Origin of the sequence: Pantoea sp. SJZ147 (assembly GCF_007828605.1) — a bacterium.
GTDB lineage: Bacteria > Pseudomonadota > Gammaproteobacteria > Enterobacterales > Enterobacteriaceae > Pantoea > Pantoea allii.
In genome coordinates, this window is record NZ_VIVB01000011.1 from 115344 (window position 1) to 173014 (window position 57671).

54 protein-coding genes (2 of these 54 cut by a window edge) are annotated in these 57671 nt (G+C 53.9%); 35 read left to right on the forward strand and 19 right to left on the reverse strand.

The window, feature by feature from the left end:
* On the forward strand, positions 1-196 hold the final stretch of the coding sequence (locus tag FBY13_RS16605; protein WP_063877564.1) for a DcrB family lipoprotein. The gene continues 359 nt to the left of window position 1, outside the view; 196 of the gene's 555 nt are visible here — the last part of the coding sequence; its start codon lies off the left edge, out of view; it ends in the stop codon at positions 194-196.
* A 115-nt stretch (positions 197-311) separates the two neighbouring features.
* Here FBY13_RS16605 and iolC read toward each other — a convergent pair whose 3' ends face one another.
* Positions 312-2234 carry a 5-dehydro-2-deoxygluconokinase gene (gene iolC / locus FBY13_RS16610; RefSeq protein WP_145394640.1) on the reverse strand — a complete coding sequence of 641 codons (1923 nt, stop codon included), beginning with the start codon at positions 2232-2234 and terminating at the stop codon, positions 312-314.
* A gap of 620 nt (positions 2235-2854) precedes the next feature.
* Here iolC and FBY13_RS16615 point away from each other — a divergent pair.
* The 3 genes from FBY13_RS16615 (at position 2855) to FBY13_RS16625 (ending at position 5887) form a co-directional block, all read left to right on the forward strand.
* Complete coding sequence (locus FBY13_RS16615) at positions 2855-3865, forward strand: Gfo/Idh/MocA family protein (protein WP_145394641.1); 1011 nt, start codon at positions 2855-2857, stop codon at positions 3863-3865.
* A gap of 26 nt (positions 3866-3891) precedes the next feature.
* On the forward strand, positions 3892-4788 hold the full coding sequence (gene iolE, locus FBY13_RS16620) for a myo-inosose-2 dehydratase (RefSeq protein ID WP_145394642.1): 897 nt from the start codon (positions 3892-3894) through the stop codon (positions 4786-4788).
* A gap of 247 nt (positions 4789-5035) precedes the next feature.
* Positions 5036-5887 (forward strand): MurR/RpiR family transcriptional regulator, encoded by an 852-nt coding sequence (locus FBY13_RS16625; protein WP_063877569.1) that lies wholly within the window; start codon positions 5036-5038, stop codon positions 5885-5887.
* Between the two features lie 151 nt (positions 5888-6038).
* Here FBY13_RS16625 and iolB read toward each other — a convergent pair whose 3' ends face one another.
* Positions 6039-6857: a 5-deoxy-glucuronate isomerase gene (gene iolB, locus FBY13_RS16630; RefSeq protein WP_063877570.1), complete on the reverse strand. Its 819-nt coding sequence runs from the start codon at positions 6855-6857 to the stop codon at positions 6039-6041.
* A gap of 81 nt (positions 6858-6938) precedes the next feature.
* Positions 6939-8444, reverse strand: a complete 1506-nt coding sequence (locus tag FBY13_RS16635) for a CoA-acylating methylmalonate-semialdehyde dehydrogenase (protein ID WP_063877571.1) — start codon at positions 8442-8444, stop codon at positions 6939-6941.
* 129 nt (positions 8445-8573) lie between these two features.
* Between FBY13_RS16635 and FBY13_RS16640 the strand changes: the two genes are divergently transcribed.
* The 3 genes from FBY13_RS16640 (at position 8574) to FBY13_RS16650 (ending at position 11813) form a co-directional block, all read left to right on the forward strand.
* Entirely contained in the window at positions 8574-8810 is a 237-nt protein-coding gene (locus FBY13_RS16640) for a hypothetical protein (protein WP_145394643.1), read from the forward strand.
* A gap of 321 nt (positions 8811-9131) precedes the next feature.
* Entirely contained in the window at positions 9132-10511 is a 1380-nt protein-coding gene (locus tag FBY13_RS16645) for a nucleobase:cation symporter-2 family protein (RefSeq protein ID WP_063877573.1), read from the forward strand.
* 246 nt (positions 10512-10757) lie between these two features.
* Positions 10758-11813 (forward strand): AI-2E family transporter, encoded by a 1056-nt coding sequence (locus FBY13_RS16650; RefSeq protein WP_096012684.1) that lies wholly within the window; start codon positions 10758-10760, stop codon positions 11811-11813.
* Here the strand turns inward: FBY13_RS16650 and FBY13_RS16655 are convergent.
* Positions 11802-12485, reverse strand: a complete 684-nt coding sequence (locus tag FBY13_RS16655) for a FadR/GntR family transcriptional regulator (protein WP_063877575.1) — start codon at positions 12483-12485, stop codon at positions 11802-11804. The two genes, FBY13_RS16650 and FBY13_RS16655, sit on opposite strands and share 12 nt — an antisense overlap.
* 148 nt (positions 12486-12633) lie before the next feature.
* Here FBY13_RS16655 and uxuA point away from each other — a divergent pair, with 148 nt between their 5' ends.
* Together uxuA and FBY13_RS16665 are read left to right on the forward strand one after the other, a co-directional pair.
* Positions 12634-13818, forward strand: a complete 1185-nt coding sequence (gene uxuA, locus FBY13_RS16660) for a mannonate dehydratase (protein ID WP_109717829.1) — start codon at positions 12634-12636, stop codon at positions 13816-13818.
* A gap of 449 nt (positions 13819-14267) precedes the next feature.
* Positions 14268-15848: an EAL domain-containing protein gene (locus FBY13_RS16665; protein ID WP_145394644.1), complete on the forward strand. Its 1581-nt coding sequence runs from the start codon at positions 14268-14270 to the stop codon at positions 15846-15848.
* 51 nt (positions 15849-15899) lie between these two features.
* On the opposite strand, the gene FBY13_RS16670 is transcribed toward FBY13_RS16665, so the two are convergent.
* The gene (locus FBY13_RS16670; protein WP_145394645.1) at positions 15900-16232 is read right to left on the reverse strand and encodes a hypothetical protein; all 333 of its coding nucleotides are present in this window, start codon (positions 16230-16232) and stop codon (positions 15900-15902) included.
* A 492-nt stretch (positions 16233-16724) separates the two neighbouring features.
* Here FBY13_RS16670 and proP point away from each other — a divergent pair, with 492 nt between their 5' ends.
* The 3 genes from proP (at position 16725) to FBY13_RS16685 (ending at position 20104) form a co-directional block, all read left to right on the forward strand.
* Positions 16725-18230 (forward strand): glycine betaine/L-proline transporter ProP, encoded by a 1506-nt coding sequence (proP, locus tag FBY13_RS16675; protein WP_063877579.1) that lies wholly within the window; start codon positions 16725-16727, stop codon positions 18228-18230.
* Between the two features lie 129 nt (positions 18231-18359).
* A complete protein-coding gene (gene hemB / locus FBY13_RS16680) occupies positions 18360-19337 on the forward strand; it encodes a porphobilinogen synthase (RefSeq protein WP_096012689.1) in 978 nt (325 codons plus the stop codon).
* 296 nt (positions 19338-19633) lie between these two features.
* A complete protein-coding gene (locus FBY13_RS16685; RefSeq protein WP_096012690.1) occupies positions 19634-20104 on the forward strand; it encodes a helix-turn-helix domain-containing protein in 471 nt (156 codons plus the stop codon).
* A 9-nt stretch (positions 20105-20113) separates the two neighbouring features.
* On the opposite strand, the gene FBY13_RS16690 is transcribed toward FBY13_RS16685, so the two are convergent.
* From FBY13_RS16690 to FBY13_RS23770, 4 genes are all read right to left on the reverse strand, one after another.
* The gene (locus FBY13_RS16690; RefSeq protein WP_145394646.1) at positions 20114-20779 is read right to left on the reverse strand and encodes an epoxyqueuosine reductase QueH; all 666 of its coding nucleotides are present in this window, start codon (positions 20777-20779) and stop codon (positions 20114-20116) included.
* Positions 20780-20901: 122 nt separating this feature from the next.
* Positions 20902-21582, reverse strand: coding sequence for an SDR family oxidoreductase (locus FBY13_RS16695; RefSeq protein WP_145394647.1), 681 nt, complete (start codon positions 21580-21582; stop codon positions 20902-20904).
* Between the two features lie 118 nt (positions 21583-21700).
* On the reverse strand, positions 21701-22522 hold the full coding sequence (locus FBY13_RS16700; protein WP_109717835.1) for a hypothetical protein: 822 nt from the start codon (positions 22520-22522) through the stop codon (positions 21701-21703).
* A gap of 1 nt (position 22523) precedes the next feature.
* A complete protein-coding gene (locus FBY13_RS23770) occupies positions 22524-22721 on the reverse strand; it encodes a hypothetical protein (RefSeq protein WP_074180982.1) in 198 nt (65 codons plus the stop codon).
* Between the two features lie 611 nt (positions 22722-23332).
* Between FBY13_RS23770 and FBY13_RS16710 the strand changes: the two genes are divergently transcribed.
* From FBY13_RS16710 to FBY13_RS16760, 11 genes are all read left to right on the forward strand, one after another.
* Positions 23333-24199 (forward strand): MurR/RpiR family transcriptional regulator, encoded by an 867-nt coding sequence (locus FBY13_RS16710; protein ID WP_145394648.1) that lies wholly within the window; start codon positions 23333-23335, stop codon positions 24197-24199.
* An 18-nt stretch (positions 24200-24217) separates the two neighbouring features.
* Positions 24218-24802 carry a D-alanyl-D-alanine dipeptidase gene (gene ddpX, locus FBY13_RS16715; protein WP_063877587.1) on the forward strand — a complete coding sequence of 195 codons (585 nt, stop codon included), beginning with the start codon at positions 24218-24220 and terminating at the stop codon, positions 24800-24802.
* Positions 24799-26364, forward strand: coding sequence for an ABC transporter substrate-binding protein (locus tag FBY13_RS16720; RefSeq protein WP_096012692.1), 1566 nt, complete (start codon positions 24799-24801; stop codon positions 26362-26364). The genes ddpX and FBY13_RS16720 overlap by 4 nt, the downstream gene beginning before the upstream one ends.
* Before the next feature lie 54 nt (positions 26365-26418).
* Positions 26419-27435 carry an ABC transporter permease gene (locus FBY13_RS16725; RefSeq protein ID WP_109717878.1) on the forward strand — a complete coding sequence of 339 codons (1017 nt, stop codon included), beginning with the start codon at positions 26419-26421 and terminating at the stop codon, positions 27433-27435.
* A 3-nt stretch (positions 27436-27438) separates the two neighbouring features.
* Positions 27439-28332: a D,D-dipeptide ABC transporter permease gene (ddpC, locus tag FBY13_RS16730; protein WP_063877589.1), complete on the forward strand. Its 894-nt coding sequence runs from the start codon at positions 27439-27441 to the stop codon at positions 28330-28332.
* Positions 28332-29318: an ABC transporter ATP-binding protein gene (locus tag FBY13_RS16735; RefSeq protein ID WP_145394649.1), complete on the forward strand. Its 987-nt coding sequence runs from the start codon at positions 28332-28334 to the stop codon at positions 29316-29318. Before ddpC ends, FBY13_RS16735 begins: the two co-directional genes overlap by 1 nt.
* Complete coding sequence (locus FBY13_RS16740; RefSeq protein ID WP_063877591.1) at positions 29311-30261, forward strand: ABC transporter ATP-binding protein; 951 nt, start codon at positions 29311-29313, stop codon at positions 30259-30261. Before FBY13_RS16735 ends, FBY13_RS16740 begins: the two co-directional genes overlap by 8 nt.
* A gap of 73 nt (positions 30262-30334) precedes the next feature.
* Positions 30335-31585, forward strand: a complete 1251-nt coding sequence (locus tag FBY13_RS16745) for a D-amino acid dehydrogenase (protein WP_145394650.1) — start codon at positions 30335-30337, stop codon at positions 31583-31585.
* Positions 31586-31722: 137 nt separating this feature from the next.
* Entirely contained in the window at positions 31723-32529 is an 807-nt protein-coding gene (locus FBY13_RS16750) for a DcrB-related protein (RefSeq protein WP_145394651.1), read from the forward strand.
* Positions 32526-33689, forward strand: a complete 1164-nt coding sequence (locus FBY13_RS16755) for a PAAR domain-containing protein (RefSeq protein ID WP_145394652.1) — start codon at positions 32526-32528, stop codon at positions 33687-33689. Before FBY13_RS16750 ends, FBY13_RS16755 begins: the two co-directional genes overlap by 4 nt.
* A gap of 1 nt (position 33690) precedes the next feature.
* Positions 33691-33915 (forward strand): Imm74 family immunity protein, encoded by a 225-nt coding sequence (locus tag FBY13_RS16760; RefSeq protein ID WP_063877593.1) that lies wholly within the window; start codon positions 33691-33693, stop codon positions 33913-33915.
* A gap of 211 nt (positions 33916-34126) precedes the next feature.
* On the opposite strand, the gene FBY13_RS16765 is transcribed toward FBY13_RS16760, so the two are convergent.
* Complete coding sequence (locus FBY13_RS16765; protein ID WP_096012697.1) at positions 34127-35311, reverse strand: NAD(P)/FAD-dependent oxidoreductase; 1185 nt, start codon at positions 35309-35311, stop codon at positions 34127-34129.
* A gap of 241 nt (positions 35312-35552) precedes the next feature.
* Between FBY13_RS16765 and pitA the strand changes: the two genes are divergently transcribed.
* Positions 35553-37055 carry an inorganic phosphate transporter PitA gene (gene pitA / locus FBY13_RS16770; protein WP_063877595.1) on the forward strand — a complete coding sequence of 501 codons (1503 nt, stop codon included), beginning with the start codon at positions 35553-35555 and terminating at the stop codon, positions 37053-37055.
* 36 nt (positions 37056-37091) lie between these two features.
* On the opposite strand, the gene uspB is transcribed toward pitA, so the two are convergent.
* Complete coding sequence (uspB, locus tag FBY13_RS16775) at positions 37092-37427, reverse strand: universal stress protein UspB (protein WP_063877596.1); 336 nt, start codon at positions 37425-37427, stop codon at positions 37092-37094.
* A gap of 383 nt (positions 37428-37810) precedes the next feature.
* On the opposite strand from uspB, the gene uspA reads away from it, so the two are divergent.
* On the forward strand, positions 37811-38248 hold the full coding sequence (gene uspA, locus FBY13_RS16780; RefSeq protein WP_063877597.1) for a universal stress protein UspA: 438 nt from the start codon (positions 37811-37813) through the stop codon (positions 38246-38248).
* A 54-nt stretch (positions 38249-38302) separates the two neighbouring features.
* On the opposite strand, the gene rsmJ is transcribed toward uspA, so the two are convergent.
* Positions 38303-39055 carry a 16S rRNA (guanine(1516)-N(2))-methyltransferase RsmJ gene (gene rsmJ, locus FBY13_RS16785; protein ID WP_279627547.1) on the reverse strand — a complete coding sequence of 251 codons (753 nt, stop codon included), beginning with the start codon at positions 39053-39055 and terminating at the stop codon, positions 38303-38305.
* A 7-nt stretch (positions 39056-39062) separates the two neighbouring features.
* The gene (gene prlC, locus FBY13_RS16790; protein ID WP_145394653.1) at positions 39063-41105 is read right to left on the reverse strand and encodes an oligopeptidase A; all 2043 of its coding nucleotides are present in this window, start codon (positions 41103-41105) and stop codon (positions 39063-39065) included.
* A 373-nt stretch (positions 41106-41478) separates the two neighbouring features.
* Here prlC and FBY13_RS16795 point away from each other — a divergent pair, with 373 nt between their 5' ends.
* Positions 41479-42321: a 23S rRNA (adenine(2030)-N(6))-methyltransferase RlmJ gene (locus FBY13_RS16795; protein WP_063877600.1), complete on the forward strand. Its 843-nt coding sequence runs from the start codon at positions 41479-41481 to the stop codon at positions 42319-42321.
* A 62-nt stretch (positions 42322-42383) separates the two neighbouring features.
* Positions 42384-43199: a CPBP family intramembrane glutamic endopeptidase gene (locus FBY13_RS16800; RefSeq protein ID WP_145394654.1), complete on the forward strand. Its 816-nt coding sequence runs from the start codon at positions 42384-42386 to the stop codon at positions 43197-43199.
* 3 nt (positions 43200-43202) lie between these two features.
* On the opposite strand, the gene rnz is transcribed toward FBY13_RS16800, so the two are convergent.
* Entirely contained in the window at positions 43203-44114 is a 912-nt protein-coding gene (gene rnz, locus FBY13_RS16805; protein ID WP_145394655.1) for a ribonuclease Z, read from the reverse strand.
* A 124-nt stretch (positions 44115-44238) separates the two neighbouring features.
* On the opposite strand from rnz, the gene gorA reads away from it, so the two are divergent.
* Entirely contained in the window at positions 44239-45591 is a 1353-nt protein-coding gene (gene gorA / locus FBY13_RS16810) for a glutathione-disulfide reductase (RefSeq protein ID WP_145394656.1), read from the forward strand.
* 69 nt (positions 45592-45660) lie between these two features.
* Here the strand turns inward: gorA and FBY13_RS16815 are convergent, their stop codons facing one another.
* Complete coding sequence (locus tag FBY13_RS16815; RefSeq protein WP_063881053.1) at positions 45661-46791, reverse strand: ROK family transcriptional regulator; 1131 nt, start codon at positions 46789-46791, stop codon at positions 45661-45663.
* Positions 46792-47095: 304 nt separating this feature from the next.
* Between FBY13_RS16815 and FBY13_RS16820 the strand changes: the two genes are divergently transcribed.
* From FBY13_RS16820 to FBY13_RS16850, 7 genes are all read left to right on the forward strand, one after another.
* On the forward strand, positions 47096-47869 hold the full coding sequence (locus FBY13_RS16820) for an inositol monophosphatase family protein (protein WP_063877604.1): 774 nt from the start codon (positions 47096-47098) through the stop codon (positions 47867-47869).
* 293 nt (positions 47870-48162) lie between these two features.
* Positions 48163-49272, forward strand: coding sequence for an ABC transporter ATP-binding protein (locus tag FBY13_RS16825; RefSeq protein ID WP_145394657.1), 1110 nt, complete (start codon positions 48163-48165; stop codon positions 49270-49272).
* Complete coding sequence (locus FBY13_RS16830; RefSeq protein ID WP_063877606.1) at positions 49269-50135, forward strand: ABC transporter permease; 867 nt, start codon at positions 49269-49271, stop codon at positions 50133-50135. The genes FBY13_RS16825 and FBY13_RS16830 overlap by 4 nt, the downstream gene beginning before the upstream one ends.
* Positions 50135-50971 carry an ABC transporter permease gene (locus tag FBY13_RS16835; protein ID WP_145394658.1) on the forward strand — a complete coding sequence of 279 codons (837 nt, stop codon included), beginning with the start codon at positions 50135-50137 and terminating at the stop codon, positions 50969-50971. The genes FBY13_RS16830 and FBY13_RS16835 overlap by 1 nt, the downstream gene beginning before the upstream one ends.
* Positions 50972-51002: 31 nt before the next feature.
* Positions 51003-52106 (forward strand): extracellular solute-binding protein, encoded by a 1104-nt coding sequence (locus FBY13_RS16840; protein ID WP_063877608.1) that lies wholly within the window; start codon positions 51003-51005, stop codon positions 52104-52106.
* A gap of 37 nt (positions 52107-52143) precedes the next feature.
* Positions 52144-52890 (forward strand): glycerophosphodiester phosphodiesterase family protein, encoded by a 747-nt coding sequence (locus FBY13_RS16845; protein WP_145394659.1) that lies wholly within the window; start codon positions 52144-52146, stop codon positions 52888-52890.
* A 211-nt stretch (positions 52891-53101) separates the two neighbouring features.
* Positions 53102-54181 carry a porin gene (locus FBY13_RS16850; RefSeq protein WP_063877610.1) on the forward strand — a complete coding sequence of 360 codons (1080 nt, stop codon included), beginning with the start codon at positions 53102-53104 and terminating at the stop codon, positions 54179-54181.
* Between the two features lie 117 nt (positions 54182-54298).
* Here the strand turns inward: FBY13_RS16850 and FBY13_RS16855 are convergent, their stop codons facing one another.
* The 4 genes from FBY13_RS16855 to FBY13_RS16870 all read right to left on the reverse strand — a co-directional run.
* On the reverse strand, positions 54299-55237 hold the full coding sequence (locus FBY13_RS16855) for an alpha/beta hydrolase (RefSeq protein ID WP_145394660.1): 939 nt from the start codon (positions 55235-55237) through the stop codon (positions 54299-54301).
* Positions 55238-55407: 170 nt separating this feature from the next.
* Positions 55408-55746 carry a hypothetical protein gene (locus FBY13_RS16860; protein WP_145394683.1) on the reverse strand — a complete coding sequence of 113 codons (339 nt, stop codon included), beginning with the start codon at positions 55744-55746 and terminating at the stop codon, positions 55408-55410.
* A gap of 30 nt (positions 55747-55776) precedes the next feature.
* A complete protein-coding gene (locus FBY13_RS16865) occupies positions 55777-57120 on the reverse strand; it encodes a sodium:proton antiporter (RefSeq protein ID WP_063877613.1) in 1344 nt (447 codons plus the stop codon).
* 61 nt (positions 57121-57181) lie between these two features.
* Positions 57182-57671 carry the 3' portion of an MFS transporter gene (locus FBY13_RS16870; RefSeq protein WP_145394661.1) on the reverse strand. It continues 719 nt past the right edge of the window, so 490 of the gene's 1209 nt are visible here — the last part of the coding sequence; its start codon lies beyond the right edge, outside the window; its stop codon occupies positions 57182-57184.

Below are 57671 nucleotides of genomic sequence, written 5' to 3' on the forward strand. Positions count from 1 at the left end.
GGTGACGCTGGGCGGCGAACCCGCACAGCAGCTGGATACGGTGATTTCAGCTAACAACCAGACTTCATGGTCTTCGGTCGTGTTGGCCAAGGTGGACGGTAAGCTGATGACCATGCAGATTACGCTGCCGGGCCAGAATCAGCAGCAGGCACAAAGTGATGCTGAAACGGTAGTGAAGAGCATTGCACTGAAATAATCGCGGACGGGCGCTTGCCCGCCCTGCGCGTTATTGCCTGTTCCTGAACGCTAAGCCACGCACCGTGCGGAAGATATCACTCCGCACGGTGCGCTCATCATCCTGCCTGCTTTGGCTATCGCACCTGCTCGCGCGCCATGCGCCAGTATTCAATCAAACGCAGATAATTCTCTTTTACCGCCGTCACCAGCGCGTCGTCACCGATCTCATCCTGCAACCACTGGCGTGAAGGCTGGGCAAAGATAGTACGTCCCACCGCGAAACCTTTTACCCATGGCGCTTGCGCAGCCTCGGCAAAACCGGCTTTCAGCTTCTCTTCTGGCGCATCCAGCCCAAGTAACAGGATGCCGCGACAGTGAGGGTCCTGCTCCTCAATCAGGGTGCCAATGGCCTGCCAGCTTGCCGTCGACAGAGGGGGTAATTTCCACCAGTCCGGCTTAATCCCCAGTCCATAAAAGTGGCTCATCAGCATCAGATAAAAGGCTTCGTTATGATCCGGCTGGCTGTCTGGCAGAATCACCTCAAGCAGCAGTTCGTGCCCGCTTTTGTTGCAGCTTCTCCAGACATCCAGTAACAGGGCATCCTGCTCTTCCCGCAGTTCTGCACTGTCGTGAGGATGATAGAACACCAGACATTTCACCACGTGCTCTAACGGCCAGCTAATAAGCTGGGTGCCGATATTGCCGTGTTCAAGACGCAGGGGGCGCGATCCCGGTAACTCTACCGGCCGCCCGATCCATCTGTTCTTGCCGGTAATGGCGTTAAGCGCCCTTTGACCAAAGGTCGTATCGGCCAGAATCCCGCTTTTCGTCTCTATGCCCGCCTGCTTTACCGCCTGCTCTGCGGCCTGCAACAGCAGAAGCTTGAGCTGCGAAATGCGGCTAACGTCAGCGCCCGCGGCCAGGGCCATATCGACCAGTTGCTTGCGATGGTCAAAGGCGAAAATATTGAGCTCAGGCCAGGCTTGCTGCCGGGACGTTACCCGGTGCAGGTGGGTCAGTTGGCTATCCAGATCCGGGCGTTTTACTGCCTTTTCACGGCTCAGGAAATCGTCCAGTTCCTCTCGGGTTGGCATCGCCGGGGCGCAACCGTGGCGTGAAACCACCAACGCACCACAGGCGTTGGCATATCGACAGGCCTGCTCCCAGCCCTCATCGTTTAGCCAGCCACGCAGCAGACCCGACATAAACGCGTCTCCGGCCCCCAACACATTTAACACCTCGACGCGTACGCCGCTGTGCAGCTTAACCTGATCCCAGCTTTCCGGAATCTCGTTTTCAAAGACAACGCATCCCATTGCGCCCCGTTTGCAGACCAGCGTGGCACGACTGACCTCGCGCACCTGTCTGAGTGCCGTCAGCGTGTCAGTGCTGCCGCCCGCAATATGAAACTCTTCTTCGGTGCCGACGATAAGATCGAAGTAATGGACGACCTCCTGCAGTTGCGCCGTCACCTCGGACGAGGCAATGAAACGTGTTTCACCATCACCCAGCGAGGTTAATCCCCACAGCACCGGGCGATAGTCGATATCCAGCGCCGTGCGCAGACCGTTTTTGCGGGCAAAATCCAACGCTTTCAGCACGGCGGCACGCGTTTGAGGATGCGATAAGTGAGTGCCGGTGACCGCCACTGAGCGTGAAGAAGCAATAAAGGCCTCATCAATGTCCTCTGGCACCAGCCCCATATCGGCGCAGTTATCGCGATAAAAGATCAGGGGAAAGGTCTCTTCATCTTTAATGCCGAGAATGACCAGTGCGGTCAGGCGCTTTTTATCGGTTATCAACGCATCCGTATTGCAGCCCACACGTTGCAGGCTCTCACGTAAAAACCGGCCATTATGCTCATCGCCAACGCGCGCCAGCATGGCCGATCGCAACCCCTGAATGGCCGTGCCGTAAGCGACATTACCCGACGAACCACCAAGATATTTGGCGAAGGACGTGGTGTCCTCCAGCCGCGCGCCAATTTGCTGACCATAGAAGTCGACGGCGATGCGTCCAATACAAATCACATCAAGACGCTTCTGTTGTGTACTCATACTTCTGGTTTCCTTCTGTGATGAGCAGACACTGCGGACAGGTTGGGGATCGAGGTCTGAAGGTGTCTGGTTAACAATAAATGCAGTATGAGGAACAAATATTCCAAATTCAATTCAAAATGAAACTTACAATGCGATTATGTGAACCAGTTAAAAATCTATTATTCCCTGACGACCGATCGTGCAGCCGGGCAACTTATCTCGCGATGCCCGTGCCACAAGGCGAGCGGCTTTGCGCTCGCTTTCGTGACGCGACAGCGGGGATGAAATGAAACGCCATAAAAATATGTAACTATTACTAAACATTCCAGTTACCCCTGTTATCTGATTCGCCACAGATGATTCAGGAATGTAAATTTGATCCCACTCGCAAAATGAAATATTTCTTCTGTAATGGTGTTTTATGAAAAATGCATTTGTTTATAATCCACTGACATTTCAGTTTTCCAGATCGCGTTCTCCGTTCCGCCTCACCCGTTGCAGCGGATGGGCATAAACCGCCGGGCAAGAACGAGCACGGCATGTGGCATACGCATCTGGCGCAGGCCAAAAAAGCGTGATTTCCGGGCCGTTTAACGGCTCATGTGTCTTATCTCCGATTTAACCCTACAGGTGTAATTATGACGTTGAAACTTGGTGTGATTGGAACAGGTGCGATTGGTCAGGAACACATTCGCCGCTGCAACAATGTCTTACAAGGGGCAAAGGTAGTGGCGGTATCCGATATCAACGTTGAAGGGGCTAAGGCTGCGCTGCAACGACTGAATATTGATGCAGAAGTGCACCAGGATGGCTTTGACGTGATTCACTCACCCAATGTCGATGCGGTGCTGGTGACCTCATGGGACCCGACCCATGAAGAATTTACCCTTGCGGCCATTGCGGCCGGTAAGCCGGTCTTTTGTGAGAAGCCGCTGGCGATGAGCGCAGAAGGCTGTCGTCGGGTGGTAGACGCAGAAATCCAACATGGCGCGCGGCTGGTTCAGGTCGGGTTTATGCGACCTTACGATGCCGGTTACCGTGCGTTGAAGAAAGTGATTACTGACGGTGAAATCGGCGAGCCGCTGATGCTGCATTGCGCGCACCGTAACCCGACGGTGCCGGAAAATTACAACACCGAAATGGCCATCACCAATACCTTAATTCATGAACTCGACGTCCTGCGCTGGCTGACGAGTGACGATTACAAAAGCGTGCAGGTGGTTTTTCCACGCGTCACCGCCAAAGCCCATTCGCATCTGAAAGATCCACAAATCGTCCTGTTTGAAACGCAGAAAGGCGTGCGCATTGACGTGGAAATCTTTGTTAACTGTGCCTATGGCTACGATATCCAGTGTGAGGTTGTCGGTGAGGAAGGTATCGCCAGACTGCCAGAGCCTTCATCGGTGCAGCTGCGTAAGCAGGCCAAACTGTCCAACACGATTTTAGTCGACTGGAAAGACCGCTTTATTGAGGCTTACGACGTTGAGCTGCAGGCGTTTATCAACGACGTGAAAGCGGGCCAGTTAACCGGTCCTTCTGCCTGGGATGGCTTTGCTGCCTCGGTGGCTGCGGATGCCTGTATCAAAGCACAAAAAAGCGGTGCCATTGAACCTATTGAAATGCCCGCCCGTCCGGCATTTTACAACTAATCCCTATCGCCATAAGCAGGTAACCGATGAACAACGATAACGTTAAGCTGGCGATAGCGCCCATTGGCTGGACAAATGACGATATGCCGGAGCTGGGCAGTGAAAACACCTTCCAGCAAACCGTGAGTGAAATGGCGCTGGCAGGCTTTACCGGCAGTGAAGTTGGTAGCAAATACCCGCGCGATCCTGCCATTTTGAAACCGATGCTCGACATTCGTGGCATTCAGATCTGCAACGCCTGGTTCAGCACTTTCTTTGCTCAGGGTGATAAAGCTGAAACTCTTGAGGGATTCACGGCCCACATGAATTTTCTCTATGACATGGGTGCCCGCGTCATCGGCTGTTCCGAACAGAGTAAAAGTATTCAGGGCACAACGCTTGCGGTGCTGGACCATAAGCCTGTCTTTAATGACGATGAGTGGCAGCGCACGGCGGAAGGTTATAACGAGCTGGCCGCGCTCGCGGCCGCCAAAGGTATGCGTGTCTGCCTGCATCATCATATGGGTACGGCTATTCAGACGCCCGCCGAAATCGATCGTTTTATGGCGTTAACCCATGACGAGGTGGGCTTGCTCTATGACACCGGCCACATCTACTACTCCGAAGGTTCACAGGACGTCATGCTGACGGTGCTGAAAACCTACCTGCCGCGCATTTTTCACGTTCATCTGAAAGATGTGCGGGATGAGATTGTTGCTGAAGTACGGGACAAGCATCTGTCATTTCTGGATGGGGTAAAAAAGGGCACGTTTACCGTACCGGGCGATGGTGTTATTGATTTCAAACCGGTTTTCAAAATTCTTGATGACTACGGCTATAAAGGCTGGATGGTCGTTGAGGCCGAGCAGGACCCCGCGCTGGCCAATCCGTTTGAGTACGCGGTTAAAGCCAGAAAGTATATTCGCGAGAACACCGGGCTGTAAGCCGGTATCGGTGCCTGAGCAACGCGTTATACGGTTATCAGGCTGCGCCCAATGTTGTCTCCGGGCGCAGCCTTTTCACGTCGGTAGAGCTGAAACCGCCGCTTTCGCCAGTGACGACGAATCTGTGAGTCATTTCATAAACTAATGAAATAAATTCCGCCTATAAAACAAACAAATGAAATTTTCCAACCATCTGATATCATATCGTCCATTATCCAGCCACGCGTTACGCAAATGAGCAGACTTCATGAGCAATAATCCTTCCCAACTTTCACAGCTGCAGGACGAAATTCGCCGCCGTTATGAAACGCTGAGCAAACGGCTGAAGCAGGTGGCTCGCTATATTCTTGATAACAGTAACAGTATTGCTTTTGATACCGTGGCCTCCATTGCACAGCAGGCGGATGTACCGCCCTCTACCCTGATTCGCTTTGCCAATGCGTTTGGCTTTAGCGGTTTCAACGAAATGAAACAAGTTTTTCGTCAGCACCTGATGGAAGAAACCGTTAACTATACTGAGCGTGCACGGCTATTCCGTCAGACGGCGGCCGATGATGCCGCCAACTCACCCGAAAGCCCAGCCGAAATCCTGAATGTGTTCACCATGGTTAACAGTCAGGCACTTCAGCAGTTGGCGATGCAGGTGAGTCCTGAGCAGTTAAACAAAACCGTAGAACTCCTGAATCAGGCAGAGAACGTTTACGTTATCGGCCTGCGCCGTTCGTTTAGCGTCGCCTCCTATTTGGTTTATGCCCTGCGCCATCTGGAACGCCGTGCTTTTCTGATTGACGGACTGGGCGGCATGTTTACTGAACAGCTTAATCTTGTGACCCCAAAAGACGTGGTGATAGCCATCAGTTGTTCGCCTTATGCCAGGGAAGCCGTAGAAGTGGTGGAACTGGGGGCGAAACGGGGGGCCAGCTTAATTGCGATTACCGACAGCCAGGTTAGCCCGCTTGCAGCGTTTAGCGACGTCTGCTTTGTAGTACGCGAAGCCCAGGTCGACGGCTTCCGCTCTCAGGTTGCCTCACTGTGCCTGGCGCAGACGCTGGCAGTGTCACTGGCATTGGCTAACGCCCAGACCGGTCAAATCTCCTGACAGGCCGCCGTCTGCGACGGCGTGGCTTGCCTGTTATACCTGTACGACTGACCCCACCTGAATAAAGCCGGGCGCATCCTGCCACCGCGCGTACAGCCTTTTGCGTCACAAAAAAGGCAGCCCGCAGGCTGCCCGTTGCTATCCGCAGTGATTAACCCGCCGGATAGTGATCGCTGTTAATCCAGGCGTGATCGCTTTCCCAGCTGAATTTCCACAAGCGAACCGGCCCTGCCATCACATTAAGATAGTAGTTGTTGTAACCCGCTATCGTCGCCACGGGATGGTAACCGCGCGGCACCGTGACCACATCCCGGTTGTAAACGGCCATGCACGCATCCAGCGAACGATCGTCCGTGTAAACGCGCTGCATAGCAAAGCCCTGTTCGGGTTCAAAGCGGTGGTAATAGGTTTCTTCGAGATAGGTTTCGTTCTCGCTGTTTTCCTGATCGTGTTTGTGGCTCGGATAGGAACTGGTGTTGCCCTCGTCGGTAAACACCTCTACCACCAGCAAGCTGTTTGCCGGTTCACTGTCCGGCAGAATGTTATGCACCAGGCGCTGGTTGTGTCCTTTGCCACGCCGTTCAACGCCGACATCTTCTGGCGCAATCAAGCGGGCGGGCAGTTTGTCGCCCTGGCCCGGAGCCTGACACACGGCCAGTTCCAGATCGCTGTCAGCCGTTACCGTCACGGCATCATCATGCGGGACGTACACGGAATAAGGCGGTATACGTTCAAACGGCGACATCCGCTTGCCAAGCCCCGGAAAGGTCGCATGGCGCGTGGTGACGGAAGCCAGGCCTGCGACCAGCACCAGACAAAGTTCAGTATCGCCGCTAGTGAGGTTGAGCGTTTGCCCTTTTTTCAACAGGTAAGACTCGAAACCTACATAGCGCCAGCCCGCACTTTCCGGCGTCACCTGCTGTATGCGCCCCTGGTTATCAGGCTGTTTTACCTTCGAGAGTAATGACATCCGCCGTCTCCTTATCCGCCGTCCTTCAGAGTAAACATGCTGTTAGCCAGCGCCCACGATCAGGCTAACTGGCCCATCCACTTAACCTAACGTTGGCATACTAAATTCAGAAACCGTTTGCTGACCGCTCGGCCAACGTACGGTAGCCGTTTTCATGCGCGTATAAAAACGCACGCCATCTGGCCCGTGGACGTTGAGCGCCCCGAATACCGACCGCTTCCAGCCACCAAAACTGTGGAACGCCATCGGCACCGGAACCGGCACGTTGACGCCGACCATGCCAGCTTCGACATCCTGCACAAACTCACGCGCAGTGTGACCATTACTGGTAAAAATGGCGCTACCGTTACCAAATTCGTGACTGTTAACCAGTTTCAGCGCACTGTCGTAATCCGCCGCGCGCATGATGCTCAACACCGGGCCAAAAATCTCTTCGCGCCAAATCACCATCTCTGGCGTGACATTATCGAATAATGTGCCGCCGACGTAGTAACCGTCCTCAAAACCCGCGACTTTTTGGTTACGCCCATCGACGACCAACGTTGCCCCTTCCTGCTCGCCACTATCGATATAGCCCAGCACTTTTTTCTGATGGGCGGCAGAGACGACAGGACCCATTTCATTTTCGTCGCTGCCCTTGTTGATGCCGGGACCGATGCGTAATGCTTTAATCAGCGGCGTCAGGCGCGAAATCAGCTTATCCGCCGTATCATCACCTACTGCCACCACCACCGGCAGGGCCATACAGCGCTCACCCGCAGAGCCAAATGCACCGCCCATGATGGCATTGACTGTGGCATCCAGATCCGCATCTGGCATCACGATGGCGTGGTTTTTTGCCGCGCCAAATGCCTGTACGCGTTTACCATGCGCACTGGCCGTTTTATAAATGTGCTCAGCCACACCCGACGAGCCGACAAAGCTGACGGCCGCGATACGGGAATCTTTGTAGAGCTGTTCTGCGTTGTCATTCGAACTGTGGACAACGTTGAAAACGCCGTCCGGCAAGCCCGCTTCCTTCAGCAGCTCCGCCATGCGTACCGCGGCTGACGGGTCCAGTGCCGGTGGCTTAAGAATGAACGTGTTACCGCAGGCCAGCGCAATAGGGAACATCCACAGCGGCACCATGGCAGGGAAATTGAAAGGTGTAATTCCGGCGACCACACCCACAGGCTGCATGAGCGAGTAGCTGTCTACCCCGCCTCCCACATTGGGTGAGTTCTCACCTTTAAGCAGGTGGGGAATGCCGCAGGCGAACTCAATCACCTCGATGCCGCGCGTCAGTTCGCCTAACGCATCGGACCAGACTTTACCGTGCTCAGACACGATCAATGCCGCCAGTTCATCACGATGTTGTTCCATTAAGGCTTTAAAGTTGAACATCACCCGGGCGCGACGCAGCGGTGAGGTTTTGGACCAGGCAGGAAAGGCAGCATGTGCCACGTCAATCGCCTGGGCCACTTCATCTGCGCTGCTTTGGGTCAGTTCACGGATAACCTTGCCGGTCGCCGGATCGAACACAGGAATGGTTTCGTTGCTGGCACTGAACGTGGTTTTACCGCCAATAAAATTTCCTACGATAGTCATGATGTTGCCTCTTTGGTGTGTACGGTTCCAGCAGGCAAAGCACAAGAAGTGGCATGCTGGCTGGGCAGATGAAGCCAAAAGCATGCTATGAAGCTATTACAATGAAACAAATTTTTCAAATAAATGTTTTTGGAAAATTACTTTTTAGTGGAGCAGATCGCATTTCTTCATTTTATCCCCGATGAGCCGCCAGCAAAGGCTGTTCTTTGGCTCGCCGCAGCGTCACATCTGCCGACGCGGCAGATAACGAAACGCCCACCTGTCACGCTTTTTATCGATCTCTCAGCGAAGATGCCGGTTGCGGTCAGACAGACTGAAGCGAAAAAACACTCTTTTAAAATTTCAAATTCAACAAATTCGAAATAAAAGTTTCCTTTAGCGCCCTATTTCTTCCTTATCGGTGTGAGGAGATAAGCGTGCAGCATGCCATCGCGCTCCTTATGGATCGCCTCGTGACGCACTTCCATGGTGCAAAAAAACGTCTTAATGGCGATTTCATGAACCCATAATTTCTTACAGGCCAGTCAGGAATCATCTGTTTCATGTGCATTCGGGCGAAACACATCAGGCAGAACCACCCTATCCTGTTGATTTACTGATGTTAAAAGCATTGATACACGATAAGTCAAAAAGCTGGCCTGCTTTATGCAACATCGAACCACTTCCCCGCACTGAGATGAGATAACCGTGTCTGACGAAAAAAACAGCGGCCTGCTTTACGGTCTGGACCAACGCATTCCGCCACTTCAGGCTTTTTTTAGCGCATCACAGCATGTGCTGGCCGGCCTGGTCGGCATCATTACGCCCCCGTTGCTGATCGGCACGGCGCTGGGTCTGGACGCGTGGCTGCCGTATTTGATCAGCATGTCGTTGCTTGCCTCCGGCATCGGCACCTTCCTGCAGTCAAACCGCGTTTGGGGCGTGGGTGCGGGCATGATATGCATGCAGGGCACCAGCTTCGCCTTTCTCGGTGTGGCCATCTCCGGTGGCCTGTGGGTCAAAGCGCAAGGCGGCAAGCCAGAGGACATTATGGCGATGCTGTTTGGCGTCAACTTTGTGGCGGCGCTGGTTCCGGTTATCGTCAGCCGCTTTATCGACACCTTAAAGCGGGTCTTTACTCCCGTGGTGACGGGCAGCGTTATTGCCCTCATTGGTATCAGCCTGATTAAGGTCAGCGTCATAAACTGGTGCGGCGGTGAAAAGGCACCGGATTTCGCCAGCCTCAGCAACCTTGCACTCGGTGCGTTAACCCTGGGGGTGATAGTGCTGCTAAGTTGCGCCAGCAACCGTTGGCTGCGACTGTCCTCCATCGTAGTGGGCATCGTCACGGGCTGTATCGCCGCCGCGCTGAGTGGCAAATTTCATATTCAGGGTCTGGGTGACAGCACCTTCCGTTTACCGTCCCTGTTTCCGTTTGGCTTCCACTTCAGTAGCACCATTTTCATCCCCGTGGTGCTGGTCTCGCTGGTCTGTATTATCGAGGCGGTGGGCGACCTTACCGCGAACAGTTTGATCTCCGGCAAGTCGATTACCGATCGGACCTTCAGCGCCCGTCTCAAAGGGGGCATTCTGGCTGACGGACTGAGCTGTATGATTGCAGCGATGCTCAGTGCCTTTCCCAATACCACATTTGCGCAAAATAACGGCGTGATCCAGATGACCGGCGTAGCAAGTCGTTTTGTCGGTCGCTATGTCGGTGTGATGCTTATCCTGCTGGGGCTGTTTCCCCCCTTTAGCGAGGCGCTGCGACAGATCCCCACGCCGGTGCTGGGTGGCGCAACGATGGTGATGTTCGGCTGTGTGGTCACGGCAGGCATCCGCATCCTCAGCCAGACCGCGCTGACCCGCAGGGAGATGCTTATTGTCGGGCTGGCTTTTAGTTTCGGCCTGGGGATTGAATCCGTTCCTGCCTCGCTTTCCCATCTGCCGCCCATGATTGAGAACCTGTTTGGTTCGGCAGCCACCAGCGGCGGCCTTGTCGCCATTGTCCTGAACCTTCTTATTCCGGGTGGCGAAACCGCTGTGCGTGAAGAGGTAAAACAGGGTGAATCCGCGCAGTCGCTTTAACGCCGCATCCGCACCTACGCCAGCGTTGTCGTGGGTGCGTCGCCGTGCGCGCAGACGCACAGTGTCATAACGTGGCGTGCCTCACTCAGCGCCGATAGCGCGCTTTTATGCGCAAGCGTGAAGCCAGGTTATCGTGCCCGTAGCCAACCAGCCGCAGCGCCTGGTTTACCGTTTCCCTTAATGAATCAGACGGTTACTTTTCCTTCAGCTACACTTTCATCAGTTATTTATGCGTAGAGATAAAGAATGAACGCGTTGCAGCAGGAAAAAATTGGACAAAACATCTTAATTAAACTGGCGATGCTGGTGATTATTCTTGCGGGGATACGAGCTGCCTCAGACATTCTGGTGCCGCTACTTCTGGCGGCCTTTTTTGCCATCGTACTGAATCCGCTCGTGACGATACTGATGCGGCGCGGGCTGCGACGCGGGATGGCGATCGGGTTGGTGATTACGGTGATTTTTATCGTCATTCTGCTGCTGGGAGCCGTGCTGGCCAGCTCCATGAGTGAGTTTTCCGACCTTTATCCTCAACTGCGCACCATCCTGGAAAAGAAAATGGTGGTGGTTCAGCATCTGGCGGCCAGCATCCATCTTAATATCTCGACTAACTCCCTGGTTCAACGCTTTGACCCTAACACCGTCATGAACCTGGCCAGCGTGGCGCTGAGTGGGTTTTCCGGTGCCATGACCAATACCGTTTTACTGGTCCTCACCGTGGTCTTCATGCTGTTTGAGGTGCACCATTTGCCTTATAAAATGCGTAACTCCTTTGTGAACCCCAAAATTCGCATTGCCGGATTACACAAGGCACTCAAAGGTGTGACGCACTACCTGGCACTGAAGACGTTGATCAGCCTGATCACCGGGATAGCGGTCTGGCTGACGCTCTACCTGCTGGACGTGAAGTTTGCGTTACTGTGGGGCGTTGTGGCCTTTATTCTTAACTTTATTCCCAATATCGGGCCGATTATCGCCGGTATTCCGCCTTTCCTGCAGGCGCTGCTGCTCAACAGCGTCTTTGACGCGGCGATGGTGGCGGCGCTGTTCACTGCCATTCATATGGTATTTGGCAATATGCTGGAGCCGCGCATCATGGGGCGCGGCCTGGGTTTATCAACGCTGGTGGTGTTTTTGTCGTTGATATTCTGGGGCTGGCTGCTGGGCCCGGTCGGGATGTTGCTATCGGTCCCCCTGACCAGCATCACCAAGATCCTAATGGAAACCACGCCGGGCGGCAGCCGTCTGGCTATCATGTTGGGCACCGGCCGGCCCAAACCTTCGCGACTGTTAACCAAGTAAGCGCTGCTGCACATGTTGCAGATGATGCCTCATCGCCGCCTGTGCAGCCTGCTCATCCCCGGCAACAATCGCCTCAGCGATACGCTGATGGTCGGCATTCATTTCCTCCGCAAAGGTATTGTCTGCATAGTGACTTTCCAGTCGGCGGACATGCGCGCTGTCGCGTTTGTTCCACAAATTTTCCATCATCTCCCGCAGCAGATCGTTGCCGCTCATCTCGCTAATCAGCAGATGAAACCCCTTGTCCTGCTCAATAAAAGCCGCGTCGTTTTCATTAAATGCCTGCAGCGCTGCGCTGAGGGACAGCAGTTGCTGACGCTGGGCTTCACTGCCGTTTCGCGCCGCCAGCCCGGCCAGCATACTTTCATAGGCTTCGCGCGCCTGTAGCAGGTCCTGCAGGCTGAAACTCTCCGTTTCTTTGCCGGGTGAGGGCTGGGGTAAGGTCTGAGCGACAAAAACCCCGGTGCCGGTGTAAATATTGACGTAGCCCGTCATCTCAAGCGCAATCAGCGCTTCGCGCACCGACGACCGGCTGACGCCAAGCTGTTTAGCCAGTTCCCGCTCCGGCGGCAGCGCCCCGCCCGGCACGAAATCGCCACGATTAATGCCGTCAATAATGGCATTGGCAATCTGCCGATAAAGCCGCTCAGTTTTTAAGACCGGTAGCGCCATAACCCTCTCCTGTTGTCGACACGCTTTTAGGCTTTGGATGATACGTATTTACTATGCTGCGATCCGGATCACGGCCTTAATTTACGCGCTATCTTACTCTTGGTCCAGCGGCCTGACCACTGGGCCACACGTTCACCAAGGAGTAATAATGGAACATACATGGCGCTGGTACGGCCCAAACGACCCTGTGTCACTCGACGATGCTCGCCAGGCAGGTGCAACCGGGATTGTCACAGCACTTCACCATATCCCGAACGGCGAAGTATGGCCTGTCGCCGAAATCAAAGCACGTCAGGCGCTGCTGGCAGAAAAAGGGCTCACCTGGTCTGTCGTTGAAAGCATTCCCGTTCATGAAACCATTAAGACGCAACGCGGCGATTATCAGCACTATATCGCCAACTATCAGCAGTCGATTCGCAATCTGGCCGCGTGCGGGATTGATACCGTCTGCTACAACTTTATGCCGGTGCTGGACTGGACGCGTACCGATCTGGCCTGGGCACTGCCGGACGGTGCGAAAGCGTTACGCTTTGATGCCGATGCGTTTGCCGCCTTTGAACTGCACTTGCTACAACGCCCCGGTGCAGAAAAAGATTACAGCCCCGCCGAGCAAAAAGTTGCCGCAGAACGGTTTGCCGCGATGAGCGAAGAAGAAAAAACCACGCTGGTGCGCAATATCATCGCCGGCTTACCTGGCGCGGAAGAGGGTTACACGCTTGAGCAGTTTCAGGCTCAGTTGGCCCAGTATGACGGTATCGACAAAGCCAAACTGCGCGAACACATGGCCACCTTTTTGCGGGCCATCGTCCCCGTAGCGGAAGAGGTCGGCATTAAGCTGGCCGTCCATCCTGACGATCCACCGCGTCCAATCCTTGGCCTGCCGCGCATCGTCTCTACCCAAGAAGATATGCAGTGGCTGAAAGAAACGGTAGACAGTCTGCACAACGGATTCTGTTTCTGTACCGGTTCCTACGGCGTCCGTGAAGATAATGCCCTTGTCGCAATGGCAGAAGCTTATGCCGATCGCATTAACTTCGTGCACCTGCGGGCGACAAAGCGAGAAGCGAACCCCAACAGCTTCCACGAGGCGGGCCATCTGACCGGCGATGTGGATATGGTTGGCGTCATCAAGGTGATCCTGGCCGAGGAGCAGCGTCGTCGCCGGTCGGGCGAGCAACGTGCCATTCCGATGCGTCCCGATCACGGTCATCAGATGCTGGACGATTTGCACAAGCGCACCAACCCGGGCTACTCCGCGATTGGGCGGCTTAAAGGGCTGGCAGAGCTGCGCGGTGTGGAAGTGGCACTGAAGCAGATTTATTTTCAGGATTAACAGGTCGTTGCCCCGCGCTGTTCAGGCTGTCGGGGCACACATCCGTCTGACCTCATTTTTATTTCACGGTTATCGCCTTATCCGCGCCCGCTATTTACCCGATTATCCGACGGCAACCGCCCTCCCGCCGTAAAAAGACAGTGCGCATTTTACCCCGCCGGGTTTGGGTTTCGCTCTGGGTTGCCGCCCAACCGCGACCGTTTACAGGTCAGTCACCGTCCGTTCTTCCGCCTTACGCGATCACCGTTTTGCTGCAGCCATCAAACTAATCGCTGAACTTTCACCAATAGTATGAATTTTGTGTCAATTAAATGCCCACAAGGTCGATAATTGACCTTATCGGATGATAAGGGATTTCCGACCGTTCACCAGCGGCGTGAACTGGCGTGCTATGTTGCAGTGACCCTTAGCACCTCGCAAAACATCATAACGATTCAGAGGTTTTTACGGTGCCGCTAATAAAAAGAAAGCGCGATCACGCCAGATCGCTCATCGTCCTTGCAGGGCTTCTGCCCCTGCTTTTGGGTTTGCTATTTACTGCTATCGATGCCAGAAAGACCGTTAAAGAACAACAAGTGAATACGGCAGCGACCTTGCTGTCTCAGGCTGAAAAAATCAGCGATAACGCCTGGAGTATGATCGCTTCGCTTCGTCAATATGACGATCAATCATGCGATCAGGTCGAGAATACGCTGCGCATCAATGGCACTCTTCATCCCTATTTTCGCGGTATCGGCAGGCTGGAAAGCGACATGGTCAGCTGCTCTTCCGCCTATGGCAACAAACCCGCGACCCTTGAAGCCATGATTGGTACTACACCGCCGGTGACGGGCAAAGACCGGTGGAGTTTATCCCTCACCGGTTCTTACAGCGTGCCGGATCGGCCTGCGGTGATATTCGTGCGCCAGATTTCTGCGGACAGAGCACTTTGGGTGATGGTGGAAGGACAGTACCTGATTGATTTTATGAGTGCCCTGGGCAGCACCCATGAGTACAGAATCACCATGCGTTTTAATAACGGCGCGCCAATAGTGTCAGGCAATCGCGAAATGCCAGGCAACCACTGGCTTTTACCACAGATATACAAGGCGGCTTCCTCTCGTTATCCCATTAGTGTCACCCTGATTGCGCCGAGCGCCGAGCGAGTCAAGACGTGGGCACAGTTGCTTTTCGTGTTTATGCCAATGGCGGCGATTTTTTCCGTTCTGTTTATGATTCTGACGACATCCTGGTTACGCAGGCGCTTTTCATGGGGAGATGAAATGCGTCGCGCTATCCGCTCCCGGCAATTCAGCGTGCATTACCAACCAACCTACAGCTACACACTGCAACGCTGCTCCGGTGCAGAGGCACTGCTGCGCTGGACGCTGCCCAATGGTGACAGCGTGCGCCCTGACACATTTATTACCGCCGCCGAAGCGGAAGGCATGATTATCCCGGTGACGCACCATCTGATGGATCTGATTGTTGAGGACACGCAACACTGGAAGCCCAATCCAGGCTTTCATCTGGCGATTAATGTGGCAGCCGAACATCTGCAGCACCCAGACTTCGTCAATGACATGCTGAACTTTGCTAAAAGGATGGCGAAAACGGAGTTTAACATTACTCTGGAACTGACGGAGCGCAGCCTGATTAAAGAAGGGAACGTGGTCGCCACTAAGCTGGCTCAGCTGCGCCAGGCCGGGATGAAAGTGGCGATTGATGACTTTGGCACAGGTCATTGCTCACTTAGCTACCTGCAAACCTTTGCACTGGACTATCTTAAAATCGACCAGGGTTTTATTAACGCAATCGAGTCGCTGGAGGAGGAAACGCCGGTGCTGGATGCCATTATCAGCCTGAGTCATAAACTGAAGCTGCAGGTCCTGGGAGAAGGCGTGGAAACGGCATTGCAGTTCCGCTATTTGCAGCAGCATGGCGTCACCTTCGTCCAGGGCTATTTTTATGCCCGACCCATGGATAATACGGCGACGATTGCGTGGATGGCGCAGTATGGTCATCTGCCCGTTGAGGTGGATAACCCCTGAGCCGCGGGCGCTACACGCAGAATCAGACTGATGGCGACGGCGTTGACTGGCTTATTTTCGCTGCGACGCCCGTTGTTTACTCGCCGCCCGCAATGCCACCGCCACCGCGTCTTCCTGTTGGTCGCAAGAGGCAGCATCAGACGCACGCCCGGCACGCTGATTCAGGCGTTGCAGCGTCGGCATCGACTGCTGTAACAGCTGCTGGCACACCTCATAGTCCGAGCACTGCTTGCCCGTGACCGTCGACGTTTGCAGCGTCTCGCTCAACTGCGTCAGTCGATCAATCCAGTATTTAGCCCGGCAGCTTAGCCATCCTGAATGGAGCGGCACGTGAGTGGCAGAGTCAGTCTGCCGGGGAGCGCGACCTACCTCAGAAGAATCCATTAATTTTCTTTCTACACTATCGATCTGCGCCACCCAGGGGCTCTGGCAAGTGTTGGATGCTTTCCTTGACATTCTTCCTCCAAATCAAGGTAAAAGAGTATTGCCGAAGGCGCTCCATTAGGCAAGTTTCAAACCCCATCCCGACAAATGCTTAAAATTTATTAATAACTTAAGCCAGGCGGCGACTGTCGTTCAACATCGAAGCGCTTATTTACCAGGCAAACGCGCGGGAAGACTGACTTTTTTTCGCGTCGTTTCCTGCTACAAACCGCAGGTGAAACTGCTCGCTTTCAGTTCAAACATGACAAATATCACATAAAAACGTTATACTCTTCCGCCGATAAACCAGATGACGGCAGTATTGGTTGTATTGGTGAGTCGACAGAGAATGCTGTTTTACGGCTATGCTTAAATTTCCTCAACGAAGCGGTCTGAACGCTATTTTCGGTTCGCGCCGTTGAGGACTTTCATGTTCCATTACAGGGTAATTCTATGAAATTGCGTAGGAAGCGTGTAAAACCAATTGGGATAGATGATGTCACCATCATTGATGATTCCCGTTTACGTAAAGCCATTACCGCCGCCTCTTTGGGTAACGCCATGGAGTGGTTCGATTTTGGTGTTTATGGCTTTGTGGCTTATGCCTTGGGTAAAGTGTTTTTCCCGGATGTCTCGCCAGGGATTCAAATGATTGCCGCCCTGGCAACCTTCTCCGTTCCATTCCTGATTCGCCCTTTAGGCGGCCTGTTCTTCGGCATGCTGGGTGACAAGTACGGTCGTCAGAAAATACTGTCGATTACCATCGTCATTATGTCGATCAGTACCTTCTGTATCGGCCTGATTCCCTCCTATGCCTCCATTGGCATCTGGGCACCGATTCTGCTGCTGCTGGCTAAAATGGCCCAGGGCTTCTCGGTCGGCGGGGAATACACCGGCGCGTCTATCTTCGTCGCCGAGTATTCGCCTGACCGCAAGCGCGGCTTTATGGGAAGCTGGCTGGACTTCGGTTCGATCGCCGGTTTCGTGCTGGGTGCCGGCGTTGTCGTGTTGATCTCGACCATTATCGGTGAACAAAACTTCCTTGAATGGGGATGGCGTCTTCCGTTCTTCCTGGCGCTGCCGCTAGGGATTATTGGCCTGTATTTGCGCCATGCGCTGGAAGAAACTCCCACGTTCCAGCAGCATGTGGATAAACTGGAGCAAGGCGACCGCGAAGGTCTGCGTGACGGCCCGAAAGTCTCTTTCAAAGAGATCGCCACCAAACACTGGCGTAGCCTGTTAGCCTGTATCGGTCTGGTTATTGCAACCAACGTGACCTACTACATGCTGCTGACCTACATGCCAAGCTACCTGTCGCACAACCTGCATTACTCCGAAGATCATGGCGTGCTGATTATCATCGCCATCATGATAGGAATGCTGTTTGTCCAGCCGGTCATGGGGCTGCTGAGTGACCGCTTTGGTCGCCGTCCGTTTGTGATTATCGGCAGCATCGCCCTGATGATCTTTGCTATTCCCGCGTTCATGATGATCAACAGTGGCGTGCTGGGATTGATTTTTGCCGGACTGCTGCTGCTGGCCGTTATCCTTAACGCCTTTACCGGCGTGATGGCCTCATCACTGCCTGCCATGTTCCCCACCCATATCCGCTACAGTGCACTGGCCAGCGCCTTTAACATTTCGGTACTGGTTGCCGGTCTGACACCAACCGCGGTAGCCTGGCTGGTTGAGACCACCAATAACCTCTACATGCCGGCCTACTATCTGATGGTGGTCGCGGTGATTGGCCTGATTACCGGTCTTTATATGAAAGAAACGGCGAACAAGCCCCTGAAAGGTGCCACACCTGCCGCCTCTGACATGGAAGAAGCGCGCGAAATTCTTCAGGAGCATCACGATAACATCGAGCAGAAAATCGAAGATATCGACGAAGAAATCGCCCGACTGGAAGCGAAGCGTAAAAACCTGGTGCAGCAGCACCCGGATATCAACGAGTAACCTCCTCGTCTCCCGCCCCTGTGGCGGGAGACACATTTACTGTCTCGGCACACCGCACACAAACCTTCATCGCCTGCGCCTAATCGGAGTAGACTAGCCGTCTTATTTAATTTGGCCAGGTGAGTAACAATGTCTGATTTTTCCCTTACCCAACGTCCCAGAAGATTGCGTGCCAGCGCGTCACTGCGAGCAATGTTCCAGGAGTCCAGCCTTAGCCTGAACGATTTGGCGCTGCCCATTTTTGTTGAGGAAGGTATTGATGACTATAAAGACATTCAGGCGATGCCTGGCGTAAGACGTATTCCGGAAAAACGTCTGGCCTATGAAATTGAACGTATTGCTAAGGCGGGTATCCGCTCGGTGATGACCTTCGGGATTTCCCATCATACCGATGCGACCGGCAGCGATGCGTGGAATGAAAACGGCCTGGTGGCGCGCATGTCGAAAATTTGCAAAGACACCGTGCCTGAAATGATCGTGATGTCGGATACCTGCTTTTGTGAGTACACCAGCCACGGCCATTGTGGCGTGCTCTGTGATCACGGCGTCGATAACGATGCCACCCTGATCAACCTGGGCAAACAGGCCGTTGTCGCGGCCGCAGCGGGGGCAGATTTTATCGCGCCCTCTGCCGCAATGGATGGTCAGGTAAAAGCGATTCGTCAGGCGCTGGATGCCGCAGGCTTTACCCAAACGGCAATCATGTCCTATTCCACCAAGTTTGCATCATCTTTCTATGGTCCCTTCCGCGAAGCAGCCGGCACGGCGCTGAAAGGCGATCGTAAAACCTATCAGATGAACCCGATGAACCGTCGTGAGGCTATTCGCGAGTCACTGATTGACGCCGCGGAAGGTGCCGATTCGCTGATGGTTAAACCGGCGGGTGCCTATCTGGATATTCTGCGCGATATTCGTGATCGCACTGAACTGCCGCTGGCGGCCTATCAGGTCAGCGGTGAGTACGCGATGATCAAATTCGCCGCTCAGGCGGGTGCCATTGATGAACGCAACGTCGTGCTGGAAAGTCTGGGGGCGATTAAGCGTGCTGGCGCAGATCTGATTTTCAGCTATTTTGCGCTTGAGCTGGCTGAAAACAAGCTGCTCTAAAGGCTAAATGACGGACCTTCTGCGGCGGTGCTTGCGCCAGCGCAGAAGGTGTTCTTCCCGTCCTGCAAGGCAGTAAATTAACCGCCCTCACAACGCTCATAATACAATAACATTACGCCTCGTCCTTCCTCATCTCAGAAACAAAAAGCACACATGCGGCTACCTAATATAATTATTCGACCTATAGCTCCACATGGCAGGAAATAACCATTCACTTCCTTAAGAATCTTTACGTTCGTAATGTTTTGAGAAACATAGGATAATTTACAATCACCTTCAAAATTTAAGGGGGTGTTATGAATGAGAATAAATACAATGAGAGCGTGATTATTTCTGTTACCGAATGGATTAATAAAAATTTGGATCAGCGTTTAAGCATCGATGATATTGCCGAAAAAGCCGGTTATTCAAAATGGTATCTGCAAAAATTATTTTCCCGTTACAACAATGAAACTCTGGCGCGTTATATTCGCAGAAAGAAATTAATTGCCTGTATTAATGATTTAAAATACAGCCGCGCGCCCATCATCAGTCTGGCGGTGAAATACCATTTCGAAAGCCAGCAGTCATTTACACGTTCATTTAAGCAGATGATGGGCTGTACGCCGAGCGTATGTCGTAAAAGACAGCTATTGGACGACAGCAATCAGGATGCGAATACGCATCCTTGCAGCTTATGTAGTCGGGCGGAAAACAGCGCAAAAAAGAAAGGATCGGGCGGAATAAAGGAAACCCGCAGTTTCGACAATATAGCCCGCCTGCTTTAACAAAAACCGTTAACGCGCGTTATCGTCAGGTTGATAGTACTGTACGCCAATCTGAATCCGCTCGCGGCCACTGGCGACACGATGACGATTTGTATCACGCAAGGAGTAAACACATCCGCAATATTCTTGCTGATAAAAACTCTCACGCTTACTGATTTCAATCATGCGCGCCGATCCCCCGCCTTTACGCCAGTTGAATTCCCAGTAGGTCAGATCGGGATAGTGGGCGGCAGCGCGTACGCCGCAGTCATTAATTTGCTGCATGTTCTTCCAGCGGGAAATCCCCAGGGAACTGGTTATCACCGGGAAGCCATTTTCGTAGGCGTACAGCGCCGTGCGCTCAAAACGCATATCGAAGCACATGGTACAGCGCTCGCCTCGCTCGGGTTCCCACTCCATGCCTTTGGCGCGTTTAAACCAGTCGTCACGATCGTAGTCCGCATCCACAAAGGGCACACCAAACTTTTCGGCAAAGCGAATGTTTTCTTCTTTGCGCAGCTCGTACTCTTTAAGCGGATGAATATTCGGATTGTAAAAGTAAATGGTGTACTCGATGCCGGATGCCAGCATGGCCTCCATAACTTCTCCCGAACAGGGCGCGCAGCAGGAGTGCAACAGAACTTTCTTGTGACCGCCGGGCAGCGGTAGCGGTTCACGCTGGTAGGGCTGAGACATAAGCACCTTCAATCAATGGAATCAAAGAGGCAGTGTAATGCCGGGACGTAAATGTTGCAAAATTTCGCATAACAACGGGCTGACATGCGCCAGCCCGCCGGTCACCCCTGAGCGATGTGCTATCACCACTGCAGCGTTTTACCTGCATAGTCAAGATAGTGATGGCCGCCATGTCCACGGTGGGTGGTCAGTTGGGTAAAGATGCCGTTGGCACTCTCTTCAGGCGTCAATGGCGCTGCATCGCCGCCCATATCTGTTTTGACCCAGCCGGGATGCAAGGTGATTAACGTCCCGTTCTGGGCATCCACCGTCCTGACCAGCGAGCGAGTGAGCATATTCAGGGCCGCTTTACTGGCAGAATAAAGCGGCGCGTCTGCGCTGCGATTCTCATTCAGGCTGGCAAGTTGAGAGGAGGTGAGTGCGAGTACGCCGTTTTGTTGGTTCAGTAACGGCAGCAGAATTTCCGCACTCCGAATCGGTGCCACGGCATTGGTCATAAACAGCTGGGCCAGTTCAGCGTCGTCGCTTTCCGACAGCTTTTGATGGGCCGGGCCATAAATACCGGCATTAATCAGAATGGCGTCAAAAGGCTGTCCGCTCAGTCCAACAGCAAAATGCTTAACCGCCTCGGTCTGCGTCATATCAAGCCGGTGCCAGTCAACCTGAGGGATATCACCTTGCGGTGGATGATCCCCGCGATGGGTCGCCGTCACCTGCCAGTCATGGGCGGCAAACGCCTTTACGACGGCCAGTCCTATGCCACGTGATGCGCCAATCACTAAGATTTTCCCTTGATAAGCCATACGGTTTCCTCGTTGATGAAGTCAGTAATCAGAGTAGATGTTGATCGACGAACACACTGCATCCTGAATGCTTTTTGGGATTAACACAGCAATACTGACGCCGTGCATTCTCCCTGGGTTATTCGATTTGCTGATCTGGCGGTGATGACTTGTCACCTTCACGACTCTTCTCGACGCTCTGCGGATGGTCTTCCCCCATTGAGAGGGCGGTAGCGCTGGCGGGATCGAATAGCGAGAAGCTTTCAATCTGGTCCACCATAATGACTTTGCGGAATGCCATCGCATTCTTCGGCTCGGAATCCAGCGTAATGCCGTGCTCGGCGTACCAGCTGCTGTAATTGTGTTCCACCGACAGCTTCAGCGTATGGCTGTCGCGGTAGCCGCTCAGCATCGGAATAAGCACGATATTGGCTGTGCTTTCGTATTCAAAGGTGGCGGCATGCACCATACCAATATAAATCCGTCGGGATTTTAAGGTGATCCACGCCAGCTCCCCCTCTTCCATACACTGAAACAGCATCTGTTCGACACCATTAGATCGAGAGAGTTTTTGATAGAGATCTTTTCGGCCTGAAACGTTCAGCTGCGCACTGCCCGCCCAGTTTGATCGATAAAGGCAAAACAGGATGGCAAAGGCCAGCATAATCACCACAGGTGCCTGGATACCCAGAAAACTCCAGTTCATAAACTTCATTTGCAGCTGCAGATGATCGCCGGGAAACACATACAGGAAATTAGAAACGGTTGAAATAATAAACAAGATAAACCAGATAAAGGCGGTGACGAAAACGCCCTGAAGCACAAAAATACAACCGTAAAGTGCGACCAGAAAATAGACATCCCAGCCTGAAGAACGGCGCATTTTAAAACGGCTGGACAGATCCCGGCTGGTATACCAGTAACCACTCACCATCAATACCATAAAAATTGCGGTTCCCACCTCAGACTCCTTTTAAGGTATTGACGTGTCGATTGAAATCGTCTTTCACTTCATCACTGAGAATATTGACGGCAGCATTGCCGTTTTCATCGATAATTATGCGTTCACCATCCGCAATGGAGTCGTTTATGTCCTGGCGGCTCATTATCTGGAGGAATTTATCCGGGCTGGCGAACAAAGAACGAACAAAGCTAATCATGGTGTGTCACTTAACGAGTTAAAAGAACAAGTATGTGACCGAATCGTGTTTACTGCCATTTTATAGTCGGTAAACATTCCTAAAAGATGATTAACGAAACGGTAAAAAAGCATAATTATTGCGGCCAGTCATTTGTGCCACATTGATAAAATCCTGCTGAGAAACTCCATATTTCACCCTTATTTCGATGATTGTGGCAGGCCCGTTTCTGATAATCCTGAGGCGTGCTTATCTCAACATATTCATGAGAATCCTGGCGGTTTCAGCGTAGTGCCCTGCCGACTTGCCTTCTCTACAGTCAGTCAGCGGTCACCGTCCCGTGCGGCCTCAACCTCACCGGCTCTGCGTTACGGTGGAAAGGCGCGTCGGTTTATCCACCTGCATCACATATCCTGGCGATATTGTTGCACTAGTGTGATGCAGGTTTTAAATATGTTGCACCCCAATTGCGCTTACCTGATGAACGGGATATCAACTTCTCGCAAACCCCTTCACTGAATCATCTGACGTGCGGCCTGTTTTTATGCACCTCAGAAATATGGCATGCATTGTGCTTGTTACTTAACTAACAACATGGCGATCAATGACAGCCAGGTAACATTGAGGACGAGATGAGCGCTAACGCAGACCTGTTCAAAAAGATTGAGGCCGCTTTTAGCCTGCAAACGCCAAGCGAAAAGCGGATTAGTTCGTGGCTGTTAAGTCATCCCGAGCAAATACCGTTTGAAACGGCAGACAGCATTGCCCAGTCAACCGGGACCAGCGGTATTACCGTAGGGCGTTACCTGCGCAAGCTGGGTTTTAAAAATCTTGATGATGTGAAAAACCTGCTGCGCGATGTGCCTAACACGCCCTACAAGCAATGGGGCGTTATTGATCGTCTTGACTCATGGGAACAGCAACGCACGCTGCCCGATCCGTCCAGTCAGTCGCTACAAATGGAGTTAGATGCTATCCGCTATGTCTATCAACTGGCTCAGACAGATACGTTTCGCCATATCAGCCAGCAAATCGCGGATGCTGAAACGGTCATCGTGCTGGGTATTCAGTCTACCCGCGGTATCGCTAACACCTTTTTCAGTCATCTGGAATATTTACGCCCGCGCGTCACCTACGCCGATGGCAGCTCAGGCAGCTGGCTGGAGTCGCTGAATTCTGAGTCTGCCAAACCTTATGTGATTCTGACGGATACGCGCGCCTATTCCACCGTGGCAAGACAGTTTTGCCGGGTTGCCACCGAGCGCAAGGTTGCAACGGCACTCGTCACCGATATCTGGTGTCCCTGGGCACGTGATTACCCGGTGGATTTGCTTCAGGTCAAAACGGACACCGCCAATTTTTGGGACTCACTCGCGCCCCTCAGTTGCCTGTTCAACCTGCTGCTGTCCGCCGTTGTTGAACGCCTTGGCCCCGAGCTTTCTCAGCGACTGGCACAAAACCGACTGTTACAGCAGGAATTTGGTCAATTTGAACATTAATAAAACAGGGATCACCGCATGATGCAGGAAACAGAGTTGGTCGATATTGCAGCAGCCTTTCCTGAGCTCAGTATCGACCTCAAATATGCCACCGCCGACAACATCACGGGCCAGCCTATCTACAGCGTCGCCCGCTGCCTGCTGCACCCTGATGCCGTGAAAGCGCTGGAGAAAAGCATGGCGATTGCAAAAGTGGCCGGATTCACCCTGCTGGTGCTGGATGCCTATCGCCCGCAAAAAGCCCAGGAGCTGCTGTGGCACGCCTGCCCTGACCAGAATTATGTCGTGCCGTTATCGCAAGGCTCCAACCACAGCCGTGGCACCGCCATTGACGTCACGCTGGTCGATGCGACAGGGCAGACGCTGGATATGGGCACCGGGTTCGATGACATGCAGGCGCTATCCCATCCTTATCATCCCGACGTACCGCTTGCTGCCCAACGCAACAGACTGCTGCTTAATGCCGTGATGTTTGGCGGCGGCTTTACTGGCATTGCCACGGAATGGTGGCATTTCGAATTACCGGAAGCGGCCCGTTACCCGCTTCTCAACGATGTTTTCACCTGCATATCCCCAGCCCAGACTGACGGAGTATTACCATGAAAATGACGCACACAGCCCCCGGCTATTTTCGCCCTTTGTTACTCGCCATCACCCTGGCCGCCACGACGACGTCCGTTTTGGCGGCGGTACCCAAAGATATGTTAGTGATTGGTAAAGCTGCCGATCCTCAGACGCTTGATCCTGCCGTCACCATCGATAATAACGACTGGACCATTACCTACCCTGCCTATCAGCGATTGATCAAATACAAAACCGAAGGCGGTAAGGGTTCTACAGACGTTGAAGGCGATCTGGCGGAAAGCTGGCAGAGCAGCGAGGAGGGTAAGGTATGGACGTTTACATTACGTCCCGGCGCTGCGTTTGCGGACGGTTCAGCCGTGAATGCTGAGGCCGTTAAGCTGTCATTTGAGCGCCTGCTGCGTATCAAACAGGGCCCTTCTGAAGCCTTCCCGGCCGACCTTAAAGTCGAAGTGGTAGATCCGCTAACCGTGCGTTTCACCCTGAGTACGCCTTTTGCGCCTTTCCTGTACACCCTCGCTAACGACGGTGCCTCCATCATTAACCCGGCCGTGCTCAAGGCTAACGCGACTGACGACGCGCGCAGTTACCTGGCGGAACATACAGCAGGTTCGGGCGCTTATATGCTGCAGCGCTGGCAGAAAGGTCAGCAACTTGTGCTGGTGCCTAACCCACACTTTGCCGGGCCAAAACCAGCGTTTAAACGGGTGTCGGTGAAGATCATCAGTGAAAGCTCAGCCCGACGCCTGCAGCTGGCCAAAGGGGATGTGGATATTGCTGATGCCTTGCCGGTGGACCAGTTTGCCGCGCTGAAAAAGCAAAATGATGTGGCCGTGATGGATTATCCCGCCCTACGGGTCACCTATCTCTACCTGAACAACAGCAAAGCGCCGCTCAATCAGCCAGATTTGCGCCGGGCGATATCCTGGGCCACCGATTATCAGGGGATGGTGCAAGGCATTCTGGGTGGCAACGGAAAACAGATGCGTGGACCGATCCCGGAAGGCATGTGGGGTTACGACGCGAAGGCCATGCAGTACAGCTTCAATATCGCAAAAGCCAAAGCTGAACTGGACAAGGTTGCCAGTAAGCCGCAGTCGCTGTCGTTTCTCTATTCTGACAGCGACCCAAACTGGGAGCCGATTGCCCTGTCAATGCAGGCCAACCTGCAGGCTATTGGGATCAAGGTGAAGCTGGAAAAACTGGCTAACGCCACCATGCGCGAGCGCATTGGCAAAGCGGACTATGACATTGCGATTGGTAACTGGAGCCCAGACTTCGCCGACCCCTATATGTTTATGAATTACTGGTTTGAATCTGACAAAAAAGGGCTGCCAGGTAACCGCTCGTTTTATTCCAACCCGGACGTGGATGCGCTGCTGAAAAAAGCGGTATCGACTCCGAATCAGGCTGAACGGACGACCGACTACCAGCAAGCGCAAAATATCGTGATTAAGGATGCGGCTTACGTTTATTTATTCCAGAAGAATTATCAGGTGGCGATGAATAAATCGGTTAAAGGCTACGTGTTTAACCCGATGCTGGAGCAAATCTTTAATATCGCCACCATGCACAAAGAATAACACCCCTCACGCCCGTTCATGCAGGGCCTGCCCGGCCCTGCTGAGGAAGACATGATGAGTTACTGGAGTTTAGTAAGACAGCGTAGCTGGGGACTGCTGTTAGTGGTCGCCGGCGTCTGCGTCATTACGTTTATTATTTCGCATCTTATTCCCGGGGACCCAGCCAGGCTTCTGGCAGGTGACCGCGCCAGTGATGAAATCGTCCAGCATATCCGTCAGCAGTTGGGGCTGGATTTACCGTTATGGCAACAATTTATTCGTTATGTGGAACAGCTGTTACATGGCGATCTGGGTACCTCTATCCGGACAGGCCGCCCTGTGTTAGAGGATTTACGGGCGTTTTTTCCCGCAACGCTGGAGCTGGCCAGTTGTGCCCTGTTGATCGCCCTGCTCGTTGGCGTGCCGTTGGGCGTGCTCTCTGCGGTGTATCGTAACCGCTGGCTCGATCATCTGGTGCGCCTGCTGGCGCTGACCGGGATTTCAACCCCGGCGTTCTGGCTGGGCCTGGGCGCGATTGTGCTGTTTTATGGCAAGTTAAACCTGCTGCCCGGTGGCGGACGACTGGATGACTGGCTCGATCCCCCCACGCGCATCACCGGTTTCTATTTGGTTGATGCCCTGCTGGAAGGCAACATCGAGGTCTTTTTTAATGCGCTTCAGCATCTGATTCTGCCTGCCACCACCCTGGCCTTTGTTCATCTGGGCATCGTGGCGCGCCAGATTCGCTCGGCCATGCTGGAACAACTGAGCGAAGACTATATTCGCACCGCGCTGGCCAGCGGCCTGCCGAAATGGACGATCGTCGTACGTTATGCCCTGCCCAATGCCCTGATTCCCTCCGTGACGGTCCTGGGGCTGGCATTAGGCGACCTGCTGTATGGCGCGGTATTAACCGAAACCGTGTTTGCCTGGCCCGGCATGGGCGCTTATGTGGTGTCCTCTATTCAGGCGCTCGATTTCCCGGCGGTGATGGGCTTTGCCATCGTGGTTTCCTTTGCGTACGTATTGGTAAACCTGTTCGTGGATCTTCTTTATCTGTGGATTGACCCGCGCATGGGTCGGGGAGCGTAGAACATGATGATAACGCAAGAACAGCCTGCCGTGCGTCAGGTCAAACCCGGCCTGTTCGCCTGGAAACGCCGCCTGTGGATGCTGAGCAAAAGCCCGCTGACGCTGCTGGGTGCCGCCATCATTATTCTGATGCTGGGGTTAATGGTGTTTTCACCCTGGATTGTCCCCCACGATCCCAATGCCATCAGTTTGACCGATCGCCTCCAGGCACCCAGTGCCGCACACTGGTTCGGTACTGATGAAGTGGGCCGGGACTTGTTCAGCCGGGTACTGGTCGGCAGCCAACAGTCGGTGGCGGCAGGCCTGGCTGTCGTGCTGCTGGCAGGCATAAGCGGGTCGTTACTGGGCTGCCTGTCCGGTGTGCTAGGCGGGCGCAGCGATGCGATGATTATGCGCCTGATGGACATCATGCTGTCGATTCCTTCGCTGGTACTGACCATGGCGCTGGCTGCGGCGTTGGGGCCGAGCCTGTTTAACGCCATGCTGGCTATCGCCATTGTGCGCATCCCCTTTTATGTCCGGCTGGCGCGGGGTCAAACGTTAATCGTCAGGCAGCATACCTTCGTGGAAGCGGCAAAAACCTTTGGTGCCTCGCGCTGGCACCTGATTAGCTGGCATATCCTGCGCAATGCCCTGCCGCCGTTGGTGGTGCAGGCCTCGCTGGATATTGGCAGCGCGATTTTGATGGCGGCTACGTTGGGTTTTATTGGCCTGGGCGCTCAGCAACCCACAGCGGAATGGGGCGCGATGGTGGCTAACGGCCGCAACTACGTTCTGGATCAGTGGTGGTACTGCACCTTTCCCGGGGCCGCCATTTTAATCACGGCGGTGGGATTCAATCTATTTGGCGATGGCATCCAGGACCTGCTGGATCCGAAAGCGGGAGGACGTAACTGATGCAAGAGAGAATCCTGACGATTGAGGATCTACGGCTGAGTTTCCCGGTTTTTCAGGGAGAGGTGAACGTGCTGAACAGCGTATCGATGCACATCAATCGTGGCGAAATTGTGGGCGTGGTTGGTGAGTCGGGTTCGGGGAAATCCGTCACCGCCATGCTGGCGATGCGGCTGATTCCAGAACACAGCTATCACATCAAGAGCGGCAAGCTGGAGCTGGCTGGGCAGGATGTGCTTGCCGCCAGTGAAGTCGACATGCGCAAGCTGCGCGGTAATCGCGTTGCCATGATTTTTCAGGAGCCTATGACCGCCCTGAATCCGACCCGTCGCATCGGCAAACAGATGGTGGATGTGATTCGTCAGCATCGTCCTCTGTCTGCCCGTGAAGCAAAAGCCCGCGCGCTTACATTACTGGGCGATATGCAAATCGCGGACGCGAAGAACGTCATGGAGCGCTATCCTTTTGAACTTTCAGGCGGAATGCGTCAGCGCGTCATGATTGCCCTGGCCTTTTCCTGTGAGCCTGACCTGCTGATTGCGGATGAACCCACAACCGCGCTGGACGTTACCGTTCAGCGCCAGGTGCTGCGCCTGCTGAAACAAAAAGCCGAAGCGACCGGCACCGCCGTGCTGTTTATCAGCCATGATATGGCTGTGGTTTCCCAACTGTGCGATCGGATTTACGTCATGTATGCCGGGGCCGTCATTGAAAGCGGCGTGACTGACACCGTCCTGCGTTCACCGTGCCATCCCTATTCCATCGGCCTGCTCACCTGCTCGCCGGACGCCATTGAACCGCGTGCGCCGCTGGCATCAATTTCCGGAACCGTACCCAATCTGGCCTGCTTGCCCGCAGGCTGTGCCTTTCGCGAGCGCTGTTTTGCGGCGGGAGAACGCTGCAGCAACCCGCCGCGACTGCATGCCACAGGCGACACCGCCCAGCAGGTCGCGTGCTGGTATCCACAACAGGAGACGCGTCATGTCTGATGCTCTGCTTACGCTGCAAAACGTGCATGTCACCTTCCCTGCCAAAAAGAACTGGCGCGGCAAAGTAACAGAACGGGTTCATGCGCTGAATGGCCTGGATATTCAGGTCCGACAGGGCGAAACACTGGGGATTGTTGGCGAATCCGGCTGTGGGAAAAGCACCCTGGCGAAACTGTTGATGGGCATGCTGAGTCCGACCTCAGGCCAGCTTGAACTGGCAACGGCCCCCGCCGGTCATCGGGGACGTCGTATGCAGATGGTGTTTCAGGACCCCCTCTCTTCCCTCGATCCTCGCCTGCCCGTCTGGCGCATCATCACCGAGCCGGTCTGGATTCAGTCGCGCCCATCAGAAAAAGCGCGGCGGGCGTTGGCGGAATCACTGGCAAACCAGGTCGGTATTCGTCCCGAATACCTGGACCGGCCGCCGCATGCGTTTTCCGGCGGGCAGCGTCAGCGCATCGCCATCGCCCGGGCCCTGTCATCCGAGCCTGATATTATCGTCCTGGATGAACCGACCTCCGCGCTGGATATTTCTGTTCAGGCGCAGATTCTGAATCTGCTGGTGGACCTGCAAAAACAGCAAAACCTCACCTACATCCTGATCTCGCATAACGTGTCGGTGGTGCGCCATATGAGCGATCGCGTCGCGGTCATGTATCTGGGACAGATTGTGGAGCTGGGCGAAACACAGCGCGTTCTGGATGCGCCCCAGCATCCTTATACCCAGTTACTGATGGAGTCGGTACCGCGCATCGGCGCGGCGCTGGACGGCGCGCCGGTCAACACCGAGCTACCGGGTAACCGTCACCTGCCGACGGGATGCTATTTTCGCGATCGCTGTCCACAGGCAACACGCGGCTGCGAGGCGCCCCAGCCACTGTTATTACAGGAAAAAGGCAGTGCGGTGAGATGTTGGCAGGCGCAAATCCCCATCCAGGCCTAAGCCATACCGAACACAGACCGCGCGGACAATGCCCGCGCGGTTGAGCGATAACGCGTTCAGGATAAATATCAAGATGAAAATTATTGTACTCGGTAGTGGTGTCGTGGGCGTGACAACCGCCTGGTATCTGCAGCAGGCCGGGCATCAGGTGACCGTGATTGAAAAAGAAGCCGGTCCGGCATTAGGCACCAGCGCCGCCAATGCCGGGCAGATCTCCCCTGGCTACGCCGCGCCCTGGGCCGCGCCGGGTGTCCCCTTAAAGGCGGTGAAGTGGATGGTGCAACGCCACGCGCCCCTTTCCGTGCGTCCGGACGGCTCCCGCTTTCAGCTCGCATGGATGATGCAAATGCTGAAAAACTGCAATCCGCAAAGCTATGCCGAAAATAAGGCCAGGATGGTCAGGCTGGCAGAGTACAGCCGCGACTGCATCAGAGCACTGCGGGCCAGCACGGGCATTGAATATGAAGGACGTCAGGGAGGCACGCTGCAGCTGTTTCGCACCGCTCAGCAGTTTGACAATGCGGCACGCGATATCGCCGTGTTGCAAGACGCCGGCGTTCCTTATCAACTGCTGGAAGCCTCACAACTGGCCGAGGTTGAACCGGCGCTGGCGGCGGTTAAGCATAAGTTGACCGGCGGGCTGCGACTGCCTAATGACGAAACCGGAGATTGCCAGTTATTTACCCAGCAGCTTGCGGCGAGGGCGCGCGAGGCTGGCGTCGACTTCCGTTATCACACCAACGTCGATGCGCTGCTGACACAGGGAGACAGGATAAGCGGGATTGTCTGTGGCGCTGAAACGCTGACGGCGGACGGATACGTCATGGCTTTGGGCTCGTACTCCACGCAATTGCTCCGGCCGCTGCTGTCTGTCCCGGTTTACCCACTAAAAGGCTATTCACTGACGATTCCGATTGTCGATGCGTCCGGCGCGCCGGTATCCACGGTGCTGGATGAAACCTATAAAATTGCCATTACGCGTTTTGATAATCGTATTCGCGTGGGCGGTATGGCGGAAATCGTGGGATACAGCAAAACCCTGCTGCCCGCCCGGCGGCAAACGCTGGAGATGGTCGTCAACGATCTCTTTCCAGATGGCGGACAGGTGAGTCAGGCAACCTTCTGGACCGGATTACGCCCAATGACGCCGGACGGCACGCCCATCGTTGGTCCGACGCATTTCACCAACCTGTGGCTGAATACCGGACACGGCACGCTGGGCTGGACGATGGCCTGCGGCTCCGGCCAGCTGTTGAGTGATGTGATTTCAGGCAAACCGCCGGCGATTGCCCATGCGGACTATGCCGTGTCGCGCTATGCCTGAGCCGTACAGCGCAAATAATCCGGATGTTTTAAAGCAGGAAGTACTAAAAAAGATTAATTTTCAGGCAGGATCACATAGAGATCATTGTTGTAAACGTTGATATTCTGGTCCGTACTCACGGACCAGAGAGACTTTACATGTCTGAATATACTTTGCAGGACTGCAACATTACGGTGCCCGATGTATTTCGCGATCGCACCATGAACCTCTTTACGCTCAGCCATACGAATGCCAATGAATTCACCTTCGTGATTTCACGTGCAACAGCGGCTGCAGAAGACACACTTCAGTCAGTATCCCAGAGGCTGTCATCCGAACTGCAGGCTACTCTGCAGGACCTCTCACTCAACCATGCCCGGCTTACTGAGTTAAGCGGAAGGCAGGCTCTGGAACTGTTTTACAGTTTCAAAGCCGGGGAAAGAATTATCTTTCAGAAGCAAAGGGTGGTGCTGACATCTGAAAACAGTACGGGAAAAAAGCTCCTCTGTTTCATTGGCACCTGCCCGGATGCATTTGACGATTACCATAGCCGGATTTATGACAGCATCACGGACAGCATTACGTTTCCGGACGATGCACTCGGTTCGCCCGTACGGGGCAGCCAGATCCCCGCCGACAGTCATGAAATCTTCTTCAGCTTTGACCGTGACAGCCGCGAACTGGCAGTATTTCCTTCAATTTCGGACCTCTACTCTTCTATTGACCTCAGTCGTGCCAGAAACGGCAGCTATCTGTTCTTTGACGCAGCAGGCGAACCGCTGATGCTGTCTCCGATACCTGAAGGCGAGCATGCTGGCCGCTATGCGCTATGGGAAATGACCGGAGCCAGAATACCGGGACTGATATCAAGTCTGCTTCTGACCAGAAGTGTTCGGGGTATTGCCGGGCTGGATACGGCTGAAGCCGTCGAGTCTTACCTCAGCCAGCGGATAAATGAAAAATGAGTGGAGCCGCAGAAGCCTTTTCCGCTGCACGTGTGGGCGACGGTATAGAACACACTGCCTCTAAAGGCTGGCTGGTGCTCGGTCTGATAGGCGGAGCCATTGCCGGTGCAGCGTTTACGTTGGCCACGGGGGGCGTCGGAACGGTAGTCCTGGCCGCGACAGTCGCTGGAGCAGCTGGCGGCGGTGGGCTGGGTGAAGTTCTGGGCAGCATGTCATGGGCACCCCGTCACGAAACCGGCCAACTGGTCACCGGCTCATCAAACGTTTTCATCAACGGAAAGCCAGCTGTCATGTCGCATATGTCTGTGGGTGACTGTGACGAACACGGCCCGGCTCTCCAGCGGGTGGCTGAAGGGTCTTCACGCGTCTATATCAATGGACTGCCCGCAGCACGGACAGGGGACCGCCTGACATGCAGTGGTGTGATCAGCGATGGCTCCCCCAACGTCATTATTGGTGGCAATAAAGAGCAGACTGACGTAATCAATCCGGAAATCCCGGACTGGGTGGACAAAGTACTGCTGGGCGTGGGGCTTGCGGCCACGGCCGTTCTGGCAGGCCCGGCGATAGCCCTGCTTGGTTTTGCGGGGGGCTTGGGTGGTGGCTATGGTGGTGCGTATTTAGGCGGGAAATTATGGGGAGAAGGCAGTGACGGTCAGAAATGGCTTTCGCTCGGTGGTGCATTTGCAGGTGGGCTTGCCGGCGCCAAAGGAGGTGCAGCCTTTAATGCATGGCGCAGCACCCCTCAGAGCCTCATCAACCTCAAGGAAATTGAACCCCAGTTGGCCACCGATCCGGACAGTGCCTTTTTTTGGTCAGGGCGAACTGAGGGAGTCGGCGGGCCAGAAATTTCAGAAGCCATCGCGAAGTCCCGGGGCGGTGTCACGCTGGAGTCCACACTCACTGATAAAAATATTGAAATGCCGAGGTGGGACCCTAAAGAACCCCTTTCTATCAAAGCATGGGAGGACGTTTCCGCTTCCTATGCCAGACAGGTATCAGGAGAAGTACGGGCCGTGGTAGGACAGTCGCTTCGTGAAGGTAATATATGGGAAAACGTTGAGTTACCGCGCTTAATGGGCAATGATAACGTCACTAAAATTACGACAATTGATCCGATGACTCAGTCCGAAAAAGTCATTTTTGTGAGGGATAACTGATATGAAAGTCTCAGGCACCAGTTCGCATGTGTACCTTGATATGGATGGCCAGATAATCAAGGCCGAGGGTGAAATGATTGTGGGTGGATTCGTCGCTTACAAAAGCACGATGAAATTCGAGCCTCCCTATGAAAATGAACCGGTTACTGAAGCAATCCGTCAGAAATACATTGATGAAGCGTTAAGAGAAACAAAAGACTCATATATGAAGCTGGAATTCGAATAATTTACCAGGCCCTGAATTTAACATCCGCCTGAAAAGAAAAAACAAAATAAGTCAGACGACCAGGGATATTCCAGGGAACAGGTCACTCCAGTTTTCGAAATCCTGAAATGACCCATGACTCCATCATTGGCGACATGACAGAGTCTAATCAGTGTACAAACTTTTTATGCAATCTGGCTCTTGTGTACACAGGTATATTATTCCAGAACAGTTACAGAGCCTGGGCGCAAGCCCAGGCCGAACTCCAGGCCCACTGGAAATTGTACCCCCCCAGCCAGCCGGTCACATCGACCACCTCGCCGATGAAATAGAGCCCCGGTACGTCGCGCGCTTCCATGGTTTTGGATGAAAGCTGAGTTGTGTCAACGCCGCCGAGGGTGACTTCGGCGGTGCGGTAACCTTCCGTGCCGTTAGGCTGCACCTGCCAGCCGTGCAGCGTCTGCACCAGTTCTGTCTGCTGTTTGCTATTGAGTTGCTTCAGCGTGACATCCGGCACGACTTTCATTTCCTGCAAGACTTCGACCAGGCGCTTAGGCAGAATTTTGGCCAGGCTGTTTTTCAGGCTCAGATTCGGATGCGCCTCTCGCTGAATCGACAAAAAATCATCCAGACGGGTGGCCGGAGAGAGATCCACCGTGAGGAACTCGCCGGGCTGCCAGTAGCTGGAAATCTGCAACACTGCCGGGCCGGACAGACCGCGATGGGTGAACAGCATCGCCTCTTTAAATAGCGTGCCGTCCTTTGCCGCAATGGTCGTATCCAGCGCGACGCCAGACAGCGTCTGCAGTTGGTCTAATAGCGGTTTGTGCAGGGTAAAAGGCACCAACGCCGCGCGCGTTGGCAACACACTAAGCCCAAACTGCTCAGCAATTTTATAGCCGAACGGCGATGCGCCCAGGCCCGGCATGGAAAGCCCGCCGCTGGCAATCACCAGCTTCTCTGCCTGCACCGCGCTGCCGTTGAGCTGCAGATGGTAGCCCGCGTCATCCCGGGATACGCTCAGAATGTCGCTGCGCAGGCGAACGGTGACGCCACCGTTGTCACACTCGGCCATTAATAAATCCACCATCTGCTGGGCAGAATCATCGCAGAACAGCTGTCCCAGGGTTTTCTCATGCCAGGCAATGCCGTGACGATTCACCAGATCGATAAAATCCCATTGGGTATAGCGCGCAAGGGCCGACTTACAAAAGTGGGGATTATTCGACAGATAGGCGGCGGGTTCAGTGTAGAGATTGGTGAAATTGCAGCGCCCGCCGCCGGACATCAAAATCTTGCGGCCCGGCTTCTTGCCGTTATCCAGCAGTAATACACGGCGACCACGCTGTCCTGCCTGCGCAGCACAAAAAAGCCCGGCAGCGCCTGCCCCAATTACGATAACGTCAAACTGTTCCACTGCAATTGCCCACCTGGTAAGAGAGGGGCAGATTGTAGTGATCTGCTCCTGTGGATGCCAGTGTCAAAATTTTGCCGTAAATATGTCACAATGTAACTGGTTAATTTATATAGACTTTGTACCTGTTAACCGGGTTAATTGACATTTTTAGTCCAAATCATGACTATATTTTCCTTTCCCAGACCGCATGTTGTCGCGGATAATGCGCCGCGTTCATGTCCTCCAAAATGGCGTAACGTCTATGCTACATCTGTTTGCTGGTCTAGATCTTAGCACCGGCCTGTTACTGATACTTGCTCTGCTGTTTGTATTGTTTTACGAAGCAATTAACGGCTTTCATGATACGGCCAACGCGGTTGCGACGGTCATCTACACCCGTGCCATGCGTGCTCAGCTTGCCGTTTTGATGGCGGGGGTTTTCAACTTCTTTGGTGTATTGCTCGGCGGATTAAGCGTGGCTTACGCTATCGTGCATATGCTGCCTACCGATCTGCTGCTGAATGTCGGCTCGGCTCACGGTCTCGCCATGGTGTTTTCCATGCTGCTGGCGGCGATTATCTGGAACCTGGGCACCTGGTATTTGGGGCTTCCGGCTTCCAGTTCCCACACGTTAATCGGCGCGATTATCGGCATCGGCCTGACCAATGCATTAATGAACGGCACCTCGGTCGTCGATGCGCTTAACATTCCTAAAGTGCTGAATATCTTCCTGTCTCTGATCCTTTCTCCCATCGTCGGCCTGGTGATTGCGGGCAGCTTAATCTTTCTTCTTCGCCGTTACTGGAGTAACACCAAGAAGCGTGCGCGTATTCATATGACGCCCGCAGACCGGGAGAAAATTGATGGCAAGAAAAAGCCGCCTTTCTGGACGCGTACCGCCCTGATTATCTCCGCCATTGGCGTCAGCTATTCACACGGTGCAAACGACGGGCAAAAGGGGATTGGCCTGATCATGCTGGTTCTGATTGGCGTTGCGCCAGCAGGCTTTGTGGTCAATATGAATTCATCGGGTTACGACATCACGCGCACGCGCGATGCGGTTAACCACCTTGAGCAATATTACCAACAGCATCAGGCGTCATTGACCCATATCATCCAGATGGCTCCGCCTAAACTGCCCACGCCAGAAGAAGTCGCACCGGCAACGTCAACCGAGTTTCATTGCGACAGCGCGCGTGCACTGCAGGCCGTGCAGCGTGCTCAGGTGTTGCTGAACAATCTGCAAAGCTATGGCGATCTGTCCGTCGATCAGCGTAGTCAGATGCGCCGCCTGTTGCTGTGTATTTCCGACACCGCCGATAAAGCGGCGAAGCTGCCGGAAACCTCCGCTGACGATAAACGCTTCCTTGGCAAGCTCAAAGGCGATCTACTGAACACCGTTGAGTACGCACCGGTATGGATTATCATGGCGGTTGCGCTGGCTTTAGGCATCGGCACCATGATTGGCTGGCGTCGTGTTGCCACCACCATCGGTGAGAAAATTGGTAAGAAAGGCATGACCTATGCGCAGGGCATGTCCGCACAGGTAACGGCCGCCGTATCGATAGGCATTGCCAGCTACACCGGCATGCCGGTCTCCACCACGCATATCCTGTCCTCTTCCGTTGCCGGTACAATGCTGGTAGACGGCGGTGGATTGCAGAGCAAAACCATCAAAAACATCGCCATGGCGTGGGTATTTACGCTGCCGGTCTGTATTTTGTTGTCGGGTTCGCTCTACTGGATCGCGCTCAAGCTCATCTGAGACAGCGGCAAATCAGGGCGACTTCGGTCGCCCTTTTTAATGCCAGATGGCCAGCGCAATCAGGCTGATCACCACTAATCCGCACAGCGAACTGGCCAACATAAACAAGCCTCTCACCCGCTCACACCGGCGAATAAATTCGTCATCATGATGATCAAGATAGCGTCTTGCCCAGATATAGCGCACCAGCCTGACCTGCTTGCCGGGCTGGCCATGGGCGGTGAAAAACCCTGCGCCGTCAACGTACTGATACAGCAACGGATCGCAGCCACGCAAAACTACCAACAGCGCACGCAACGAAGAGAAATAGCGCGCCATATTCACAATACATACCACACAGAGAGCCCAAAAAAGCGCGATAGTGCTGATCATCTACTCCTCCTTACCGGCACTGCAGAATTAGCCAACAACCCCATTAAATGATTTGTAGTTTTATTTTTGAAATATCTGAACAGACGCAGCAATGTGACGAAGGCTGCTTTTTCAGTTTAGGAGCAATGTTCAATTTTTTACCAGCAAGGATTTTCGTTTTATACGAGTAAAAATCGTTCATCATTGATCTTATTCACAACCCAGACGGCTTCAGACGCATTTGTTAACACAGATGACTATACTTTCAGGTATAACAACATTATCGCCTGTGCTGTACGTTAACCATTTCGGTGGCGCGCATCGCCCGTTCGCGCAATGGATTTCGCAGCTATGACGCGTCTGGAAACCGCTGCCATTCTGAATCTCGTGGAAGGAGTTATATCATGGCTTACAAACATATCCTGATTGCAGTCGATCTTTCGCCAGAAAGCCAGTTGTTAGTCGATAAAGCTGTCTCGCTCGCGCGTCCTTATGACGCAAAAATTTCGTTGATTCATGTCGATGTAAATTACTCTGATCTCTACACCGGCCTGATTGATGTCAACCTGGGCGATATGCAAAAGCGGATTTCTGAAGAGACACATCAGGCGCTTAAAAGCCTGTCGGATGCCGCGGGCTATCCTATCACCGAAACCCTGAGCGGCAGTGGCGATCTCGGTCAGGTGCTGGTGGATGCGATTAAGAAATACGATGTGGACATGGTGGTGTGCGGTCATCATCAGGACTTCTGGAGCAAACTGATGTCGTCTGCCCGCCAGTTGATCAATACGGTGCATATCGACATGCTGATTGTGCCGCTGCGCGACGAAGAGGAAGAATAATTCGCCTGCGTTAAGCCGGTGCGGCTGACGTGCCCACCGGCTTCACAAACCCCGCTATTCAGCCAGTGGCGGATAGATATCGAAGCGGTGACTTTTGGTAAGCACCGCAGACTGCGTAACAACCCCTGCCAGCGGTGGCGCGTAATCCGGGCGTTTCACCACGATACGTTTCTTTGCCAGACGGCGAGCCGGTGCCAACAGAGCATCAGCGTCCTCATCCGCCCCAACCAGCGACTGAAAGACCCGCATCTCTTTTTTCACCATGGCGCTTTTTTGCCGATGGGGATACATCGGGTCGAGATAAACCACATCCGGCTGCGGGGTGATATCGGTTAAGGCCTGAACGCTGGAGGCATGAATCAGCGTCAGGCGCTCACGCAGCCAGTCGCCAATCTCTGCATCCTGATAACCGCGCGTCAGCCCATCATCCAGCAGTGCGGCGACCACCGGATGACGCTCCAGCATCCGTACCCGGCAACCGAGCGCGGCCAGCACAAAAGCATCCCGACCTAATCCGGCGGTGGCATCCACGACATCGGGCAGATAATCGCCTTTTATCCCGACCGCTTTGGCTACCGCTTCCCCACGACCGCCACCAAAACGGCGACGGTGCGCCATCGCGCCAGAGACAAAATCCACGAAGATACCGCCCAGCTTGGGCTCATCCCGTTTACGCAGTTCAAGATGTGTGGCGGTTTTGACCAGCGCCAGCGTCGCGTCTTCACAGTGTGTCAGTTGCCAGCGCCCGGCTAAAACAGTTAAGGCGCCGTCACCGGCGCCTGTCTCATCAAGTAAACAGATTTTCACGTACGGCTTATCCCTGAATACCGTAGTGTTCCAGCATGGCATCCAGCTGTGGTTCACGACCGCGGAAGCGTTTAAACAGTTCCATCGGCTCTTCTGAACCGCCGCGCGTCAGAATGTTGTCGAGGAAGGACTGCCCGGTTTCCCGGTTGAAAATCCCTTCTTCTTCAAAGCGCGAATAGGCATCCGCCGCCAGCACGTCGGCCCACAGGTAGCTGTAATAGCCTGCCGCATAACCTCCGGCAAAGATATGGCTGAAGGCATGAGGGAAGCGGCCCCATTCCGGGCTGGGCACGACGGCCACTTTGCTTTTCACCTCGCGCAGGGTTTCCAGAATCTGTGCACCTTTTTCCGGGTTGAACTCGGTATGCAGGCGGAAGTCGAACAGGCCGAACTCCAGCTGACGCAGAATAAACAGCGCCGCCTGGTAGTTTTTCGCCGCCAGCATTTTATCCAGCAGCGCTTTTGGCAGCGGCTCACCGGTTTCGTAGTGACCCGAAATAAACGCCAGCGCTTCTGGCTCCCAGCACCAGTTTTCCATGAACTGGCTTGGCAGCTCAACGGCATCCCAGGGCACACCGTTGATGCCGGAAACGCCTGCCGCTTCAATGCGCGTCAGCATATGGTGCAGGCCGTGACCGAACTCATGGAACAGCGTGATCACTTCGTCATGCGTAAACAGCGCAGGCTTACCACTTACCGGACGATTGAAGTTACAGGTGAGGTAAGCCACCGGTTTTTGCAGGCTGCCGTCCGCTTTACGCATTTGCCCAACGCAGTCGTCCATCCATGCACCGCCGCGTTTGTGCTCGCGAGCATAGAGGTCGAGGTAGAAACTGCCGCGCAGCTCGCCGCTTTCATCGAACAGATCAAAGAAGCGGACATCCGGATGGTAAACATCGACGTCAGTGCGCTCTTTGGCGGTAATACCGTAAATGCGCTTCACCACTTCAAACAGGCCGGACACTGCACGAGATTCGGGGAAGTAAGGGCGCAGCTGCTCATCGCTGATGGTATAAAGATGCTGCTTCTGCTTTTCGCCGTAGTAGCTGAGATCCCATGGGTTCATGGTTTCTACGCCAAACGCTTTTTGCGCAAAAGCGCGCAGCTGAGCCAGCTCTTTCTCGCCCTGTGGACGGGCGCGATCGGCCAGATCGTTCAGGAAATCGATCACCTGTGCCGGGCTCTGTGCCATCTTGGTGGCCAGGGATTTATCCGCAAAGGAGTCGAAGCCCAGCAGTTGCGCCAGCTCGTGCCGCAGCGCCAGCTCTTCCGCCATAATCGGACCGTTATCCCATTTACCCGCGTTAGGGCCTTGATCGGAGGCACGGGTCGAATAGGCGCGGTACATCTCTTCACGCAGAGCGGCATTATCGCAGTAGGTCATCACCGGCAGATAGCTCGGGATATCCAGCGTCAGCAACCAGCCTTCCTGTCCTTTGGCTTCCGCCTGGGCTTTGGCTGCGGCCAGGGCGCTTTCCGGCATGCCGGCCAGCTCGCTTTCGTCCGTAATCAGCTTGCTCCAGCCCATTGTGGCATCAAGCACGTTGTTACTGTAGGCCGAACCCAGCTCGGAAAGGCGGGCCGCAATTTCGCCGTAGCGTTTCTGCTTGTATTTTTCCAGACCAATACCGGAAAGCTCAAAATCACGCAGGGCGTTATCGACGGCTTTCTGCTTTGCCTGATCCAGCGAAGCATAGTGACTGCCTTCTTTCAGATTGCGGTAGGCCTGATAAAGACCTTCGTGCTGGCCAACCCAGGTGCTGTATTCAGAAAGCAGCGGCAACGTTTGTTCATAGGCTTCGCGCAGTTCCGGGCTGTTTTTGGCCGAGTTCAGATGGCTGACCGGCGAAAAAATCCGGCTCAGGCGATCGTCGGTCTCCGCCAGCGGCTGTACCAGATTGTCCCAGGTGTAAGGTGCGCCTTGCGCCACTACTTTTTCCACCATTGCACGGCATTCATTCAAAACGTCGGTCACGGCGGGCACCACATGTTCAGGCTTAATCGCTGAAAACGGGGGAAGTGTGAACGAGGTGAGTAACGGATTGGTCATAGCGCAGTCCTTTAACAATGTGTGGGGCGCGATGAGTCGCGCAACGCAATTCAATTAACATGCGGTCGGATACCGCGAAAATCAATGGCGCGACTTGTCGTGATGTAAACAATGGCGCGGATTATGATCCTACAGACGATGAGATCAAGCATAGCTGAGGACAACGCAGGCTATCACTTTCCTGTCGCGGCATGGTTAACAGATGTTAACAGCCTGTGTCAGCCTCCTGATTAGCGTGTAAAGCGGACTGAACAGCGCAGGCAGGATGCCCGGACCACGGCTGCGCGCGAAATGCCAGCAATTATTCCTGTCTGTCGTTATAATCGGGCCAACGTTATCATTTTTAGCTTCAACCGCGGACATCCCCTTTTTTATGCTGAGTTATCGCCACAGTTTTCACGCCGGCAACCATGCCGATGTGCTTAAGCACACCGTACAAAGCCTCATCATCACCGCCCTGAAAGAGAAAGAAAAACCCTTTCTCTATCTTGATACCCATGCCGGTGCAGGCCGTTATCAACTGAGCGGCGAGCATGCAGAGCGTACCGGCGAATATCTGGAAGGCATTGGCCGCGTCTGGCAGCAGCCGGATGCGCCCGCATTGCTGCAACCCTATTTTGATGCCATTCATGCCCTGAACCGGAGCGGTACGCTGCGTTACTATCCGGGCTCGCCGCTGATCGCCCGTCATTTGCTGCGTCCAGAGGATAAGCTTCAGCTTACCGAACTGCACTCCAGTGATTACCCCCTGCTGCGAACCGAATTCAGTAAGGACAGCCGCGCGCGCGTCGAAAAGGCCGATGGTTATCAGCAGTTAAAGTCAAAGCTGCCGCCGTTGTCACGTCGTGGTCTGGTACTGATCGATCCTCCGTACGAAATGAAGAGCGATTATCAGGCGGTCGTCAAAGGCATTCAGGAAGGCCACAAGCGCTTTGGCACGGGCGTTTTTGCCCTGTGGTATCCGGTGGTTATGCGTCAGCAAATCAAACATATGCTGCGCGATCTGCAGGCAACCAACATTCGTAATATCCTGCAAATTGAGCTGGCCGTGCGTCCTGACAGCGATCAGCGCGGTATGACGGCTTCCGGGATGATTGTGATCAATCCACCGTGGAAACTGGCCGATCAGATGAATACATTGCTGCCGTGGTTACACCAGAAACTGGTGCCAACCGGTACAGGCCATTTCAGCGTAAACCAGATCGTACCGGAATAACGCCCTTCTCAGATTAGCGCCACCGCGTCTGGTGCGGAGGCGTTATACCTCAGGTCATTTTTATGTGGATCATCCTGGCAGGTGCACTGGCTGCCCTGCAACCGGCGAAACGCCTCTCGCTGTTATTACTGGCACTGGCAACGGCGCTGGGGGTTTACCAGAACGTTCTCGACTGGCCTGTTACCCTCGTTTTTGCTGCTGTTGCCGCACTGGTCGCGTTTCGTATTTACGACCGTCGGAGCCAAGTGTGGCAGAGCATCAGCGAGGCGCTTCTGGTGTTGATTGCCCTCGCGCTAATGCTGCATCTTATTCCTGGCTTCAACAACCCGCGTCAGATTGATGCCGTTCGGGCTGGCGCGCACAGCCTGCCCTTCTCTTTTTCATTTAATTTCGATAAAGCCCTGATTCCTTTCTTGCTGCTGGCCTGTATGCCGACGCTGTTTAAAGCCGAGGCGCACCCACCGCGCACGCCTGTGTTATGGCTGCTGCCCGTAGCGGCGATTCCACTGCTGTTAGTCAGCGCGGTATGGCTGGGTGGCCTGGCGTTTGAGCGACACGTTCCTGACTGGCTGGGGGCCTTTGCCCTGGCAAACCTGTTTTTTGTCTCGCTGGCTGAAGAAGCGTTTTTCCGCGGCTACCTGCAACAGCGCCTGCGCCAGAAATGGGGTAGCACAGTTGCCCTGCTGGTCACCGCCTTGCTGTTTGGCCTGGCGCATGCGCCAGGCGGCGTGCTACTGATGGTCTTTGCCGGGATGGCCGGGCTGATTTATGGCCTGGTCTGGCACTGGAGCGGTCGCTTATGGCTGGCAACGGCGTGCCATTTTGCGCTCAATATGGTCCACCTGCTGTTTTTTACCTACCCGGCACTGGCGCACTGACCATCACAGCCTGAATACCGCCAGGTCCTGGGCCATCTCCGTTTCAGGGAAGATGGCCTGGCACTCGGCCAGTAAACGGGCCATATCTCTGGCAAGATAGCGCGAACTGAAATGGGTGGCGATCATCCGTTTTGCACCGGCCTGCTTTGCCACTTTTGCGGCCTGCACGGTGGTTGAGTGACCGCGTCCGTTGGCTTTTTCAGCCAGTGCATCCTCCAGCGTGGTTTCGTGTACCATCACATCCACATTCGCGGCCAGCTGTAACGCCACCTCGGTAGGTGCGGTATCGCCAAAAATCGCCAGCGTTTTGCCTTTGGTGGGCGGCCCTAAATACTCAGCACCATGAACCGTGCGACCATCCTCCAGCGTGATGCTGTCCCCCAGCTTTAGCTGTTGATACCACGGGCCACGCGGCACACCTTCTGCCTTCAGACGTGCGGCATCCAGAAAGCCGGGCTTGTCTCGCTGCTCGATACGATAGCCAAAGCAGGCAATGGTGTGATTCATCGGCCAGGCCGTAACACGAAACTCGCCATCATCCAGCACCTCGCCCGCCTCGATCTCAATCACCTCCAGCGGATAGTCGGTGTACGAGCTGGACAGAGACAGAGCGTTATCGACAAAGGCTTTCAGGCCTTTGGGGCCATAAACCGTCATCGGCGTGGTAAGTCCCGCCATTGAACGGCTGGTAAGCAGGCCGGGCAGACCAAAAATATGGTCACCGTGCAGATGCGTAATAAAGATTTTATCGAGCTTGCCGGGTTTAAGATCGGAGCGCATAAACTGAAGCTGTGTCCCTTCACCGCAGTCAAACAGCCAGGTGTCGCCACTGTCTGCACGGGTAAAGGCAATGGCAGTGACGTTACGCTGCAAGCTCGGCGCGCCACCGCCCGTGCCAAGAAAAGTCAGGTGCATGCTATGCTTCTCTGTAAGTAGTGGAAAACAATGGCCTGTTACAATCATAAGCGCAATTTTTGCGACACACTGCCCTGCGGCGTTACACTCTATGTCAATTTCCATGTAACCGGATGATACTTCAATGACCCGACATTATGACTATCTCGCCATCGGCGGCGGCAGCGGCGGTATTGCCTCGATTAACCGTGCAGCAAGCTATGGCCAGAAATGTGCCCTGATAGAAGCCAAAGCACTGGGCGGAACCTGCGTCAACGTCGGCTGTGTGCCGAAAAAAGTCATGTGGCATGCCGCGCAAATCGCCGAGGCGATTCATCTTTACGGCCCCGATTATGGTTTTGACACCACGGTAAACCGCTTCGACTGGGGCACGCTGGTCAAAAACCGTAGCGCCTATATCGACCGTATTCACCAATCATACGACAATGTGCTGGGGAAAAATAAGGTCGATGTCATCCACGGCTTTGCCCGTTTTATCGATGCGCATACCGTTGAAGTCAATGGCGAAACCATTACGGCCGACCATATTTTGATCGCCACCGGTGGACGTCCAGGCCATCCCTCTGTCCCCGGTGCGGAATACGGAATTGATTCAGACGGTTTCTTTGAACTGGACGCGCTGCCAAAACGCACCGCGGTGATTGGCGCCGGTTATATCGCCGTGGAACTGGCGGGCGTGGTGAACGCACTCGGCTCCGAAACCCATTTATTCGTTCGTAAACATGCCCCGCTGCGCAGCTTTGATCCGCTCATCACCGAGACGCTGGTTGAAGTCATGAACGCGGAAGGCCCGACGCTGCACACTCAGGCGACGCCAAAAGCGGTGGTAAAAAACGCCGACGGCAGTCTGACGTTACAGCTGGAAGATGGCAGCGACTACACCGTCGATTGCCTGGTTTGGGCCATTGGTCGTGTACCGGAAACCGACAGCCTGAATATCCAGGCGGCAGGCGTTGCGCTGGATGAGAAAGGCTATATCAAGGTCGATAAATTCCAGAACACCAATGTGTCAGGCGTTTATGCCGTAGGCGATAACACCGGTGCCGTTGAGCTGACCCCGGTGGCCGTGGCAGCAGGTCGTCGCCTGTCTGAGCGTTTATTTAATAACAAACCGGATGAGCATCTGGATTACAGTAACATTCCTACCGTGGTGTTCAGCCATCCGCCGATCGGCACCGTGGGCCTGACGGAACCGCAGGCGCGCGAACAGTACGGTGATGATCAGGTTAAAGTCTACAAGTCGTCCTTTACCGCGATGTACACCGCAGTCACCCAACATCGCCAGCCGTGCCGCATGAAATTAGTCTGCGTCGGCCCGGAGGAGAAGATTGTCGGTATTCATGGCATCGGTGGCGGAATGGACGAGATGCTGCAGGGCTTTGCGGTGGCGTTGAAAATGGGCGCAACCAAAAAAGACTTCGATAACACCGTGGCGATTCACCCGACCGCAGCGGAAGAGTTTGTGACGATGCGTTAACAGGGCAATCCTGATTCGTTCGCGACTTACCCTGACTCACTGACCCAAAACGGGCAGTGAGTCAGGGCCTTAATTAAAATAGGTTTCCCGCAACGGCGTTAACGCCGCGCCCAGCGCCGAACTGTCCCCTTCGATCTCGCTCAGCAGGATATCCGGATATTCCGCAGAAATGTCCCAGCGTGTACCCGAACTCACCCGTGGCATGGCTAAAAACATCTCGCCCAGCTTACGGGGGATCTCTCCGCCTAATATAATGGCACCGGGATCGATCACCGCGTTTAGCGCATCCATCGCCCGATGCAGATTCGGAGTCACCTCTTCCACCCACTGCTGAGCGATCGGCCATGCCGGATCGAATTGATGATTGAGATCGCGAATATCTTTAATTTCAATGCCGCCGCTGCGTAGTCGATCGATCAAGATCCCCAATGCAGGACGCAGCTTGCCCTCTTCCGGCGTAAAAATACGGCTGATCTCCCCCGCATTACCAAAAGCCCCCTGAAACGGTTTACCGTTGATCACGATGCCGCCGCCAAAACCGTAATTAAAGGAGAGGTAGCCGAACGTATCGTATTTCAGCCCGGCACCTAAAAAAGCCTCAGCGTGCGCCGCCGTGGTGGCGTTATTTTCAATCCATACCGGGCGGTCAAATAACCCCGTAATTTCACGACGCAGATCGATGCCCATCCAGCTTTTTAACGGTTCAGGCGGATTAAAATATTTACGCGAGTCATAAAGAAAGCCCGCCATGCTGTATCCCACACCGCACACTTTTTCTGGCGAAATACCCTGTTGCTTTAAGGTATCCAGATAGTGGTGTTTGATATCCAGTAAGGTACGGGCCGGATCGCGGGGATGCGTATCCAGCACGCTGTATTCAGTGATACCGCCACGAAAATTAATCAGGCTGGCGGCAACGCTGTCCGAATTAATTGAAATTCCATAACCGTAACGTGCGTCCGCATTAAGCGATAATGACGGGCTGGGCTTGCCTCTTCCCTGGGACGGCGATTCCCCCAGGCTGAGAAAACCATTTTCGGTCAGCGTATCAACAATGCGGTGCACAGAAGACTGATTCAGAATCGTTTGTGAAACCAGAGAGGAGCGAGAAATCCCATCATTACGGCGGACAAGTTCAAGAATAAGTTTTTCACTGCGATTAAGTTCTACTTCATGATGACCTGAATTTCCATGAACCACAGCATTGTCCTCACCGTATTTAATAATGGGTTCTGTTAACACCCTAGCATGCTTTTATGCATCACGAATAGTAAAGGGAATGGCCTTTACGTTTTAATAAAATGTGCTGAATAGCGGCTGATTCTGACTGACATGCCTCGATCATAAAATCGTCATAATAGTGAAACATAACAGAGAGACACTCTAATATCATGCAGTAAGCATTATATTAAAGGCGATGCCTTATGTGGCGTATTTATACTCATGCTACATAAACGGATGGGTCGCACATCCCCTTCTTCTTTCTCTTTGCATCGGGTAAACAATGGATACGCGCTTAAAAGTTGCTGAACGCATCGCACAAGAAGCTGCACTACTGGCCCTGGATTATTTCAGGCAGCTGAGTGAATTAGCAATCTGCGAAAAAAGGCCACAGGATGTCTTCAGTGAGGCAGACCGGGAAGTGGAAAATCGTATACGCCAGCGTCTGGAACAGCATTTCCCCCAGGATCGTGTTATCGGTGAAGAACAGGGAGGCGAACTCAGCGCCAGCTATTGGTCAGTCGATCCCATTGACGGTACGAGCAATTTTTTACGCGGCTCGTCATTGTGGGGCATTTCTATTGGTTATGTGCATAACGGCGAGCCGCTAATCGGCGTCATCATCCATCCAGCATTAAATATCATGGTGAGCGGCGGTAAAGAGGCGGGCGTTTATCTGAATGGCGAGCCTTTTGAACGGCCCGTGATCGCTGAGGCGCTTAAAACCGTCGCCATTGGCGACAGTCCTTCATGGGATTTTACCCACCAGCTCTGCATTGAGAAAGCCTACCGGGATGATGGCTGGAATGTGGTGCGCTATCGTTGCGCCACGGTCGGTTTAACCTTTAGCGTGCTCGGTTATGTGGACGGTTATCAGGAATGTTTTAGCAGCATGTGGGACGTTTCTGCGGGTTATGCGCTCTGTAAAGCGGCAGGCCTGGAAGCGCACCTTGCCGGTACACAGGAAAAAAGCATGACGCATGTCAGTGTCGGAACCGCAGAAATGAACCGCCTTTCTGCCCAGTTTATCCCCCATCCCCGCTTTACCCCCGCCTGAAAAACAGACTGCCCACGGCTTATCTCATCACTGCACGTTCAGGACAGCGTTTCGGCGCTGTCCTGCCCTCTTTTTTTAATTTTGCCGCTCAGCCACACCTCACTGCCTCTGCGCTCAATATTATCCACTACGCATTAAAATAGTTAGCACGTTAAATGTAAGAACTCAAAGCATTAACCTATCTTAATGTTAAATATGGGTTTTAAAAACTTAACGAATTCTTAACCTGCCTGAAATTGCTTAAATTAACATCCGACAATTATTATGCACATCGCATTAATTGCAAGGCACACATGCAGACTAAGACGGGGCAGCCATACGTGAACACACTCGAGATCCATAATGCCATGCTGACGTTCGACGATTTTGTCGCACTGAACGGCATTTCACTTCAGGCCAAAAAAGGGCAGTTTGTCTCCCTGCTTGGCCCATCTGGATGTGGCAAAACCACGCTGCTTAAAGTTATTGCCGGCTTTCACAGTCTTGATAGTGGCGAAGTGCTGATCCATCAACAGGACATGCATCATGTTAAGCCTGAACATCGCGACACGGCGATGTGCTTTCAGTCCTATGCGCTTTTCCCTCACCTTTCCGTTGCTGAAAATATCGGTTTTGGCCTGAAGCAGATGAAGATGGCAAAAACGGACATCCAGCAGCGCGTGGCGCAAACCGCCTCTCAGGTATCGCTCAATGCGCATTTGCCTAAGTTGCCTGCCCAGCTATCCGGCGGTCAGCAGCAGCGCGTTGCGCTGGCCAGAGCGCTGGCCGTGCGACCGGAAATCGTTCTGTTTGATGAGCCACTGTCGAACCTGGATGCCAAATTACGCGACAGCGTTCGGTTGGAGATCCGACAGCTACAGCGTTCACATGGCTTTACCGCTATCTATGTCACGCACGATCGTGCCGAAGCCCTGTCGATGTCTGACGTCGTGGTGGTCATGAATGCGGGAAAGATTGAGCAAACCGGCACCCCTGACGATATCTATTATTCGCCAGTAAACCGCTTTGTCGCGGGGTTTGTCGGTCAGGCTAACTTCATGAAAGCCCGCGTACTGGACGGGGACAGCCGCACGGGTATTTATCGTATTGCGTGTGTCATGGGCGAAATGGAAATACACAGTCACCAGCCGCCCGTCTCAGACTCTGTCTATACCTTCTGGCGTCCTGAGGATGCCCTGCTGAGCGAACACAGCACGGGGAAAAACACCCGCGCTTTCGAGATCGGTGCAGTGAGTTTTCTTGGCAATATCTCTGAACTTCAGGTCCATCCGATTGGGCATGAAGAAACGGAATATCAGTGGTGTATCCAGTTGGTCGGCAAAAACCACATACAGGAAGGTGACCGGGTTAACTTCTCCATTGCGCCTGACAGAATCCGTTTTTTACAGGAAAGCTGTTCATGAAAACGCGCAACCGGAACAGGCTGTGTTGGCTGTTGGTTCTGCCTGCCGTCGCGCCGGTGGTGCTCACGCTGGTGCTGATTGTCATCATGGCGTTGGCGCAGTCCGTTGGCCTGTTTAATTTTGGCGCTCCGGCCCACTTCACGCTTCAGTACTGGCAAACCATCCTGAACGACAGTCAGCTGTGGCGCGCGACAGGCTATTCACTCAAGATTGGCGTCATCAGTGCCGTTCTGTCCGTCGCGCTGGCGCTCCCGTTGGCGTTGTGGCTGAGAAAGCCCTTTCCCGGCTCAATGCTGATGGGCGGCTTGCTGAAAGCCCCGCTGATGGTGCACGGACTGGTCGCCGCGCTGCTGTTCATCAATCTGATCTCCTGGCAGGGCTTTATTAACCTGGGGTTGCTTAAACTGGGGATCATCTCTCACCCCATCAGGATGCAGAATGACCGCTGGGGAATTGGCGTGATTATTTTGCAGGTCTGGAAACAGCTTCCCTATGCCTTGCTGATTATTACTGGCAGCCTGCGCGCCATTGGCGATGAACTCTTTGATGCCGCGCGAGATTTGGGTGCCGGCAACGCTGCCCGGCTGTTACAGATCATTCTGCCTTTATCCATTAAATCCGTTCAGGTGTCGCTGGTGCTGATTTTCATCGGCGCATTAGGTGACTTTTCATTTCAGGTAGTTGCAGGGCCGACCAGCGTCTTTTCCCTGTCGCAATACATGCTGCGTTTCCCCGAAATCAGCGCCCAGGGCTGGAATCTTGCGGCGGTTGTCGCGGTTATTTTAATGCTGGCGGCTTTTGTCGGTGCGGTCGTGCTTGCCGGTCTGGCGAAATGGCTACAACAAGCCGGAGAAAACAAATAATGCAAGCCAGAGAGACCTTGTCCCCGCTGCGGGTCATCATGATGATCCTGATCACCGCCCTGTTTATGCTGTGGCTGGTTATTCCCTTTATGTTGACCGTACTGTGGTCACTCGTCGATAAAACCCATCCCTGGGCATGGCCAGATGCCCTGCCGCCCGTTCTCTCGCTGGGCCGTTGGGTCGAGGTATGGACCACGACCGCGCTACCTCAGGCACTCAGGAACAGCTATCTACTGGCGGCAACCGTGTCCATCTGCACCCTGGTGCTGGCCCTGCCTGCGGCGTGGGCGTTCGGCAGAATGTCATTCTCCGGCAAGCACCTGTTACAGAATGCGATTTTACTGCCGCTGATCGTACCAGGGTTTGTCGTCGCGCTGTTTTTTTCCATGCTGTTGAACGTCGCGGGCATCCACACCCGATTTGGCGGCATTTTGCTGGGACATACCATTATATTAATGCCCTACGCCGTGCGAATCCTGACCATCTCTTTCTCTCAAATACGCCAGGACACGCTTGATGCGGCACGCGATATGGGTGCCTCTGTATTTAATCGTTTTATTGTGGCTTGTTTACCCACCATCCGGCCGGGAATATTTGCCGCATTAATTATCGTCTTTACGTTATCAATAGAAGAATTCGCGATAAGTTTTATTGTCGGCTCACCCGATTTTATTACCGTGCCGACCATTCTGTATTCCTATCTGGGTTACAACTTTATCCGACCCAATGCTGCGGTTATTTCTTTAATGCTGGTTGTGCCAAATGTCATTTTAATGTTGATAGCAGAAAAATTACTGACTAAAAACCCTGTTGCCTCCTTTGCAGGAAAAGGCTGACAGCCATTATCACTCGTTATTGGGGACTATTATGTTCAGACTATTTGCCGCAATGTTATTGCTGGCCGGGGCTTTCTGTAGCCAGGCTCAGGATCTGACCACGATGAACTGGCAACAGATTGTCGAGCAGGCTAAGAAAGAAGGGACATTAACCTGGTATCACTGGTATTACCAGGATCGTTTAAAAGAACAGGTCAGCCTGTTTGAAAAACAGTATGGCATTAAGGTCACGCTCTCTGAAGGCCCACTGCAGGGCAATATTAATAAACTCATGGCTGACCGTGGACGTGAAGCGGGCGATATCGATCTGTTTTCCATTGGCGGTGGCGCCTTCGGTACGGTATCACCACAGCAGACATTTTTTGGTCCGATTAATACATTACTTCCTGAAGGTAAAACCCTAAATTATTCGATTGAGGGAACCGACAGCAAAGGCTATGGCGTGGCGTTTTGGGGCAACCAGACGGGCTTAGCTTATGACTCCCGTCGCATGAAAGAAAGCGAGCTGCCCAGAACCCTGCCGCAGATAACGGCCTTCCTGCAAAGTCATCCACAGGAATTTGGTTTTAACGTCGAAAACGGTGGGTCGGGTCCGGCGTTTATTGAGTCAGTCACTCGCACGCTGGTGCCGGGTTTTGATTTTACCAAAGGCGATGCCGATGTAAAAAGCCTGACGGCGCTCCAGCCCGCCTGGAACTGGTTCAAACAGCAGCGTCCCAATTACATCATTACCGCGTCTAACGCCGACAGCGTTACCCGACTGGTCAGCGGCGAGTTTCTGCTGGTGCCGGCCTGGGAAGATTATCTGGTGGGCTTAGAAAACCACGGTGAAGTCCCTAAAACCATCAAACTTTATATTCCTGACTTCGGCATGCCCGGCGGCGGAAATATGGTGGCCATTCCTAAAAACGCACAACACAAAGCCGCAGCCTTGCTGTTTATACACTGGCTGACGCTGCCCACCACCCAACGGCTGTTTCAGCAGGTTTATGGCATCACGCCGCAAAATAAAGAAGTGAATCGCGATGCCGGGCTAATCAACAGCAAAGAACGCATTCATGGTACCCAGTTCATGCCTAAGCCGCTGGGCGATGAAGTCAGAACAGAATTTTCTAATCAGGTCTTACTCAAGTAGATCGGCGATACACCCATAACAGAAGGTAAAGCGAAGAATGTCGAAGAAAAAACATCCTGTGCGCGTGGTGAACTCGCACCTGATTGCCCACCGTGGCGCGCCCCTGTTAGCGCCAGAAAACACGCTGCCTTCGTTTCAGGCGGCCGTTGAACACGGGGCAATGTGGATAGAGGTGGATGTCAAACTGACCAAAGATATGCACCCGGTCATTATTCATGATGATGCTGTCGACCGGACCACCAATGGTAAAGGTTATGTGGCGAACTTAACGCTGGATGAGATCCGCTCGCTGGATGCTGGCGTGCGTTACGGTCACATCTTTAAAGGCGTCAAAGTGCCCACGCTGGCTGAAACAGTGGGCTTTGTGCTGGATAAAGGCATCGGGTTGCAGCTGGAAATTAAGCCGACCTCAGGACAGGAAATTGAAACGGCGGAGATTGCGATTACCCAGTTGAAGTCGCTGTGGCCCGCAGGCGAGAAAAAGTTATTTATTAGCAGCTTCTCTGAACTCTCGTTACAGGTTGCTGCAAAGATTATGCCGGATGTCCCACGTGGACTGGCGGTGTGCGTGCCGCCGAAAGATCCTGCAGCGCTGCTCGCCAGAACAGATTGCCAGATCCTGCATTTCCTAGGCGACTTCGCCACGGACGATGACCTGCAGCGCCTGTCCCATTCAGGGATTGAGTTCGCGATTGCCACCATTAATGACCCGGCACTGGCCCGCAAATATATCGACGCGGGCGCGCAAACGGTGTTAAGCGATATACCCGACTTAGCATTTTAATAAAAAGTATTTTAATAAAAAACCATCAGGGCATTACCTGCCTGACGGGCTGGCACCAGGGAAAACCATTATAAAAAATGGCCATATTATTTATGGCCAGATAATTGATTTTATTGTTTCGCTATTCAACAAAACGAATGTGACGTTGAAATAAATGCCGCCCTGCGCGGTCACATCCTCACGCTTCAATGACTAGATAAGGGTAGATGATATGCACAACAAAATAAAAACAGTCGCGCCGTATGCAATATGTTTTCTGGTTTCATTTTCTGCATGCTCCGCCGAAATTTATAATAAAGACGGTAATAAACTCGACCTCTACGGTAAAGTCGATGCACGCCATGTGTTTTCCGATAATATCGCGGAAGATGGTGACAACTCTTATGCACGTCTGGGCTTTAAAGGTCAGACGCAAATTAACGATAAGCTTACCGGCTATGGTCAATGGGAATATAATTTCCAGTTGAATCACAGTGAAGGCGCCACCGACGCCCAAACAGGTAATGCCACGCGGTTGGGGTTTGCCGGTCTGAAGCTGGATGACTTCGGTTCATTCGATTATGGTCGCAGCTTTGGCGCGCTGTATATTGCCTCTGCCTACACAGACATGGCGCCAATCTACGGTTCTGGCACCATGACCACCAACGATAACTTTCTGTCAAAACGCTCGACCGGTCTTGCGACCTGGCACTCCCCGGACTGGGGCGGATTAAAGTTAACCCTGCAGTACCAAGGGAAAAATGATCGTTCAACCGCCAAACTGGCGAACGGGGATGGCTACGGTGCCGGTCTGACCTACAGCATCACCGATGGCCTGAGCATTGCCGCCGCGGGCATGAAAGCAAAACGTACCCTGACTCAGCAAGCTGACGGCCAGGGAGACGAGGCGACCGCCTGGGTAACGGCGGCGAAATATGATGCCAACCAAATCTATCTGGCCGCTATGTACGGTGAAGCCAACGATGTGACGCCTTATGGACAGCTGGCACAGGTCGCCGATAAAACCCATAACTTTGAGGCGATTGCGCAATACCAGTTCCTGAACGGCTTGCGTCCCTCTGTTGGGTTTGTGACACAGCGTGGCGAAAACCTGCAGGGCGCGGGGAATTTTGCCGGTGGCAGCCAGACTATGCAGAAATATATTGCGGTGGGCACCTACTACTATTTCAACAAGAACATGCTGACCTATGTGGATTACCGCATTAACTTGCTGAAAGAAAATGACTTTACCCGTGCAACCGGCATTACGACAAAAAACAGTATCGGCATGGGCCTGACTTATCAGTTTTAACAGGCGGCCCCAGCCTGAACACGTGCTTTAACCTGTATCGCTTCAATCCTGAGAATCGCTACTGTCGCGAGGCCGGCGAATGCCGGCTTTTTTTACGTCAGTCCGCAGAGAAAATGACTAAAGGGCGGAGGTGGCAGCGTGCCTGACGGGTGACGTGCCCTGACCCAGGTTTTCCAGCCATTTCACGTAAGCCTGATCCCACAGGGCGGCAGGCGTACCGGCTATACCCAGTCCAAAACCGTGTCCACCGCTGGAAAGCTGGATCAGCTGTACTGGCACACGATTGCGACGGCAGGTGTCACGCATTAACTGGGTATTAAAGGGTTTTGAGGTGTGATCGTCGCCGGCCTGGGCCAGAAATGTGGGCGGATACAGATTCGTCACGTAGTTTTGTACGGACCAACTGGCTTCTTCCTGCGGGCTGGCGTCGTTGCCCACCATCATCAGGTGAGTATTGGTATGTTGATACGGCGCTTCCAGCGTAATCACCGGATAGATCAGCCCTACGCTGTCGGCTTTTGGCACTTCCTGATCCAGCCTGTCAACGGGCGTGTATGACTGAAACTCCGGGCGCGCCGCCGCCATGCCCAGTAAATGTCCACCGGCTGAAAAGCCTAAGACATGCACTTTACGTTCAAACGATCGTATCAGGCGCAGGGCACGCTGTGCATCCTGCAAGGGCGCAAGATTACCCGCCTGCCATTTCTCGCGCGGCAAACGATAGCTCAGCACGTAGGCGGTATAACCATTGGCATTTAACCAGTGCGCGACGGGCCAGGCTTCGCGGCCCATGCCAATCCAGCGATAACCGCCACCGGCCGCGATTAATACCGCTTCGCCGTTGGGATTTTCTGGCCTGAAACGTTGAATCGCCGGGCTGACAATATTGGACCATGAACCCCATGCATCAACATGCAGGGTGCCAGACGGACCGCCGCCGCCGGGCGGTTCGTCCGGCCAGAGGGGAATAATATCATCGCGGGCAAACAGTTTGCTGGTAGCCAGTGAGAGCGCAAGCGCTCCTGTGCCGAAAATAAAGCGTCGACGCGTAATCATGATGCCTGTTAAATCAATGCCATAAAGGTTAGCCGACCTTTTCGGCCCGCTGCGTTGTTATTATGTATCGCACATTTGGTTAAGACGCTGGCGATTATGTACGCAATCGGTAGTGAAAATCCATTAAAAAACGCGCCATTTTAGCGCGTTTATTGACGATTTAACGGCGGTTAATCTTCTTGCTGAAACTGCGTCATTACCGTTTGCTCACACTGCTGTGAATTGGTACGCAGTTTGGCGCGTTCTTCATCGCCCAGTTGTAGCCATGCACTCGCCACTTCGTTTGCCAGCTCTTCGTCAAATTCAGGCTTACTGACGGCAGAGGAGGACTGCGATCCTGCCACGCTGGCTTTCATTTTTTCGACATACTGGTCAGCTGTCGAAACGATTTTTTCACTGCTGACAATATGGCACAGCTGGCTGGCATACACGCTTTCTTCACTGTTTTCTGCCGCCAGTGCACTGCCAGAAGCCAGCATGCTCAGCAACAGTATCTGAGATATCTTCATCATCTACTCCTGTTATCAGTTAACTCACTCTCATGACTGGCGCTGTTTCGCCTCCAGTCGCGCCTGGCGCCAGTTGAGCAGCGGCGTCACAGAAATACCGTGGACCACGATGCTGCACACCACCAGCGTCAGCGCCATATCAACCATTATCTTTGCCTCTGCCCCGACCATGCCATGGACCCAGGCAAACGCAATATAGTTAAGACTACCAATACCACGGATACCCAGCCAGCCAATCAGCAACCGCTGAGGAACCGGCATGCCGGTGCGCAGGGTCACCAGCCAGACGGCAAGCGGTCGCACCACCGCAAACAGCAACAGCCCAAGCAGGACGCCCTGCATGTTCCAGTGATGCGCCATGGTCACGCCAAGTACCACCATCATCATGGCAGCCAACAGGCGTTCGATAGTATCGCCAAAAGAGAGCGCATCGCCTACCACTAAACCGACCGATTTCACCATGCCACTGCTACGTTGCTGTAACCGTTTGTTGGGATTCACCAGCGCCTCGGCAGGCAGCAGCCGATCGTCATCGGGCATATCGTCTGGTTGGTAGCGTTTAAAGACGCCCAGCTCCGCACGGCGCAGGCCCAGACCAGCCGCAAAGGTGGCCAGAAAGCCCGAGGCACCGACCCATTCGGCCAGTGCATAGCTGAGCGCGATCAGCGCCAGCGCGAGGAAGTCATTGGGTGCCACATCGCCGTGGGCATTGCGCAACCGGGTGGCCAGCAGACCGACCAGGCGACCCAGTCCAAATCCCAACAGGATACCGCCGCCAATGGCCCACACGACATCGACAGCAGCCCAGTGCGCCACCATGCCCGTGCCCAGGCTTTCGCCGTTAAACAGCAGCAGCGCCAGAATCAGTAAGGGCAGTGCGGAACCATCGTTCATGCCCGCCTCACTGGAAATAGCCACGCGCAGGGCATCATCATCCTGAGCATCGCTCACGGAGATCAGGCTCGCCAACACGGGATCGGTGGGCGCAACAATCGCGCCAAACGCCAGGGCAATGGGCCACGACAGCCCCACCAGCCAGTGAGACAGCAGCGTCATGGCTGCGACCGTCATCAACATCGCCGGGAACGCCAGTAAGCCGCCAGCGCGCCAGCTCCGGGCCTTAAGCGGCAGGCGCAGCTTTAGGCCGGTAATGAACAACGACGCGGCCATGGTGATTTCAGTAATGTGCGTGACGAGTTCCGCATGGCGAAGGATATCGATTTCGATAACATCAAATACCCACGGCCCGCAGGCTATCCCGGCTAACAAGAAAAGACCAAAAGAGGTCACCGGGCCACGGTGTATCCACCCTGACGCCAGCGACATTAATAACAGAAGACAGCCCGTCGCAGCTGTCCAGGCAATAAAGTTCATAACGCACCGTTTTAATTGAGTTTATGACTAAGCCTGGCACATTTGCTGACGGGCGGAAGGATCAGTCCTTGAGGTGGCGACTGGCGAGACGCACGATCAGGCTGACAACCGCGGCCAGCGTCGACAAGACCACAACGCCATTCCAGCCCCAGTGAGCAAGCGCCAGGCTGCCCAGCGCCGCACCGCTCGCCATGCCGATAAACACGATGGTAAACAGCAGGGCATTCAGTCGGCTGCGCGCGTCGGGCACCAGGCCATAAATCAGGGTTTGATGCGCGACCAGCGTGGCTTGCACGCCTAAATCAAAGCCAATGGTGCAGATAATGATTAATACCAGCTGACCGGGGAGCGGCAGCAGCGGCAACAAAAACATCAGAGCGAAAGAGAACGTGACCAGAGCGGCACCAAACTGGGTGACACGCGCCGGGCCGATACGATCGGCGACGTTACCTGCCAGCGGCGCGGCCAGTGCACCTGCTGCCCCCGCCAGGCCAAAGGCACCGGCGATAGCACTGTCAAAGTGAAAACGTTCGCTGAGCATGATCGCCAGT

Bases quoted from the DNA above. Each gene is read 5' to 3' on its own strand.
- FBY13_RS16745 (WP_145394650.1), top strand. From the start codon at position 30,335: ATGAAAATTATTGTACTCGGTAGTGGTGTCGTGGGCGTGACAACCGCC.
- uxuA (WP_109717829.1), top strand. From the start codon at position 12,634: ATGGAACATACATGGCGCTGGTACGGCCCAAACGACCCTGTGTCACTC.
- ddpC (WP_063877589.1), top strand. From the start codon at position 27,439: ATGATGATAACGCAAGAACAGCCTGCCGTGCGTCAGGTCAAACCCGGC.
- iolC (WP_145394640.1), bottom strand. From the start codon at position 2,234: ATGAGTACACAACAGAAGCGTCTTGATGTGATTTGTATTGGACGCATC.
- FBY13_RS16735 (WP_145394649.1), top strand. From the start codon at position 28,332: ATGCAAGAGAGAATCCTGACGATTGAGGATCTACGGCTGAGTTTCCCG.
- iolB (WP_063877570.1), bottom strand. From the start codon at position 6,857: ATGTCATTACTCTCGAAGGTAAAACAGCCTGATAACCAGGGGCGCATA.
- FBY13_RS16710 (WP_145394648.1), top strand. From the start codon at position 23,333: ATGAGCGCTAACGCAGACCTGTTCAAAAAGATTGAGGCCGCTTTTAGC.
- FBY13_RS16655 (WP_063877575.1), bottom strand. From the start codon at position 12,485: ATGGCGCTACCGGTCTTAAAAACTGAGCGGCTTTATCGGCAGATTGCC.
- FBY13_RS16755 (WP_145394652.1), top strand. From the start codon at position 32,526: ATGAGTGGAGCCGCAGAAGCCTTTTCCGCTGCACGTGTGGGCGACGGT.
- FBY13_RS16840 (WP_063877608.1), top strand. From the start codon at position 51,003: ATGTTCAGACTATTTGCCGCAATGTTATTGCTGGCCGGGGCTTTCTGT.
- FBY13_RS16725 (WP_109717878.1), top strand. From the start codon at position 26,419: ATGAGTTACTGGAGTTTAGTAAGACAGCGTAGCTGGGGACTGCTGTTA.
- FBY13_RS16650 (WP_096012684.1), top strand. From the start codon at position 10,758: ATGAACGCGTTGCAGCAGGAAAAAATTGGACAAAACATCTTAATTAAA.
- FBY13_RS16750 (WP_145394651.1), top strand. From the start codon at position 31,723: ATGTCTGAATATACTTTGCAGGACTGCAACATTACGGTGCCCGATGTA.
- FBY13_RS16850 (WP_063877610.1), top strand. From the start codon at position 53,102: ATGCACAACAAAATAAAAACAGTCGCGCCGTATGCAATATGTTTTCTG.
- prlC (WP_145394653.1), bottom strand. From the start codon at position 41,105: ATGACCAATCCGTTACTCACCTCGTTCACACTTCCCCCGTTTTCAGCG.
- FBY13_RS16625 (WP_063877569.1), top strand. From the start codon at position 5,036: ATGAGCAATAATCCTTCCCAACTTTCACAGCTGCAGGACGAAATTCGC.
- pitA (WP_063877595.1), top strand. From the start codon at position 35,553: ATGCTACATCTGTTTGCTGGTCTAGATCTTAGCACCGGCCTGTTACTG.
- uspB (WP_063877596.1), bottom strand. From the start codon at position 37,427: ATGATCAGCACTATCGCGCTTTTTTGGGCTCTCTGTGTGGTATGTATT.
- proP (WP_063877579.1), top strand. From the start codon at position 16,725: ATGAAATTGCGTAGGAAGCGTGTAAAACCAATTGGGATAGATGATGTC.
- FBY13_RS16760 (WP_063877593.1), top strand. From the start codon at position 33,691: ATGAAAGTCTCAGGCACCAGTTCGCATGTGTACCTTGATATGGATGGC.
- uspA (WP_063877597.1), top strand. From the start codon at position 37,811: ATGGCTTACAAACATATCCTGATTGCAGTCGATCTTTCGCCAGAAAGC.
- iolE (WP_145394642.1), top strand. From the start codon at position 3,892: ATGAACAACGATAACGTTAAGCTGGCGATAGCGCCCATTGGCTGGACA.
- FBY13_RS16720 (WP_096012692.1), top strand. From the start codon at position 24,799: ATGAAAATGACGCACACAGCCCCCGGCTATTTTCGCCCTTTGTTACTC.
- FBY13_RS16635 (WP_063877571.1), bottom strand. From the start codon at position 8,444: ATGACTATCGTAGGAAATTTTATTGGCGGTAAAACCACGTTCAGTGCC.
- FBY13_RS16690 (WP_145394646.1), bottom strand. From the start codon at position 20,779: ATGTCTCAGCCCTACCAGCGTGAACCGCTACCGCTGCCCGGCGGTCAC.
- FBY13_RS16795 (WP_063877600.1), top strand. From the start codon at position 41,479: ATGCTGAGTTATCGCCACAGTTTTCACGCCGGCAACCATGCCGATGTG.
- FBY13_RS16820 (WP_063877604.1), top strand. From the start codon at position 47,096: ATGGATACGCGCTTAAAAGTTGCTGAACGCATCGCACAAGAAGCTGCA.
- FBY13_RS16695 (WP_145394647.1), bottom strand. From the start codon at position 21,582: ATGGCTTATCAAGGGAAAATCTTAGTGATTGGCGCATCACGTGGCATA.
- FBY13_RS16835 (WP_145394658.1), top strand. From the start codon at position 50,135: ATGCAAGCCAGAGAGACCTTGTCCCCGCTGCGGGTCATCATGATGATC.
- FBY13_RS23770 (WP_074180982.1), bottom strand. From the start codon at position 22,721: ATGATTAGCTTTGTTCGTTCTTTGTTCGCCAGCCCGGATAAATTCCTC.
- FBY13_RS16830 (WP_063877606.1), top strand. From the start codon at position 49,269: ATGAAAACGCGCAACCGGAACAGGCTGTGTTGGCTGTTGGTTCTGCCT.
- FBY13_RS16825 (WP_145394657.1), top strand. From the start codon at position 48,163: ATGCAGACTAAGACGGGGCAGCCATACGTGAACACACTCGAGATCCAT.
- FBY13_RS16685 (WP_096012690.1), top strand. From the start codon at position 19,634: ATGAATGAGAATAAATACAATGAGAGCGTGATTATTTCTGTTACCGAA.
- FBY13_RS16860 (WP_145394683.1), bottom strand. From the start codon at position 55,746: ATGAAGATATCTCAGATACTGTTGCTGAGCATGCTGGCTTCTGGCAGT.
- FBY13_RS16865 (WP_063877613.1), bottom strand. From the start codon at position 57,120: ATGAACTTTATTGCCTGGACAGCTGCGACGGGCTGTCTTCTGTTATTA.
- gorA (WP_145394656.1), top strand. From the start codon at position 44,239: ATGACCCGACATTATGACTATCTCGCCATCGGCGGCGGCAGCGGCGGT.
- ddpX (WP_063877587.1), top strand. From the start codon at position 24,218: ATGATGCAGGAAACAGAGTTGGTCGATATTGCAGCAGCCTTTCCTGAG.
- FBY13_RS16855 (WP_145394660.1), bottom strand. From the start codon at position 55,237: ATGATTACGCGTCGACGCTTTATTTTCGGCACAGGAGCGCTTGCGCTC.
- FBY13_RS16800 (WP_145394654.1), top strand. From the start codon at position 42,384: ATGTGGATCATCCTGGCAGGTGCACTGGCTGCCCTGCAACCGGCGAAA.
- rnz (WP_145394655.1), bottom strand. From the start codon at position 44,114: ATGCACCTGACTTTTCTTGGCACGGGCGGTGGCGCGCCGAGCTTGCAG.
- FBY13_RS16740 (WP_063877591.1), top strand. From the start codon at position 29,311: ATGTCTGATGCTCTGCTTACGCTGCAAAACGTGCATGTCACCTTCCCT.
- FBY13_RS16670 (WP_145394645.1), bottom strand. From the start codon at position 16,232: ATGGATTCTTCTGAGGTAGGTCGCGCTCCCCGGCAGACTGACTCTGCC.
- hemB (WP_096012689.1), top strand. From the start codon at position 18,360: ATGTCTGATTTTTCCCTTACCCAACGTCCCAGAAGATTGCGTGCCAGC.
- FBY13_RS16615 (WP_145394641.1), top strand. From the start codon at position 2,855: ATGACGTTGAAACTTGGTGTGATTGGAACAGGTGCGATTGGTCAGGAA.
- FBY13_RS16845 (WP_145394659.1), top strand. From the start codon at position 52,144: ATGTCGAAGAAAAAACATCCTGTGCGCGTGGTGAACTCGCACCTGATT.